The organism is Microbacterium sp. PF5, assembly GCF_004794315.1.
GTDB classification, from domain to species: domain Bacteria; phylum Actinomycetota; class Actinomycetes; order Actinomycetales; family Microbacteriaceae; genus Microbacterium; species Microbacterium sufflavum.
In genome coordinates this window covers 1-57,177 of sequence record NZ_SSDQ01000133.1, presented here as the reverse complement: position 1 = coordinate 57,177, position 57,177 = coordinate 1, and the positions used below count along the sequence as shown (strand labels likewise).

54 protein-coding genes (1 of these 54 only partly in view) are annotated in these 57,177 nt (G+C 71.6%); 23 read left to right on the top strand and 31 right to left on the bottom strand.

The genetic code is table 11. The features are described from left to right. Positions 1-643 carry the 5' portion of an aminotransferase-like domain-containing protein gene (locus DW297_RS12210; protein ID WP_136032750.1) on the bottom strand. The gene continues 764 nt to the left of window position 1, outside the view, so the window shows 643 of its 1,407 coding nt (coding positions 1-643); its start codon is at positions 641-643; the stop codon falls past the left edge of the window. Here DW297_RS12210 and DW297_RS12205 point away from each other — a divergent pair. Continuing rightward, the gene (locus DW297_RS12205) at positions 642-1,592 is read left to right on the top strand and encodes a DMT family transporter (RefSeq protein ID WP_136032748.1); all 951 of its coding nucleotides are present in this window, start codon (positions 642-644) and stop codon (positions 1,590-1,592) included. The genes DW297_RS12210 and DW297_RS12205 overlap by 2 nt on opposite strands. Continuing rightward, a complete protein-coding gene (locus DW297_RS12200) occupies positions 1,589-2,176 on the top strand; it encodes a GNAT family N-acetyltransferase (RefSeq protein ID WP_136032747.1) in 588 nt (195 codons plus the stop codon). The genes DW297_RS12205 and DW297_RS12200 overlap by 4 nt, the downstream gene beginning before the upstream one ends. 9 nt (positions 2,177-2,185) lie before the next feature. On the opposite strand, the gene DW297_RS12195 is transcribed toward DW297_RS12200, so the two are convergent. Beyond that, a complete protein-coding gene (locus DW297_RS12195) occupies positions 2,186-3,361 on the bottom strand; it encodes an SLC13 family permease (protein ID WP_240744610.1) in 1,176 nt (391 codons plus the stop codon). Between the two features lie 190 nt (positions 3,362-3,551). On the opposite strand from DW297_RS12195, the gene DW297_RS12190 reads away from it, so the two are divergent. From DW297_RS12190 to DW297_RS12165, 6 genes are read left to right on the top strand one after another with little or no spacing between them, the layout of a single operon-like run. Further along, positions 3,552-3,641 (top strand): potassium-transporting ATPase subunit F, encoded by a 90-nt coding sequence (locus DW297_RS12190; RefSeq protein ID WP_136032743.1) that lies wholly within the window; start codon positions 3,552-3,554, stop codon positions 3,639-3,641. Further along, complete coding sequence (gene kdpA / locus DW297_RS12185; RefSeq protein ID WP_136032741.1) at positions 3,641-5,317, top strand: potassium-transporting ATPase subunit KdpA; 1,677 nt, start codon at positions 3,641-3,643, stop codon at positions 5,315-5,317. Before DW297_RS12190 ends, kdpA begins: the two co-directional genes overlap by 1 nt. Before the next feature lies 1 nt (position 5,318). Further along, the gene (kdpB, locus tag DW297_RS12180; protein WP_136032739.1) at positions 5,319-7,457 is read left to right on the top strand and encodes a potassium-transporting ATPase subunit KdpB; all 2,139 of its coding nucleotides are present in this window, start codon (positions 5,319-5,321) and stop codon (positions 7,455-7,457) included. A 21-nt stretch (positions 7,458-7,478) separates the two neighbouring features. Next, positions 7,479-8,084: a potassium-transporting ATPase subunit KdpC gene (gene kdpC / locus DW297_RS12175; RefSeq protein WP_136032736.1), complete on the top strand. Its 606-nt coding sequence runs from the start codon at positions 7,479-7,481 to the stop codon at positions 8,082-8,084. Further along, positions 8,081-10,636: an ATP-binding protein gene (locus DW297_RS12170; protein WP_136032734.1), complete on the top strand. Its 2,556-nt coding sequence runs from the start codon at positions 8,081-8,083 to the stop codon at positions 10,634-10,636. Before kdpC ends, DW297_RS12170 begins: the two co-directional genes overlap by 4 nt. After that, positions 10,633-11,304 carry a response regulator gene (locus DW297_RS12165; protein WP_136032732.1) on the top strand — a complete coding sequence of 224 codons (672 nt, stop codon included), beginning with the start codon at positions 10,633-10,635 and terminating at the stop codon, positions 11,302-11,304. The genes DW297_RS12170 and DW297_RS12165 overlap by 4 nt, the downstream gene beginning before the upstream one ends. Here the strand turns inward: DW297_RS12165 and DW297_RS12160 are convergent. Beyond that, positions 11,286-12,104 carry a tryptophan-rich sensory protein gene (locus DW297_RS12160; protein WP_136032730.1) on the bottom strand — a complete coding sequence of 273 codons (819 nt, stop codon included), beginning with the start codon at positions 12,102-12,104 and terminating at the stop codon, positions 11,286-11,288. The genes DW297_RS12165 and DW297_RS12160 overlap by 19 nt on opposite strands. 163 nt (positions 12,105-12,267) lie before the next feature. On the opposite strand from DW297_RS12160, the gene DW297_RS12155 reads away from it, so the two are divergent. Then, a complete protein-coding gene (locus tag DW297_RS12155) occupies positions 12,268-13,509 on the top strand; it encodes a glycosyltransferase family 4 protein (RefSeq protein ID WP_136032727.1) in 1,242 nt (413 codons plus the stop codon). Between the two features lie 16 nt (positions 13,510-13,525). Here DW297_RS12155 and DW297_RS12150 read toward each other — a convergent pair whose 3' ends face one another. Next, on the bottom strand, positions 13,526-14,092 hold the full coding sequence (locus DW297_RS12150; RefSeq protein ID WP_136032725.1) for a TetR/AcrR family transcriptional regulator: 567 nt from the start codon (positions 14,090-14,092) through the stop codon (positions 13,526-13,528). A gap of 96 nt (positions 14,093-14,188) precedes the next feature. Here DW297_RS12150 and DW297_RS12145 point away from each other — a divergent pair, with 96 nt between their 5' ends. Next, entirely contained in the window at positions 14,189-15,031 is an 843-nt protein-coding gene (locus tag DW297_RS12145) for an alpha/beta fold hydrolase (RefSeq protein WP_136032723.1), read from the top strand. Between the two features lie 126 nt (positions 15,032-15,157). On the opposite strand, the gene DW297_RS12140 is transcribed toward DW297_RS12145, so the two are convergent. From DW297_RS12140 to DW297_RS12085, 12 genes are all read right to left on the bottom strand, one after another. After that, entirely contained in the window at positions 15,158-17,245 is a 2,088-nt protein-coding gene (locus tag DW297_RS12140) for an iron ABC transporter permease (protein WP_136032721.1), read from the bottom strand. After that, on the bottom strand, positions 17,242-18,273 hold the full coding sequence (locus tag DW297_RS12135) for an ABC transporter substrate-binding protein (RefSeq protein WP_136032720.1): 1,032 nt from the start codon (positions 18,271-18,273) through the stop codon (positions 17,242-17,244). Before DW297_RS12135 ends, DW297_RS12140 begins: the two co-directional genes overlap by 4 nt. Before the next feature lie 28 nt (positions 18,274-18,301). After that, complete coding sequence (locus DW297_RS12130; protein ID WP_136032718.1) at positions 18,302-19,141, bottom strand: ABC transporter ATP-binding protein; 840 nt, start codon at positions 19,139-19,141, stop codon at positions 18,302-18,304. A 1-nt stretch (position 19,142) separates the two neighbouring features. Continuing rightward, positions 19,143-20,102 (bottom strand): siderophore-interacting protein, encoded by a 960-nt coding sequence (locus tag DW297_RS12125; protein ID WP_136032716.1) that lies wholly within the window; start codon positions 20,100-20,102, stop codon positions 19,143-19,145. Continuing rightward, on the bottom strand, positions 20,092-20,892 hold the full coding sequence (locus DW297_RS12120; protein WP_136032714.1) for an ABC transporter ATP-binding protein: 801 nt from the start codon (positions 20,890-20,892) through the stop codon (positions 20,092-20,094). The genes DW297_RS12125 and DW297_RS12120 overlap by 11 nt, the downstream gene beginning before the upstream one ends. Beyond that, positions 20,889-21,962 carry a FecCD family ABC transporter permease gene (locus tag DW297_RS12115; protein WP_136032712.1) on the bottom strand — a complete coding sequence of 358 codons (1,074 nt, stop codon included), beginning with the start codon at positions 21,960-21,962 and terminating at the stop codon, positions 20,889-20,891. The genes DW297_RS12120 and DW297_RS12115 overlap by 4 nt, the downstream gene beginning before the upstream one ends. After that, positions 21,959-23,002, bottom strand: a complete 1,044-nt coding sequence (locus DW297_RS12110; protein WP_136032710.1) for a FecCD family ABC transporter permease — start codon at positions 23,000-23,002, stop codon at positions 21,959-21,961. The genes DW297_RS12115 and DW297_RS12110 overlap by 4 nt, the downstream gene beginning before the upstream one ends. Before the next feature lie 28 nt (positions 23,003-23,030). Further along, positions 23,031-24,056: an iron-siderophore ABC transporter substrate-binding protein gene (locus tag DW297_RS12105; RefSeq protein WP_136032707.1), complete on the bottom strand. Its 1,026-nt coding sequence runs from the start codon at positions 24,054-24,056 to the stop codon at positions 23,031-23,033. Between the two features lie 188 nt (positions 24,057-24,244). Further along, a complete protein-coding gene (locus DW297_RS12100) occupies positions 24,245-24,448 on the bottom strand; it encodes a cold-shock protein (protein ID WP_025104028.1) in 204 nt (67 codons plus the stop codon). Between the two features lie 75 nt (positions 24,449-24,523). Then, positions 24,524-27,502 carry a helix-turn-helix transcriptional regulator gene (locus DW297_RS12095; protein ID WP_136032705.1) on the bottom strand — a complete coding sequence of 993 codons (2,979 nt, stop codon included), beginning with the start codon at positions 27,500-27,502 and terminating at the stop codon, positions 24,524-24,526. After that, on the bottom strand, positions 27,469-27,699 hold the full coding sequence (locus DW297_RS12090) for a hypothetical protein (protein WP_136032702.1): 231 nt from the start codon (positions 27,697-27,699) through the stop codon (positions 27,469-27,471). The genes DW297_RS12095 and DW297_RS12090 overlap by 34 nt, the downstream gene beginning before the upstream one ends. A gap of 163 nt (positions 27,700-27,862) precedes the next feature. Beyond that, positions 27,863-28,474 (bottom strand): TetR/AcrR family transcriptional regulator, encoded by a 612-nt coding sequence (locus tag DW297_RS12085; protein ID WP_136032700.1) that lies wholly within the window; start codon positions 28,472-28,474, stop codon positions 27,863-27,865. Positions 28,475-28,569: 95 nt separating this feature from the next. On the opposite strand from DW297_RS12085, the gene DW297_RS12080 reads away from it, so the two are divergent. Then, a complete protein-coding gene (locus DW297_RS12080) occupies positions 28,570-29,211 on the top strand; it encodes a hypothetical protein (protein WP_136032698.1) in 642 nt (213 codons plus the stop codon). Positions 29,212-29,232: 21 nt separating this feature from the next. Continuing rightward, positions 29,233-30,840: an alpha/beta hydrolase gene (locus DW297_RS12075; protein WP_136032695.1), complete on the top strand. Its 1,608-nt coding sequence runs from the start codon at positions 29,233-29,235 to the stop codon at positions 30,838-30,840. 68 nt (positions 30,841-30,908) lie between these two features. Here DW297_RS12075 and DW297_RS12070 read toward each other — a convergent pair whose 3' ends face one another. After that, positions 30,909-31,853, bottom strand: a complete 945-nt coding sequence (locus DW297_RS12070; protein WP_136032693.1) for an alpha/beta hydrolase family protein — start codon at positions 31,851-31,853, stop codon at positions 30,909-30,911. Positions 31,854-31,976: 123 nt separating this feature from the next. On the opposite strand from DW297_RS12070, the gene DW297_RS12065 reads away from it, so the two are divergent. Then, a complete protein-coding gene (locus DW297_RS12065) occupies positions 31,977-32,576 on the top strand; it encodes a TetR/AcrR family transcriptional regulator (RefSeq protein ID WP_136032691.1) in 600 nt (199 codons plus the stop codon). A 20-nt stretch (positions 32,577-32,596) separates the two neighbouring features. Here the strand turns inward: DW297_RS12065 and DW297_RS12060 are convergent, their stop codons facing one another. From DW297_RS12060 to DW297_RS12050, 3 genes are all read right to left on the bottom strand, one after another. Further along, positions 32,597-33,646 (bottom strand): DUF998 domain-containing protein, encoded by a 1,050-nt coding sequence (locus DW297_RS12060; RefSeq protein WP_240744609.1) that lies wholly within the window; start codon positions 33,644-33,646, stop codon positions 32,597-32,599. Positions 33,647-33,788: 142 nt separating this feature from the next. Further along, entirely contained in the window at positions 33,789-34,244 is a 456-nt protein-coding gene (locus DW297_RS12055) for an SRPBCC family protein (RefSeq protein ID WP_136032688.1), read from the bottom strand. 102 nt (positions 34,245-34,346) lie between these two features. Then, positions 34,347-35,303: a manganese catalase family protein gene (locus DW297_RS12050; protein WP_136032687.1), complete on the bottom strand. Its 957-nt coding sequence runs from the start codon at positions 35,301-35,303 to the stop codon at positions 34,347-34,349. A gap of 135 nt (positions 35,304-35,438) precedes the next feature. Between DW297_RS12050 and DW297_RS12045 the strand changes: the two genes are divergently transcribed. The 6 genes from DW297_RS12045 to DW297_RS12020 all read left to right on the top strand — a co-directional run bounded on the left by DW297_RS12045 (position 35,439) and on the right by DW297_RS12020 (position 41,364). Further along, positions 35,439-36,476, top strand: a complete 1,038-nt coding sequence (locus tag DW297_RS12045) for an FUSC family protein (protein WP_136032684.1) — start codon at positions 35,439-35,441, stop codon at positions 36,474-36,476. Between the two features lie 19 nt (positions 36,477-36,495). After that, positions 36,496-37,164 carry a DNA alkylation repair protein gene (locus DW297_RS12040; RefSeq protein WP_136032682.1) on the top strand — a complete coding sequence of 223 codons (669 nt, stop codon included), beginning with the start codon at positions 36,496-36,498 and terminating at the stop codon, positions 37,162-37,164. 140 nt (positions 37,165-37,304) lie between these two features. Next, positions 37,305-37,676, top strand: a complete 372-nt coding sequence (locus tag DW297_RS12035) for a hypothetical protein (RefSeq protein ID WP_136032680.1) — start codon at positions 37,305-37,307, stop codon at positions 37,674-37,676. Between the two features lie 98 nt (positions 37,677-37,774). Further along, entirely contained in the window at positions 37,775-38,311 is a 537-nt protein-coding gene (locus DW297_RS12030; RefSeq protein ID WP_136032678.1) for a GTP-binding protein, read from the top strand. Next, on the top strand, positions 38,311-38,805 hold the full coding sequence (locus tag DW297_RS12025; protein ID WP_136032675.1) for a roadblock/LC7 domain-containing protein: 495 nt from the start codon (positions 38,311-38,313) through the stop codon (positions 38,803-38,805). The genes DW297_RS12030 and DW297_RS12025 overlap by 1 nt, the downstream gene beginning before the upstream one ends. 24 nt (positions 38,806-38,829) lie before the next feature. Further along, on the top strand, positions 38,830-41,364 hold the full coding sequence (locus DW297_RS12020; protein ID WP_136032673.1) for a DEAD/DEAH box helicase: 2,535 nt from the start codon (positions 38,830-38,832) through the stop codon (positions 41,362-41,364). A gap of 22 nt (positions 41,365-41,386) precedes the next feature. Here the strand turns inward: DW297_RS12020 and DW297_RS12015 are convergent, their stop codons facing one another. From DW297_RS12015 to DW297_RS11975, 9 genes are all read right to left on the bottom strand, one after another. After that, complete coding sequence (locus DW297_RS12015; RefSeq protein WP_136032671.1) at positions 41,387-41,776, bottom strand: VOC family protein; 390 nt, start codon at positions 41,774-41,776, stop codon at positions 41,387-41,389. A gap of 67 nt (positions 41,777-41,843) precedes the next feature. Continuing rightward, positions 41,844-42,869 (bottom strand): LacI family DNA-binding transcriptional regulator, encoded by a 1,026-nt coding sequence (locus DW297_RS12010; protein ID WP_205814383.1) that lies wholly within the window; start codon positions 42,867-42,869, stop codon positions 41,844-41,846. A gap of 80 nt (positions 42,870-42,949) precedes the next feature. After that, positions 42,950-44,443 carry an aldehyde dehydrogenase family protein gene (locus tag DW297_RS12005; RefSeq protein WP_136032669.1) on the bottom strand — a complete coding sequence of 498 codons (1,494 nt, stop codon included), beginning with the start codon at positions 44,441-44,443 and terminating at the stop codon, positions 42,950-42,952. Between the two features lie 23 nt (positions 44,444-44,466). Beyond that, positions 44,467-45,246: a glucose 1-dehydrogenase gene (locus DW297_RS12000; RefSeq protein WP_136032667.1), complete on the bottom strand. Its 780-nt coding sequence runs from the start codon at positions 45,244-45,246 to the stop codon at positions 44,467-44,469. A 32-nt stretch (positions 45,247-45,278) separates the two neighbouring features. Continuing rightward, positions 45,279-46,268, bottom strand: coding sequence for an ABC transporter permease (locus tag DW297_RS11995; RefSeq protein WP_136032665.1), 990 nt, complete (start codon positions 46,266-46,268; stop codon positions 45,279-45,281). After that, positions 46,265-47,251, bottom strand: a complete 987-nt coding sequence (locus tag DW297_RS11990; RefSeq protein ID WP_168442853.1) for an ABC transporter permease — start codon at positions 47,249-47,251, stop codon at positions 46,265-46,267. Before DW297_RS11990 ends, DW297_RS11995 begins: the two co-directional genes overlap by 4 nt. Beyond that, the gene (locus DW297_RS11985; protein WP_136032660.1) at positions 47,248-48,807 is read right to left on the bottom strand and encodes a sugar ABC transporter ATP-binding protein; all 1,560 of its coding nucleotides are present in this window, start codon (positions 48,805-48,807) and stop codon (positions 47,248-47,250) included. Before DW297_RS11985 ends, DW297_RS11990 begins: the two co-directional genes overlap by 4 nt. Positions 48,808-48,841: 34 nt before the next feature. Then, the gene (locus DW297_RS11980) at positions 48,842-49,903 is read right to left on the bottom strand and encodes an ABC transporter substrate-binding protein (protein WP_205828287.1); all 1,062 of its coding nucleotides are present in this window, start codon (positions 49,901-49,903) and stop codon (positions 48,842-48,844) included. A gap of 54 nt (positions 49,904-49,957) precedes the next feature. Then, positions 49,958-51,046, bottom strand: a complete 1,089-nt coding sequence (locus DW297_RS11975; RefSeq protein WP_136032658.1) for a mandelate racemase/muconate lactonizing enzyme family protein — start codon at positions 51,044-51,046, stop codon at positions 49,958-49,960. A gap of 145 nt (positions 51,047-51,191) precedes the next feature. Here DW297_RS11975 and DW297_RS11970 point away from each other — a divergent pair, with 145 nt between their 5' ends. From DW297_RS11970 to DW297_RS11955, 4 genes are read left to right on the top strand one after another with little or no spacing between them, the layout of a single operon-like run. Then, positions 51,192-52,145 (top strand): C-terminal binding protein, encoded by a 954-nt coding sequence (locus DW297_RS11970; RefSeq protein ID WP_136032656.1) that lies wholly within the window; start codon positions 51,192-51,194, stop codon positions 52,143-52,145. A gap of 11 nt (positions 52,146-52,156) precedes the next feature. After that, on the top strand, positions 52,157-53,185 hold the full coding sequence (locus DW297_RS11965) for a zinc-dependent alcohol dehydrogenase (RefSeq protein WP_136032654.1): 1,029 nt from the start codon (positions 52,157-52,159) through the stop codon (positions 53,183-53,185). Continuing rightward, on the top strand, positions 53,182-53,940 hold the full coding sequence (locus DW297_RS11960; protein ID WP_136032652.1) for an SDR family oxidoreductase: 759 nt from the start codon (positions 53,182-53,184) through the stop codon (positions 53,938-53,940). Before DW297_RS11965 ends, DW297_RS11960 begins: the two co-directional genes overlap by 4 nt. Further along, on the top strand, positions 53,937-54,914 hold the full coding sequence (locus DW297_RS11955; protein WP_240744608.1) for a sugar kinase: 978 nt from the start codon (positions 53,937-53,939) through the stop codon (positions 54,912-54,914). Before DW297_RS11960 ends, DW297_RS11955 begins: the two co-directional genes overlap by 4 nt. 6 nt (positions 54,915-54,920) lie before the next feature. On the opposite strand, the gene DW297_RS11950 is transcribed toward DW297_RS11955, so the two are convergent. Both DW297_RS11950 and alr read right to left on the bottom strand, forming a co-directional pair. After that, positions 54,921-55,871 (bottom strand): D-alanine--D-alanine ligase family protein, encoded by a 951-nt coding sequence (locus tag DW297_RS11950; RefSeq protein ID WP_136032650.1) that lies wholly within the window; start codon positions 55,869-55,871, stop codon positions 54,921-54,923. Then, entirely contained in the window at positions 55,868-56,914 is a 1,047-nt protein-coding gene (alr, locus tag DW297_RS11945) for an alanine racemase (RefSeq protein WP_240744607.1), read from the bottom strand. Before alr ends, DW297_RS11950 begins: the two co-directional genes overlap by 4 nt. Positions 56,915-57,177 lie beyond the last annotated feature (263 nt).

Genomic DNA, 57,177 nt, shown 5'->3' with positions numbered 1-57,177 from the left:
CCCCCGCCTGCTCCGCCGCGAGCAGCGCACCCCAATACGTGGGCGACTCGATGAGCAGCGGCCGCCCGGTCCCCACGACGGCCCGGAAGATCGAGCTGAGACCGCTCTGGCTGCCGGCCACGACCAGCGCGTCCCTGGGCGACGGCGCCGCGATGCCGGAGGGGACGGTCGCCGCCAGCTCCGCGGCGAACCATGCCTGGAGCTCGGGGAGACCGGCGGCCGGGGAGCGCGTCACCGCGGCGGGGGTGCGCGACGCCCGGACGAGCGCTTGCCGGACCAGGCGCTCCGGCAGCAGCTCGGGCGAGGGATAGCCCGAGTGCAGGCCGATGACGTCCGGGGCGGCGGTGCGCTGCGTCGCGGAGAGGCCAGAGGAGCGCATGGGGGCGGGGCCGAGCGCGGCGGTCTGCCAGCTGTGGTCCAGCGCTCTGGCCGGCCGCGCGGCCCGGACGAACGTGCCGACCCCCGGCCGCGTGTCGATCAGACCGCTGCGCGCGAGCTGCTGCACGGCGCGCTGCACCGTGACCGGGCTCGCCCCGTACTCGGCGACGAGCGCGCGACTGGACGGGAGCCGGGCACCGGGTGCGGCCGACGCCACCCAGGCACGCAGTCCGCGGACGATGCGCTCGGTGCTATCCTGACCCATGAAAGAACAGAGTAGCGCTACTGTCCTTCGTCCGACAGTGCTATCCGGATACGCAGGTGCCGCCTGGGGGCTCCTGGGCGTGATCGCCTTCTCCTTCACGCTGCCCTTCACCCGCGTCGCGGTCGCCGGACTCTCCCCCCTGTTCATCGGGTCGGCGCGCGCCGTGGTCGCGGCCGTCCTCGCCGCGGGCGTGCTCACTCTCGCGCGGTCCCGCACACCCACGGCCCGACAGTGGGCACGCCTCGCGGTCGTCGCAGGCGGCGTGGTCGTCGGCTTCCCGATCCTCACCTCCTTCGCCCTCACCACGACGCCCGGAAGTCACGCCGCGGTCGTGATCGGCCTGCTCCCCGCCGCCACCGCCGTCGCCGTCGTGGTGCGCACGGGACAGAGGCCGGCGCGGTCGTTCTGGGTCTTCGCGGCCGCCGGCGCCGCGTGTGCCGTCGTGTTCGCCGTGGCACAGGGCGGGGGACTCGGCACCCTCCACGTCGCCGACCTGCTGCTCTTCGGGGCCGTGCTCGCCGCGGCCGTCGGCTACGCGGAGGGCGGCCTGCTCGCGCGCGAGCTCGGGTCGTGGCAGACGATCTCCTGGGCGCTCGTGCTCGCCGCTCCCCTGATGGCCGCGCTCGCTGTCGTCGCCGCGGTCGCGCAGCCGCCCGCCGCGACACCCGTGCAGTGGCTCGCGTTCGCCTATCTCGCCGCGGTCAGCATGTTCCTCGGCTTCTTCGCCTGGTACCGCGGACTCGCGATCGGGCCGATGGCGCAGGTGAGCCAGATCCAGCTCGTGCAGCCGGTGATGGGTATCGCGTGGGCGGGGCTGCTGCTGCACGAGCAGATCGGCTGGCCCACGGTCGCGGGAGGACTGGCCGTGATCGCCTGCGCGGCCCTCGCCGTACGCACCCGGCAGTCCGGGGTCGCGCGGCGCGGAGCCCACCCTAGGCTGAGGGCATGACCGAAGGCGTTCCCTGGCCCGTCCGCACCCCCCGGCTGCAGCTGCGTCCGTGCACACCCGACGATCTCGACGCGATGTGGGGGTGGCGACGCCTGCCCGAGGTGAACCGCTGGCTGGGCCTCGCGCCCGACACGATCGAGGCGTTCCGCGAGCGCCACCTCGAGCCCGCCCGACTGGCGTCGCTGTACCTGATCGAGCGCCTGCCCGAGCACGAGGGTGACGCCCCCACCCCCATCGGCGACCTCATGATCCGCATCGAGGACGCCTGGGCGCAGCTCGAGGTCGCCGAGCGCGCGAAGGGCGTGGAGGCCGAGCTCGGCTGGGTGCTCGACCCCGCCTCCACAGGCCGCGGCTATGCGACCGAGGCGGTGCGGGCGGCGATCGAGGTGTGCTTCGGCCCGCTCGGCCTGCGCCGCGTGCACGCCGGCTGCTTCGCCGACAACGAGCCCTCCTGGCGGCTCATGGAGCGGCTCGGCATGCGCCGGGAGGAGCACAGCCGCAAGACCGCCCTGCACCGCTCGGGCGAGTGGCTCGACGGCATGAACTACGGTCTGCTCGCCGAGGAGTGGCCGGTAGGGAGCTGACCCCCGGCACTAGCCGGCGACGAGGGCCAGCACGGCGACCGCGGCGATCACCGTGGGCACCGCCGCCACCGTCCCCCACAGCATGAAGCGGCTCCAGCGGATCTCCACGCCGAGCGCGGTGATGCGGTGGTGCCACAGCAGCGTCGCGAGCGAGGCCCACGGCGTGATCAGCGGGCCGAGGTTCACGCCGATCAGCAGCGCCATGAGCGCGACGGGGTCGCTCGCCGCGGGCTCGAGCACGAGGTAGGCGGGGAGGTTGTTGATGGCGTTGGCGCTCACGGCACCGAGCGCCGCGAGCCGCAGGAGGTCACCGAACCCGTCGCCCGCGATCGGCGCGGTGAGCACGTCGAGCGCTCCCCGCGCGTGCAGCGTCTCCACCAGCACGAACAGCGCGGCGGCCAGCGCGACCGCCTGCCACGGCACCAGCCCCCACCGCAGAGCCCTGCGCCGCCGCACCGCGAACACCGCCACGAGCGCGACCGCGGCGACCGTCGCCGGGATCCACACGTCGTGGCTCAGGGCGAGCGCGGGCATGAGCACCACGAGCACGCCCGTCGCGGTCCAGAACAGCACCGGATCGGCGGGGCGCCGGGGCGGGGGCGTGCGGTAGCGCGAGAACACGGTGCGCCGGTGCACGAGGGTGAGCAGCAGCACGGGGACGAGGATGCCGACGAGGGTCGGCGCCCAGCTCAGCGCGACGAACGCGGCGGGCCCGTCGCCGATCTGACGCGCCGCGAGCAGGTTCGTGAGGTTCGACACCGGGAGGGCCAGCGAGGCCGTGTTCGCGAGCCAGACGGTCGCCAGCGCGAACGGGATCGGCGGGACACCGATGCTCTGCGCGAGCACCACCACCACGGGCGTGACGATCACCGCCGTCGTGTCGAGCGACAGGAAGACCGTGCTCACCACGGCGAGCGCGATCACCAGCAGCCACAGCAGCGCCACCCTGCCCCGACCCCACCGGGCGAGCCGCTGCGAGACCACGTCGAACACCGCCGCATCCCGCGCGAGCTCCGCGACGATCGTGATCGCAACGACGAAGCCCAGCACCGGAGCGGTCCGCAGCCCGAGCGCCTCGGCGTCGTCGCTCGGCAGGAACCCGGTGACGACGCAGACCGCCGCGACCGCGACGAGGGCGAGCACCAGCACGGCCCCTGGCCTGATCCGGTGTCCGCGCGTCCCCACCTCGCGAGCATAGGGCCGACCGTGAGAAAGCCGCATGCATCGCCGGACGTGGCGTAGGGGAACCGTGAGGATCGACGGAGGCGGCGACGCCCGGGAGTTGGATCGGGGTCGTGCTCGACATCATCTACCTCGCGCTGACCCTCGCGCTGTTCGCCCTCGTGTCCCTCGTCGCGAAGGCGGTGGACCGCGCATGATCGTGTTCGAGATCATCGCCGCGGTGCTGGCCGTCGCCGCGATCGTGTACCTCGTCGTCGCCCTGGTCGCCCCGGAGCGGTTCTGATGGACGCGACGATCCTGTTCGGGGTGCTCCAGGTCGCGGCCGTCGTGGTCGTGCTCGTGCTGCTCTACCGCCCCCTCGGCGACTACATCGCCCACGTCTACACCTCCGCGAAGGACCTGCGGGTGGAGCGCGGACTGTACCGCGTGATCGGGGTCGACCCGCGCTCGGAGCAGACCTGGCGCGCGTACGCCCGGAGCGTGCTGCTGTTCTCGCTCGTGGGCCTCGTGCTCGTCTACGCGCTGCAGCGGCTGCAGGCGTTCCTGCCGGAGTCGCTCGGGCTCCCCGCCGTGCCCGAGGGCCTCGCGTTCAACACGGCCGCGTCGTTCGTCGCGAACACGAACTGGCAGTCGTACTCGCCCGAGCAGACCATGGGCTACACCGTGCAGCTGGCCGGCCTCACGGTACAGAACTTCGTGTCGGCGGCGGTCGGCCTCACGGTCGCGATCGCGCTGGTGCGGGGTCTGTCCCGCCGCGGCTCCGCGACGATCGGCAACTTCTGGGTCGACCTGACCCGCGGGCTCGGGCGGCTGCTGCTGCCGCTCGCCCTGATCGGCGCGGTCGCCCTGCTGGTCGGCGGCGTGATCCAGAACTTCGCGGGCTTCACCGACGTGACCACGGTGTCCGGGGGCGCGCAGACGATCCCCGGCGGACCCGTCGCGTCGCAGGAGGCCATCAAGCTGCTCGGCACGAACGGCGGCGGCTTCTTCAACGCGAACTCCGCCCACCCGTTCGAGAACCCCACCGGGTGGACGAACCTGATCGAGGTGCTGCTGATCCTGGTGATCCCGTTCGCGCTGCCGCGCACCTACGGCCGCCTGGTGGGCGACCACCGCCAGGGCTACGCGATCGTCGCCGTGATGGGCACGATCTTCCTCGCCTCGACGGTCGCCCTCTCGGCACTGGAGCTCGCCGGCCGGGGCGCCGCACCCGAGCTCGCGGGAGCCGCGATGGAGGGCAAGGAGCAGCGCTTCGGGATCCTCGGTTCGACGCTGTTCGGCAGTGCCAGCACGCTCACCTCGACGGGCGCCGTCAACTCGATGCACGACTCGTACACGGCGCTCGGCGGCATGATGCCGATGCTGAACATGATGCTCGGCGAGGTCGCCCCCGGCGGGGTGGGCTCGGGGCTGTACGGCATGCTGGTGCTCGCGATCGTGGCCGTCTTCGTGGGCGGGCTGCTCGTCGGCCGCACGCCGGAGTGGCTCGGCAAGCGCATCGGCCCGCGGGAGATGACGCTCGCGAGCCTGTACATCCTCGTGGTCCCGGCGCTCGTCCTCGGCGGCACGGCCCTGAGCTTCGCGATCCCCGGCATCCGGGACGACGTGGAGTCCACGAGCATCCTCAACCCGGGCGTGCACGGCATGAGCGAGGTGCTGTACGCCTTCACCTCGGCCGCGAACAACAACGGCTCCGCCTTCGCCGGGCTCACCGCGAACACCCCGTGGTTCAACACGGCCCTGGGCGTGGCGATGCTGCTCGGCCGCTTCCTGCCGATCGTGCTGGTGCTCGCGCTCGCCGGGTCGTTCGCGGCGCAGGAGCGCATCCCCGCCACGACCGGGACCCTGCCCACCCACCGGCCGCAGTTCGTCGGCCTGCTCCTCACGGTGACCGTCGTGGTCACCGCCCTCACCTACTTCCCCGTGCTCGCACTGGGACCGCTCGCCGAAGGACTCTGACATGACCCTCCTCACCACGCCGTCCGCGCCCGAGAGCGCCACGGCCCCCGCCCCCGCTGCGACACCGCGGTCGTTCGGCTGGTCGCAGCTCGTGCAGGCGCTGCCCGGCGCCGTCCGCAAGCTCAACCCCGCCACGCTCGTGCGCAACCCCGTGATGCTGCTCGTCTGGGTGGGTGCGGCCTTCACGACCGTGCTCGCGATCGCGGAGCCCTTCCTGGGCGGACCGGCCGACTCCGGTGGCTCGCCCGTTCCCCTCGCGTTCACGTGGGGCATCGCGGTGTGGCTGTGGCTCACGGTGCTGTTCGCGAACGTGGCCGAGTCGGTCGCGGAGGGCCGGGGCAAGGCGCAGGCCGCGAGCCTGCGCAAGACCCGCACCAGCACGATGGCCCGCCGCGTGGTGCGCCACGATCCCGCGGCGGATCCTGCGGCCGAGCGCGCCGAGACCGTGGAGGTGTCGTCGGCGGAGCTGCAGCGCGACGACGTCGTGATCGTGACCGCGGGCGAGCTGATCCCGGGCGACGGCGACATCGTGGCGGGGATCGCGACCGTCGACGAGTCGGCGATCACGGGCGAGAGCGCCCCGGTCATCCGCGAGTCCGGCGGCGACCGCAGCGCCGTCACGGGCGGCACCCGGGTGCTGTCCGACCGCATCGTGGTGCGCATCACGTCGAAGCCCGGCGAGACCTTCGTCGACCGCATGATCGCGCTGGTCGAGGGCGCGAGCCGTCAGCGCACCCCGAACGAGATCGCGTTGAACATCCTGCTCGCGAGCCTGTCGATCGTATTCGTCGTGGTGGTGCTGGCGCTGAACCCGATCGCCTCCTACGCCGCCTCCCCGGTGAGCATCCCGGTGCTGATCGCTCTGCTCGTCTGCCTCATCCCGACCACGATCGGCGCGCTGCTGTCGGCCATCGGCATCGCCGGGATGGACCGCCTCGTGCAGCGCAACGTGCTGGCGATGTCGGGCCGCGCGGTCGAGGCCGCGGGAGACGTGACCACGCTGCTGCTCGACAAGACGGGCACGATCACGTACGGCAACCGGCGCGCGCACGAGGTGCTGCCGCTGACGGGCGTCGACGCGGAGGAGCTGCTGCGGGTCGCCGCCCTGTCGTCCCTGGCCGACCCCACGCCCGAGGGCGCCTCGATCGTCGAACTGGCCACCGCGCGCGGCCTCCGGGTGGAGGCGCCGGAGGACGCCGTGGTCGTGCCGTTCACCGCGCAGACCCGCATGAGCGGACTCGACCTCGCCGACGGCACCGAGATCCGCAAGGGGGCCGGCTCCGCGGTGTCGGCCTGGCTGAGCCGCGGGACCGACGCCGAGCTGACCTCCCTCACCGACGGTGTCGCGAGCAGCGGCGGCACACCCCTGGTCGTGGCGGTGCGCGCCACCGGCGAGGACGGGCGTGTGCTGGGCGTCGTGCACCTCAAGGACATCGTGAAGGACGGCCTGCGCGAGCGCTTCGACGAGCTGCGCAGCATGGGCATCCGCACGGTCATGATCACCGGAGACAACCCGCTCACCGCGCAGGCCATCGCCGCGGAGGCCGGGGTCGACGACTTCCTCGCCGAGGCCACCCCCGAGGACAAGCTCGATCTCATCCGCCGCGAGCAGCAGGGCGGGCGGCTGGTCGCGATGACCGGCGACGGCACCAACGACGCCCCCGCGCTGGCACAGGCCGACGTGGGCGTGGCGATGAACACGGGCACGTCGGCGGCGAAGGAGGCGGGGAACATGGTCGACCTGGACTCCGACCCGACCAAGCTCATCGACATCGTGCGCATCGGCAAGCAGCTCCTCATCACGCGCGGCGCGCTGACCACGTTCTCGCTCGCGAACGACATCGCCAAGTACTTCGCGATCATCCCGGCGATGTTCATGGGAGTGTTCCCGGGGCTCGCGGCGCTCAACATCATGCAGCTGCACTCGCCCGCGTCTGCGGTCACGAGCGCGATCATCTTCAACGCGATCGTGATCGTCTTCCTCATCCCGCTCGCCCTGCGCGGGGTGGCATACCGCCCCGCGAGCGCCTCGCAGATCCTGCAGCGCAACCTGCTCGTCTACGGCCTCGGCGGCGTGATCGCCCCGTTCCTCGGCATCAAGCTCATCGACCTCGTCGTGAGCCTCCTCCCCGGCTTCTGACCCCCGCGCGAAAGGCACACCATGTCCTCCACCACCCGCACCACGATGCGCACCGCCGGGGTCGCCGTCCGCGCGATGCTCGTGCTCACCCTCGTCCTCGGCCTCGGCTACACCCTGCTCGTCACCGGCATCGGCCAGCTGCTGCTCCCCGCGCAGGCGAACGGCTCGATGCTGCCCGACGACCGCGGCAGCGCCCTGATCGGACAGTCCTTCACCGACGCCGGCGGCGAGGCCCTGCCGCAGTACTTCCAGTCGCGCCCGTCCGCGGCGGGCGACGGCTACGACGGCACCGCCTCGGGCGGCAGCAACCTCGGACCGGAGAACCCCGACCTGGTCGCGACGATCGCCGAGCGCACGGCCGAGGTCGCGGAGCGCGAGGGTGTCGACCCGTCCCTGGTGCCCGCCGACGCCGTGACCGCCTCCGGCTCCGGTCTCGACCCGCACATCAGCGTCGCCTATGCCCTGCTGCAGGTGCCGCGGGTGGCCGCCGCGCGCGACCTGCCCGAGGACGAGGTGCGTGCGCTCGTGGAGTCTAGGATTCAAGGGCGGGACCTGGGGTTCCTCGGCGAGGAGCGGATCAACGTCGCCGAACTCAACCTCGCACTGGACGACCGGGAGGGTGAATGAGCGCAGCGCGCACGGATCGCCCGCCGGAGCACCAGCGCCGGGGGCGCCTGCGCGTGCTCCTGGGCGCCGCCCCCGGGGTGGGCAAGACGTTCGAGATGCTCGCGGAGGGGCGGCGCCTGTTCGACGAGGGCCGCGACGTGGTGATCGCGGTCGTGGAGACCCACGGCCGGGCGGCCACCGCGGCCCTCACCGCCGGGCTCCCCGAGGTTCCGCGACGCGTGGACGAGCACCGCGGGGTGGTGCTGACCGAGCTCGACCTGGACGCCGTGCTCGACCGCGCACCGGAGATCGCCCTGGTCGACGAGCTCGCGCACACGAACATCCCCGGCTCGCGCCACCCGAAGCGCTGGCAGGACGTGGAGGAGCTGCTGCGGGCGGGCATCGACGTGGTGACCACCGTCAACGTGCAGCACATCGAATCGCTGAACGCCGTGGTGGAGAAGATCACCGGCATCGCGCAGCAGGAGACCATCCCGGATGCCGTGGTGCGTGCAGCCGACGAGGTCGAGGTGGTCGACCTCGCCCCGCAGACCCTGCGCGACCGGCTGTCGGCGGGCCTGGTGTATCCCGCGGAGCGGATCGATGCGGCACTGTCGAACTACTTCCGTCTGGGCAACCTCACCGCGCTGCGCGAACTCGCACTGCTGTGGCTCGCCGACGAGGTCGACAGCGCGCTGCGCAGCTACCGCGCCGAGCAGGGCATCGAGGGCTCCTGGCAGGCGCGCGAGCGGGTGGTCGTCGCGCTGACGGGGGGCCCGGAGGGCGAGACGCTGCTGCGCCGCGGAGCCCGCATCGCCGCACGGTCGGCCGGGGGCGAGCTGCTCGCGGTGCACGTGACCGCCCAGGACGGCCTGCGCGGCGAGACCCCGGGCGCCCTGGCTGCACAGCGCGCGCTCGTGGAGTCCCTCGGCGGCACGTACCACCAGGTGGTCGGCGACGACATCCCCGGCACGCTCGTGGAGTTCGCGCAGGGTGCAGACGCCACGCAGCTCGTGATCGGCGTGAGCCGCCGCGGCCGCCTGACGGCCGCGCTGACCGGACCGGGCATCGGCTCCGAGGTGATCCGGCGGTCGGGCGACATCGACGTGCACATCGTGACCCACGCGGCCGCGGGCGGGCGACTCGCGCTGCCCCGCATCACCGGCGGGGCGCTGGGGTGGCGGCGCCAGGCGCTCGGTTTCGGCGTCGCGCTCGTGTTCGGCCCCCTGCTGTCGTGGCTCATGTTCACCTTCCGCAGCCCGGAGTCGATCACCGCCGAGGTGCTCGCGTATCAGCTGCTCGTGGTCGTGGTGGCGCTGATCGGCGGCATCCGGCCCGCGGTGTTCGCCGCCGTGCTGTCGGGCATCACGCTTGACTTCCTCTTCGTGGCGCCGCTGTTCACGATCACGATCGCGCATCCGCTGCACGCCCTCGCGCTCTCGCTCTACGTGGTCATCGCGATCCTGGTGAGCATCATCGTGGATCAGGCCGCCCGCCGGGCGAGGACGGCGCAGCGCGCGACGGCCGAGGCGGAGCTGCTGGCGGCGGTCGCGGGCAACGTGCTCCGCGGCGACAACGCCGTGCTGGCGCTCGTGAGCCGCACACGGGAGGCCTTCGGGCTCAGCGGCGTCCGGCTGCTCACGCCCGACGGGCAGGTGCTCGCGAGCGACGGCGAGCCGGTGCCGGACGGCCGCGCCACGACCATCCCCGTGGGTGCGGCCGGCGGCGGGCCCCGCGCCCTGCTGGAGCTGAACGGCGAGCCCCTCGCGGGGCCGGAGCGCCGGCTGCTCGACGCGATCGTGGCGCAGCTCGCCGCGGCGATCGAGCACACCGACCTGCGGGCGACCGCGCGCGAGGCGGAGGCGCTGGCCGAGACCGACCAGGTGCGCAGCGCCCTGCTCTCGGCGGTGAGCCACGACCTGCGCCGGCCCCTGGCGTCGGCGGTCGCGGCGATCGGCGGTCTCCGGGCCGCGCAGGGCCTGTCGGCGACCGACCGCGCGGAGCTCCTCGCCACCGCCGACGAGAGCCTCGCGACCCTGTCGACCCTGGTGACCGACCTGCTCGACGTGAGCCGGGTGGAGGCGGGCGTGCTCGCGGTCTCGGCCTCGCGCGTGGACGCGGCCGGTCCCGTGCTCGCGGCGGTCGACGAGCTCGGTCTCGGGCCGTCCGAGGTCGACCTCGCGCTCGACCCCGCCCTGCCCGCGCTGTTCGCCGACCCGGTGCTGCTGCAGCGCGTGCTGGTGAACGTGATCGCGAACGCCCACCGTCACGCCCCCGAGGGCAGCCGGGTGCTGGTCACCACCAGCCGTCTGGGTGAGCGCGCGGAGATCCGCATCGTCGACCGGGGCGCGGGTGTGGCGCCCGAGCGCCGCGACCGCATCTTCCAGCCGTTCCAGCGCTTCGGCGACACCGACAACACGACCGGCCTCGGCCTCGGGCTCGCGCTGTCGCGCGGGTTCACCGAGGGCATGGGCGGTACCCTGACACCCGAGGACACGCCGGGTGGCGGACTCACGATGGTCATCTCCCTGCCGCTCGCCGCAGGGCCTGCCGACACGGAGGACACGGAGTGAAGCTCCTCATCGCCGACGACGACCCCCAGATGGTGCGGGCGCTGCGCATCACGCTCGCCGCGCACGGCTACGAGGTGGTCGTCGCCGCGGACGGCGCCGCCGCGATCGCCGCCGCGGCGCAGTCGCACCCCGACCTCATTATGCTCGACCTCGGGATGCCGCGGCTCGACGGCATCGAGGTGATCCAGGCGCTGCGGGGGTGGACGACCGTGCCGATCATCGTCGTCTCCGGTCGCACGGGTTCCGCCGACAAGGTCGAGGCGCTCGACGCCGGGGCCGACGACTTCGTCACCAAGCCGTTCCAGGTGGACGAGCTGCTGGCGCGACTGCGGGCGCTCTCCCGCCGCGCGGTGGCCGCCAACGGCGAGTCGGTCGTGGCCTTCGGCGACGTGGTGGTGGATCTGGCGACCAAGACGGTCACCCGCTCCGGTACCCGCGTGCACCTGACGCCGACCGAGTGGCGCATGCTGGAGCACCTGGCACGGCACCCGGGGGCGCTGGTCACCCGGCAGGATCTGCTGAAGGAGATCTGGGGCAGCGCGCAGGTGTCCGACTCCGGCTATTTGCGCCTGTACATGTCGCAGTTGCGCAAGAAGCTCGAGAGCGAGCCCTCCTCGCCCGTGCACCTGCTGACCGAGGCGGGCATGGGCTACCGGCTGGTGCTCTGAGGCGCGAGGGTCGGCGGGGTCGCTCGACGCCGGCGCACGACGGCCACGACCCCGACGAGCACCAGGACCGCGGCCACCACGATCGCGGCGATGGCGGTCGGCGTGCTCTGCGGCTCGCCGGTCAGACGACCGACCGCGAGCCAGGCGAGCCCCCACGCGGTGGCGAGGGCGGGCGCGAGACGCCCGGTGAACCACGCGCTCGCGGCACCGATGAGCAGCACCACGGCGAGCACCGCGATGGCCCACACCTCCGCCTGCTGCTCCGCGCTCTCCGGGACGGTCTGCGTGAGCCAGGCGGCGGTGTTGGCGACGGTGGCGATCGTGACCCAGCCGAAGTGGAGCCCGTTGGCGCCGTCGGTGAGCACGCGGTCGACGGCGCTGCGGGCGGGGAATCGTCCCAGCAGCACGATCACACGCGCGAGCACGGCGAGCAGCAGCGCGATCACGAGCACCGTGAGCCACAGCGTGAGGTAGCGGGCGGTCACGAGCCACAGGCCGTTGAGCACCATCGACAGGGCGATCCAGCCGCCGACGGCCTCCTGCCGGGGGTCCTGGCGTCGGGCGGGAAGGGCCTGCCACGCCGTGTAGGCGAGCAGGCCGAGGTAGATGAGCGACCAGATCGAGAACGCCGGTCCGGCGGGCGCGAGATACGAGCCCTGAGCGGACAGCGCGCCGTTCTGCAGTTCGTCGACCGAGGTGCCGCCGAACGCGCCGGCACCGATGGCGGCGGCGATCAGCATGAACACGGCCGCCGCGATCACCAGGCTCTGGCGGAGGATGCCTTTCGTCGAAGTCTCCATGCCGCGACTCTAGGGTGACGGCACCTCCGCCGCAGTGCCCTTGACAGCCCCTCCCCCGATCGCTAACCAGGTAAGAGACTTGTGCCACCCCGCGTCATTCACCCGGCGGGTAAGATGTTACGTTTGACAGCACTCTGTTCCGCACGACCTGGGGGTGACCGCCGTGAGGATCGCACTCGTCTGCGACTACGCACTCGACCGCATCGGAGATGCGCAGGCCGTCGTCCTGCGCGAGGCGGAGCTGCTACGCTCCGCGGGCGACGAGGTGGTGGTCATCGGCGCCGCGCAGCCGGGGAGCGCGCCGCGCCCCGTGCCGCCGGGGGAGGCACCGATCCTGATGGCCGCCGCGTGGGTCATCCCCGGCGTCGAGATGCCGGCGATCCGCAACAGTCGTGCCCTGCGAGCGCGGCTGCGGCGCCTGTTCCGGGAGCGGTCGATCGACGTGGTGCACGTGCACTCGGAGTTCGGCCTCACCGCCGCGGCGATCCGGGTGGCCCAGGAGCAGGGCATCCCCGTCGTCCACACGGTGCACACCTTCTTCTGGCAGGGACCGGACCTGCGACGATTCGACCGGGTCGCGGCGGCGGCCGTCCGCGGACTGGCCCGCGTGCTGCGCGGACGCCCTCCTCGCACCGCCCTCGCCGACACCCCGCGCGCGATCGATGCCGCGGTGCGCAGCGTCACGCTCGACGCCGCGCTGGAGGCTGACGCCGTGATCTCGCCCTCGGCGCATCAGGCCGAGGCGCTGCGGATCGCCGGGCTGCCGGAGGTGGAGGTGGTGCCGAACCCGATGCCACCGCGCGCGATCCCCGGGGTGCCGCTCCAGGCGGTCGAGCTGCCGCTGCAGGTGCTGTGGGTGGGCCGGCTCACCCTCGAGTCGGGGATCCTGGAGTTCGTGCGCGCGGTGCGACGGGCCGGGGAGGACCTGCCGCCGGGGTCGCTCGTGGCGCGGATCGCGGGAGACGGGCCGCTGTACGCCGAGGCGCGCGAGGTCGCGGGGACCGCGGCGCCAGACGGCGGGAGCAGCATCCAGTTCCTCGGTCGCGTCGAGCCGGAGAGCATCCAGCCCCTTCTGCGTGACTCGCACCTGCTGGCCGTCACGTCGTTCGGGCTCGACCCGCAGCCGGTCGTGGTCGCGGAGGCGTTCCGGGCGGCGCGGAGCGTGCTGTACGTCGACCCTCGGCTGCGGGAGGGCCTGGCCGAGGCGGGGATCCTGTGCGGCTCACCCGATGCGAAGGGCATGGCGGCGATGCTGCGCGAGCTCGTGCACCACCCCGGGATCGTGGTCGAGCGCTCGCTGCGCACCGTGACGGCGTCGCACCCGTTCCAGCCGGAGCAGCACCTGCGGGGCGTGCGCGAGGCCTGGGATACGGCGGCTCGGCGGGCGGCCGACGACGACACCTGACGAGAGGTGCCGAAGCTCAGGCGGTGGCGAACGCCGCGTCGATGAGCACCTCGGCTGCCCGGCGCGCGTGCACCGCCGCCTGCGGGTCGGCCGAGATCGCCGCGGTGCTCTGCGCCCCCTCGGCGAGGATCGAGAGCTGGGCGGCCAACGCGGCCGGGGCACCGGTGTCCGCGACCAGCGCGGCCATGTACTCCTGGAACGAGGCCTTGTGCGCGCGGACGATGGAGGCGACCTCGGGGTTCGTCCCGCCGAGCTCGCCGAAAGCGTTGATGAACGCGCAGCCGCGGAAGCCGTCGCTGCAGAACCAGTCCTCCAGGTAGCCGTAGACGGCGAGCAGCCGCGCGCGGGGCCCGTCGCCCGCGGCGGCGACAGCGGCGGAGAGACCGGACTCCCATTCGGTGTGCCTGCGGGCGAGGACCGCCGAGACGATATCGGTCTTGGCGGGGAAGAGCGAGTAGAGGCGACGCAGCGACACGCCGGCAGCCGTGCGCAGCTCGTCCATGCCGACGGCCGCGTATCCCTTGCGGTAGTAGAGCTCCTCCGCGGCGGAGAGGATGCGCTCGCGAGCGTCGTCTTCGGTCATGTGCAGAAGTCTACTTGACATGAGAACGCTCGTTCTCTAGATTGGACACATCGAGCGAGAACGATCGTTCTCACCGGAACCGAAAGGACCAGGATCATGGGCTACATCACCGTCGGGAACGAGAACAGCACCCCGATCGAGCTGTACTACGAGGACCAGGGATCCGGGCAGCCCGTCGTGCTGATCCACGGCTACCCGCTCAACGGGCACAGCTGGGAGCGCCAGACGCGTGAGCTGCTCGCCCAGGGCTACCGCGTGATCACGTACGACCGCCGCGGCTTCGGCCAGTCCTCCAAGGTGGGCAGCGGCTACGACTACGACACCTTCGCCGCCGACCTCAACACCGTGCTCGAGACCCTCGACCTGCGCGACGTCGTGCTCGTCGGCTTCTCGATGGGCACCGGCGAGCTCGCCCGCTACGTCGGCCGCTACGGGCACGAGCGCGTCGCCAAGCTCGCCTTCCTCGCCTCGCTCGAGCCGTTCCTCGTGCAGCGCGACGACAACCCCGAGGGCGTGCCGCAGGACGTGTTCGACGGGATCGAGGCCGCCGCCAAGGGCGACCGCTACGCCTGGTTCACCGAGTTCTACAAGAACTTCTACAACCTCGACGAGAACCTCGGCACCCGCATCAGCCAGCAGGTCGTCGACGCCAACTGGAACCTCTCGGTCACCAGCGCCCCGGTCGCCGCCTACGCGGTCGTGCCGACGTGGATCGAGGACTTCCGCGGCGACGTCGAGGCCGTGCGCGCGGCCGGCAAGCCCACGCTCATCCTGCACGGCACGAAAGACAACATCCTGCCGATCGACGCGACCGCCCGCCGCTTCCACCAGGCCGTCCCCGAGGCGACGTACATCGAGGTCGAGGGCGCGCCGCACGGCCTGCTCTGGACCCACGCCGACGAGGTCAACGCCGCCCTGAAGGACTTCCTCGCGAAGTAACCCCCCCCTCCCCGCTCTCCCCACCCACCCCGGCTCGGGGATCGAAAACGCACCTCCGGACGCCCCCGGGGGTGCGTTTTCGATCCCGCCACGGGACGAACGGACAGGGCGGGCCGGGGAGCGGGGTCAGGCGTCGCGCGAGCGCCAGAGCAGCCAGACGAAGTACGGGGCGCCGACCAGCGCGACCACCAGGCCGGCCGGCAGCTGCGCGGGCGCGATGACCGTGCGACCGATCGTGTCGGCCACCGCGACCAGCAGCCCGCCCAGCAGCACGGCGACCGGGATCACCCGCGCATGCCGCGCCCCCACCAGCGCCCGGGCGGCGTGCGGCGCCACGAGCCCCACGAAGCCGATCACCCCGATCGCCGTGACGCTCAGCGCGGCGAGCACGGCCGCCACCGCGAGCAGCAGCAGGCGCACCGGCTCCAGCCGGATGCCCACCAGCCGCGGCGTGTCCTCGTCGAGCGACAGGACGTCGAGCTCGCGGCGGCTCGACACCACGAACGGCAGTGCGATGACCAGCACGATCACCAGCGGGAGGATCTGCTCCCACGCGCGACCGTACGTCGTGCCGGACAGCCACGTGTAGATCCGCGGGGTGTCCCACGGGTTCGACCGCAGCAGGAAGAACGTCGTGAGCGAGACCGTGAGGTACGACACCCCGATACCCACGAGCAGGAACCGGTCCGCGCTCAGACCTCCTCGCCACGACAGGAGGTAGACCAGGGCGAACGCGAGCAGCGAGCCCGTCACGGCACCCGCGATCATGCCGCCCGTCGACGACGCCGCGCTCGTGATCACCAGCACGGCCCCCAGCCCGCCGCCACCGGTGACCCCGAGGATGCTGGGGTCGGCGAGCGGGTTGCGGCTCACCCCCTGGATCAGCGTGCCGGAGAGGGCGAGCGCGCCTCCCGCCACGACCGCGGCCACGACCCGCGGGGCCCGCTCGTCCAGCGCGAACGCGATCGGCGGGGCCGCCTGCCCCTGCAGCCACAGGGCGATGTCGCCCGTCAGCAGCCACGTGTGACCGGCGAGCAGCCCGAGCAGCAGCACCCCGGCCACCCCGAGCGCCACGACCACCAGGGTCACGCGGAAGCGCACGCGGCTGCGCACACCGAAGCGCACGCGCGGCGGCTCGCGGGTGGGGCCGGCGTCGCGCAGCCGTCGGGCCATGAGCACCAGCACGATCGCGCCCAGCAGCGTCGTCGCGACCCCCGTCGGGATGAGGATCGCGGCCTCGGCGCCGATCAGCGCCCGCAGCAGGGCGTCGGCCAGGATCACCACGATCGCGCCGAGCAGCCCCGCGGCCGGGATCAGCAGCAGGTGCCGGTTCAGGCTGGGCACCACGCGGGACAGCAGCCGCGCGAGCACCGGCGCGCACAGTCCGACGAAGCCCATCGGTCCCGCGAGCGTGACCGACACGGCCGTCAGCGTGACCGCGAGGAGGATCCCGATCGCCCGCGTGGAACGGATCGGCACCCCGAGCGACGAGGCCGTGTCGTCGCCGAGCGCCAGGATGTCGAGGCGTCGGGCGAGCACCAGGGCCAGCACGGTGACGACCACCACGACCGGGGCCGCCTGGAGGAACGCGGTCAGCCCGAGCTGCGACAGGCTCCCGCTCCCCCACGCGAGCAGCCCGGTGGTCTCCTCGTCGAACAGGATCAGCAGGGTCGAGGTGCCCGCCTGGAAGGCCAGCGCCAGGGCCGTGCCGGCGAGGATGAGGCGCGTGGTGGACGATCCGGCACCGCCCGCGAGCCCGAGCACGATCCCGGCCGCCACGAGCCCGCCCGCGAACGCCACCGCCCCGGACGCCCACACGGGCACGGCGATCCCGAACGCGGCGAGCGCCGTGACCGCCAGGTACGCTCCCGCGGTCACCCCCAGCGTGTCGGGCGAGGCGAGCGCGTTGCGGGCGAGCGACTGCAGCAGGATCCCCGCCACGCCCAGGGCGACCCCGACCGCGACGCCCGCGGCCAGGCGCGGGATCCGCGAGCCCCACAGCACGTCGGCCGGGGGCAGCACGGCCCCGCTCGTGCCCTGCGTGAGATGCCAGCCGGCGACCGCGACCAGCAGCACCGCGAGCAGGACGAGCACCCCGACCCCCTTCAGGAGGGCCTTCGGCCCGCGGCCCTCCGCCTCGACGGAGACGGCGGTCGCGCGACGCTCCGGCGCCGCGGGATCCGTCGTGTCGTCGAGGCGGAGGGTCTCGGTCACTTCGAGAGCACCTCGACGAAGCCGTCGACGATCTGCGCGGTCGAGCGGGGGCCGCCGAACGTCCAGATGCCCGCGGGGAACGCGGTCAGGCGGCCGTCGGCCACGGCGGGCAGCGAGGTCCAGGCCGGGTTGTCGGCGAGGGCGTCCATGATGTTCTCCGAGTCGGGGTCTTCCGTACCGGTGTAGAACAGGTTGGCGTCGCCGACCGTGGTCATGCCCTCCACGTCGGTCTGCCCCAGGCTGTACACCGGGTCGACCGTCCCGGTCCAGGCGTTCACGAGTCCGAGCTGCTCGCCGACCTCGCCGACGAGCGAGCCCTGGCCGAACGGCCGCAGGGCGACGTTGCCGCCGTCGACCCAGCCGTCGAAGAACACGAAGTCGCGTGTCGCGAGCTCGCGGTCCGCCAGCTCGGCCTTCGCGTCGTCGAGGTGCTGCTGGAACTCCGCGGTCACGTCGTCGGCGCGCTCCTCACGACCCGTGACCTGCGCGATCAGGTCGAGCGTGTTCAGCATCTTCGCGATGGGGTCCTTCGCATCGGCGCCCACCGTCGCGAGCACCGGCACGTCGTACTCCTCGAGCTGGGCCACGATCGGGTCGTCCGTCCCGCGCACCTCGACGATCACCAGGTCGGGGTCGGTGCCGAACAGGGTCTCCAGGTTCGGCTCCTGCCGCGTGCCCACATCCACCACGTCGTCCGGCAGCTTCTCCGCCGACACCCACGTGGAGTAGCCCTCGGCGTCGGCGACGGCGACCGGGGCCACACACAGCGTCAGCGCGTCCTCGATCTGCTGCCACTCCAGCACCGCGATGCGCTCGGCCGGCCGGTCGAGCTCGACCGTGCGGCCCAGGTCGTCCGTCACCGAGACGGCACCGGTCGAGGTCGAGGTCGCGTCGTCCGCGCAGCCCTCGCTGGTCGAGACGGGCGCTGCGGCGTCCGAGGCGGACGGCGTCTGCGTGGTGCCGCACCCGGCGAGCGCGAGGGTCAGCGCACCACCGAGGGCGAGCACGGCCAGGGGGGTCTTCTTCATCGGGTGTTCCTCCAGGGGTGGGGGTGGATCAGAGTGCGGTGCCGGCGCGATGCCGGGCGTGATGGCGGCCGCGCGGTCGCACGCGCACCAGCCCGGTCTCGTCGTCGACGACGGTGTCGATGCGCAGCCCGTAGACCTCCGACAGGTTCTCGCCCGTGAGCACCTCGACGGGGGTCCCGGCGGCGTGCACGCGCCCGCGGTGCAGCAGCACCACGTCGTCGGCCACCGAGGCCGCGTGGTCGAGGTCGTGCAGCACCACGCCGAGGGCGGTGCCGTGGTCGTCGGCGAGCTCGCGCACCAGGTCGAGCGTCTCCACCTGGTAGCGCAGGTCGAGGTGGTTGGTCGGCTCGTCGAGCAGCAGCACCCCGGTGTCCTGGGCCAGCGCGGTCGCCAGCCACACGCGCTGCAGCTCTCCGCCCGACAACTGGTCGACCGGGCGGGCGGCCATGTCGGACAGCCCGGTGAGCGCGAGCGCGCGGGCCACGGCTGCCCGGTCGGCCTCGGTGATGCCGGCGAAGCGACCGCGGTGGGGGTGCCGCCCGTACGCGACCACGTCGGACACCTCGATGCCGGACGGGTGGGGACGCGACTGCGACAGCATCGCCACGGTCTTCGCGAACTCCTTCGCCGACAGGGCGGCCGCATCCCGCGGCTCGTCCCCGCCGACGCGCACCGTGCCGCCATCGATGCGGTGCAGGCGGGCGAGGGCGCGCAGCACGGTCGACTTGCCGCTGCCGTTCGGGCCGATCAGCGCCGTCACCCGCCCGGGGGCGAGGCGCAGGGACACGTCGTGCACCACGCGGGAGCGGCCGTAGCCGAGCACCAGGGAGTCGCCCTGCAGGGCGGGCCGCCCGTCGGTCGCGGTCATGTCAGCCCCGCATCGCCACGCCGCGGCGCCAGTAGCCCATGAACGCGACCTGGCGGCGGTCGATGCCGAGGTCCTTCACCAGGTGCCGGCGCAGGGTCGTGACCACGCCGCTCTCCCCCGCGATCCAGAAGTAGCGCTCCACCGGGGTCGCGGTCGCGGGGTCGATGTCCTCGCCGAGACCCGAGTACTCCGGCGTCTCCCACAGCAGGTCTTCCGTCTCGACGTCCTTCACCCGGATCTCGTCGGTCGCGTCGGCGTCGCCGAGGTAGCCGAGCACCGCGGGGATGAGCCGGAGGCCGTGCGGCTCGCCCACGTCGCGGGGCAGCCAGTGCACCTCCACCCCGGCGGGCGGGTCGATGCGCAGCACGTCGGCCGGCGACGGCACCTCGATGAACGCGACGCCGCGGAGGTCGCGCGGCGCGTCTTCCAGGATGCGGGCGATCGCGGGGGCGGCCGTCTCGTCGCCCGCCAGCACCACGGAGTCGGCGCGACCGGGGCGGTACTCGGCACCGCCGTGCGGAACGACCCCGCGCCGCGGACCGACGAGCCACAGCTCCTGCCCCACGGCGGCCGCGCTCGCCCACCGCGATGCGGGCCCGGTGAGCCCCGGCTCCAGGTGCAGCACGAAGTCCACGTCCACCTCGGTCGTGTCGTCGGCGGCCACCCGCAGCTCGCGCACCGAGTACGTGCGCATCGCGCCGCGCTCGGCCTCGGGCACTGCGAGGTAGGAGCCCCACCAGTCGTCCCAGGAGCGGTCGATCTCGGGCAGCACCCCGGACGCGGGCGGGAACACGAGCTTGATGCGACTGTCGAACACCGCGCCGGGGGTGCCCAGTTCACGCAGGTCGTCCCCGCCGAGGGTCACCCGCACGAACGAGGGCGACACGCGTTCCACGGCGCGCACCTCGGCGCGGGTGAGGAGGTAGGTCGGGCGTTCGGTCGTGGTCGTCTCAGCGGACATGATGCCTTCCGATGGGGGTGACCATCGGCTTCCCGGAGACCGGGTCGACGGTGATCTGGTTGGGCAGCCCGAAGACCTCTTCCACGAGCTCGGCGGTCACCACGTCCTGCGGCGACCCCGTGGCGTGCACGCGGCCGTCCTTCATGGCGACGAGCTCGTCGGCGTAGCGGGCGGCGAGGTTGAGGTCGTGCAGCACCATCACGATCGTGGTGCCGCGGGCGACGCTCAGGTCGGTGAGCAGGTCGAGCACCTCGACCTGGTGGGCGACGTCGAGGAACGTGGTCGGCTCGTCGAGCAGCAGGATGTCGGTCTCCTGCGCGAGGGCCATCGCGATCCACACGCGCTGACGCTGTCCGCCGGAGAGCTCGTCGACGCTGCGGTCGGCGAGGTCGCTGATGCCCGTGGCGTCGAGCGCATCGGCGACGACCTCGTAGTCGTGCGCGCTCCAGCGCGACAGCGCCCGCTGGTGCGGGTGGCGTCCGCGCCCGACGAGGTCGGCCACCGCGATGCCCTCCGGGGCCACGGGCGACTGCGGGAGCAGCCCGAGGATGCGCGCGACCTCCCTGGTGGGGCGGGTGTGCACGGACGTGCCGTCGAGCACCACCTGGCCGGCCACGGGCGACAGCAGCCGGGCGAGGGCGCGCAGCAGGGTGGACTTGCCGCAGCCGTTCGCGCCGACGATGGTCGTGATCTTGCCCGGGGCGATCTGCAGGTCGAGCCCCTCGACCACGGTGCGGTCGCCGTAGGAGAGCGTCACGCCCTCGGCGGACAGGGTGTGGGCGGCGGTCACAGGGAGCCTCCGGTGCGGTTGGTGCGGATGAGGAGGTAGATCAGGTACGGAGCGCCCACGACCCCGGTGACGACGCCGACGGGGTAGCGCGTGCCGAGCGCGAACTGGCCGATGAGGTCGCCCGCCAGCACCAGCACCGCGCCGACGAGACCGCTGGGCAGCAGGAGGGTCGCGCCCGGTCCGGTGAGCCGGGCGGCGATCGGTCCCGCCATGAAGGCGACGAACGCGATGGGGCCGGTGGCGGCGGTCGCGACGGCGAGCAGCGCGACGGCACCGAGGATGAACACCACGCGGGTGACGCCGACGCGCACGCCGAGGCCGGCCGCGGAGTCGTCGCCCAGCTGGAGCGCGCCCAGGGCCCGCCCCTGCGTCAGCAGCAGCGGCACCAGCACGACCGCGGCGATCGCCATCGGCAGCACCCGCTCCCACGAGGCGTTGTTGAGGCTGCCGGTGATCCACTGCATGGCGGTCTGGATGTCCCAGTTCGCGGCGCGGGAGAGCAGGTAGGCGATGACGCTCTGCAGCATCGCCGCGACCCCGATCCCGATCAGGATCAGTCGGGCGCCGGCGAAGCCGCCCTTGATCGCGAGCAGGTAGATCGCGAGCGCGGTGACGAGGGCGCCGGCGAGTGCGAGCAGCGACACCATCGGGCCGTTGAGCGAGAGCACGACGATCCCGAAGACCGCGGCCGCCCCGGCGCCGTGCGAGATCCCGATGATGTCGGGGGAGGCGAGCGGGTTGCGCAGCATGGTCTGGAAGGTGACGCCGGCCATGCCGAACGCGAGCCCCGCGAGGATGGCGAGGATCGCCCGCGGCAACCGCAGGTCGCCCACGGTGAACGACGCCCCCGGCACGGTCTCGCCCAGGATCACGCGGATCACCTCGTCGAGCGGATAGAACGTGTTGCCCACCATGAGCGCGACCGTGAACAGGGCGAGCACGACCACGGCCAGCGCGACCGTGACGAGCGCGTGCCGGCGGTGACGGGCCCGGCGTCCGGCGATCACCCTGGCCGTGCGGGCGGCCGCGGACTCCTCCGCGCGGACGAGCGTGTGCTCCGTGGCGCTCACAGCTCCCTCACCCTCTGTCGGCGGACGATCCAGATGAAGAACGGCGCCCCGATGATCGCGGTGATGATGCCGACCTGGATCTCGTCCGACGACGGCGAGATCACCCGGCCGACGATGTCGCTCGCGGTCAGCAGCGCCGCTCCCGCGAGGGCCGAGAATGGCAGCAGCCAGCGGTGGTCGGTGCCAACGAGCAGGCGGCACAGGTGCGGCACGATGAGCCCGACGAAGCCGATGGGCCCGGCGATCGCGGTCGCGGCTCCGGCCAGGATCACCGAGCCGAGCGCCGAGACCGCGCGCGTGCGCGCCACGTGCTCGCCGAGCCCCGTGGCCATGTCGTCGCCGAGTGCGAGGGAGTTCATGCCGCGGGCGGTCACGAAGCACAGCAGCGCGCCGACCGCGAGCACGGGGGCGGTGATCGCGATGCGCGGCCACTCGGCTCCCCCGACCCCGCCGATCTGCCACGACTGGAAGGTCTGCAGCAGATCGACCCGCGGCAGCATGACCGCGCTGATGAGCGAGGCGAACGCGGCCGAGGTCGCCGCGCCCGCCAGGGCGAGCTTGAGCGGGGTGGCGCCGCCGCGGCCGAGCGACCCGACGGCGTAGACGAACACCGCGGCGGCCGCGGCGCCGGCGATCGCGAACGCCATCTGGCCGTACGGGTTGCTCAGCCCGAAGAACGCGATGCCGAGCACGACCGCGAACGACGCCCCGTTCGAGATGCCGAGGATGCCGGGCTCGGCGATGGGGTTGCGGGTCACGGCCTGCATGGTCGCCCCGGCAAGCGCGAGCGCGGCGCCCACGAGCAGCGCGAGCACCGTGCGCGGGAGGCGCTTGATAACCGCGGCCTGCCCGATCGTGTCCGACTGTCCGCCCAGGGCGGCGAGGATGTCGTCGAGGGAGACCGCGCGTGCCCCGAACGACACCGAGAGCACCGCCAGCACCAGCAGCACCACGACCCCGGCGCACAGCCAGAGGGTGCGCGCCAGCACCGGGCGCCGCAGGGCGGCGGCGTCCGGTGCGAGCACGGGTGCGGAGATCACGGTGACTCTCGGCGGTGGTGCGACGCGGTTACGGCGCGAGCGGTGCGGCCAGGATCGCCAGGTAGTCGTCGAGGCCCCACGGGATGGACAGCGGCGACGGGTTCGCCGAGGCGGCGATGGGCGTGGCGTTGGGCAGGATCGCGACGCGGCCCTCGGCGATCGCGGGGATCTTCGACAGCAGCGGGTCGGCCTGCAGCGTGGCGAGGGTCGTGTCGTCGCCGTAGGTGACCAGCACGTCGACGTCGTCGAACTTCTGCGCCTCCTCGGCGCTCACCTCGAGGTTGAACTTGTCGCTGCCCACGCTCTCCTCCACGATCGCGGGGAACGGCAGGCCGAGGGAGTGGAGGTACCCGGGGCGCGTGTCCGCGGCCGTGTAGTAGCCGATGGTGCTGAGGTCGCTCGGGTCGAAGTACGCGAACAGCACCTTCTTGTCCTTCAGCACACTGTGGGCCTCGAGCGCGGTGTCGGCGTCGGCGTGCAGCTCATCGATCAGTGCCTCGCCCTCGTCCTTCAGCCCGAGCGCGGTGGCGTTCATCTCGATCATGTCGTCGACCGACGTGCCCCACTGGACCTCGGGGTAGGCCACGACCGGCGCGATCTTGGAGAGCGTGTCGTACTCCTCCTGCGTCAGGCCGGAGTAGGCCGCGAGGATCACGTCGGGCTCGGTGTCGGCCACGGCCTCGTAGTCGATGCCGTCGGTCTCGTCGAACAGAGCCGGGGTGTCGCCGCCGAGCTCGTCGAGCTTCTCCTCGACCCAGGGGAGGATGCCGTTGTCGTCGTCATCTCCCCAGGTGGCCTTGCTCATGCCGACCGGGACGATGCCGAGCGCGAGCGGGACCTCGTGGTTGGCCCAGGCGACCGTGGCCACGCGCTCGGGCTTCTCGGTGATCGTGGTCTCGCCGAAGGCGTGCTCGATCGTGACGGGGAACGCGTCGTCGGAGGCGGGGTTGCCGCCCGAGGAGGAGGTCGACTCGGGGGCCGAGGACGAGCAGGCGGCGAGCGACACGGCGAGCGCGGCGGCCGCGCCGATGGCGAGCAGGCGAGAGATGCGCACAGGCGTTCCCTTCGGGATGGGAGGAGGGGTGGCGGCACGAGAACGCGCCCGGCCTTTGGTAAGCCTCGCCTAATCTAACCCGAAGTTAGGTCATCCTCAATTCGATGACACCGCACGGAGGTCCGGAGGGATGCGAAAAGCCGGTCGGATCCGATGGATCCGACCGGCTTCAGGAAGTCAGCGCACGCTCAGAGAGCGCGGATGTTCGCCGCCTGCATGCCCTTGGGGCCACGCTCAGCGTCGAATTCGACCTTCTGGTTCTCGCGGAGCTCCTTGAAACCGGAGCCGGCGATAGCCGAGTAGTGGGCGAAGAGGTCTTCCGTGCCGTCATCAGGAGCGATGAAGCCGAAGCCCTTCTCCGCGTTGAACCATTTCACAGTGCCAGTGGCCATGTGTTTTCTACTTTCTGTTAAGCCGGCCGCTGACGCGGCCTGCACCGCACCGGAAGATCCGACACGCGTGCTCGGTCACGCTACCACGGCGGACCTGCCCGACGTCGGGTCGAGGGCCTGCCGTGTGAGCGCCGCCTCCGTGCGCGTGCTGACCCCGAGCTTGCGCAGCACCGCCGACACGTGCACGCTCACCGTCTTCACGCTGATGAACAGGCGCTCCCCGATCTGACGGTTGCTGAGCCCCTCCGCGATGAGGTCGAGCACCTGCTGCTCCCTGGCGGTCAGCAGTTCCGCGTCGGCGGGCGCTGCTCCGGCACGCAGGCCCGCGGCGTCGGCGAATCGTGCGATGGCGGCCCGCAGCGGGGCATGGTCCCACTCCTCCGCGAGCGCGGCGGCCTCGGCGACCACGGCGGAGGCGGCCGCGCGCTCGCCCTCTCGCACGTGCACCTGCGCGCGCTCCAGGCGGAGCACCGCGCGGAAGGTCACCGGCACGTCGTCGCCGTCAGCGCGGCGCAGCGCCTCCTCCACCTTCTCCGGTCGCGGGTCGAGCAGGGCATCGAGAATCAGCCCCCAGGCGTCGTGCTGCAGCTGGTCGGGCTGCGCCAGCCAGGCGTCGCGGATCGTGGCCGAGGCCGCCTCGACGTCGACCCCACGGGACCGCAGCTCCGCGATGATCGCCCCGCCCTCCAGCAGCAGCCGACGCTGATGCAGCAGCGCCGGCTTCTCGTCGTGCACCATCGCGAGGATCGCGTCGAGCGCACCGGTGAGGTCGCCCTCGCTCTGCGCCACCGCGACCGTCATCGTCACGAGGTCGTACCAGATCTGGCGCTCAGAGCCACCGGTCTCCTCGAACGCCGGCCGCCACTCGCGCAGCATCTCCGCCGCCTCGGTCGACCGGCCGCGCCACGCCAGCACCCGCACGCGCGTCATGCTCATGTACATGCGGAACACCCGCAGCGTGCCCTGCACGAAGTCGCGCGACAGCATCTCCTCAACGCGGTCGATCTCGCCGAGCTCGAGCAGCGGGACGATCATGTTCTGCGCCATGATCGTGCCCGACGTGCGCTCGACGCGGAGCTCCCGCGCCCGGCGCAGCCCCGCTTCGGCCACCGCGACCGCCTCCCGGTACCGGCCGAGCAGCGTCAGCAGGTCGGAGTAGTTCACGCGGTAGCGCATCTCGGCGGTCGAGCCGTCCGCCAGCACCCTCGCCCGTTCGAACTCCCGCACGCCCGCCTCGACGGCGCCGAGGTGCGCCAGTGAGCCGCCGCGCATGTTCGCCGCGATCGACTGCTGGTCGCGCGACCCGGCGGCCGCGGCCCGGCGCTCGGCCTCGTCGGCGAGCCGGATCGCATCCTCCCGGTCGCCCGCGATCATCAGGCGACCGGCGAGCTGGTTGAGCAGCTCGGCGCGGAACGCCTCGTCGGGCACGTGCTCCTCTGCGATGGCCAGCGCCTCGCGGAGCAGCGGCACGGCCCCGAGCCGCCCCAGGTTCACCAGGTACAGCGCCTTGTTGCGCAGCAGGCGGGCGTGCAGTCGCGGGTCGACCGTCGTCGCATCGACCTCGGCGAGCGCGACGTTGGCCACCGCGAGAGCGCGCTCCCCGTCGCCCGCGTTGCGCAGCACCGACCCGAGCACGTGCAGCAGTTCCAGGCGCTCGAACCCCGTCGCGGCGGCGGCGTCCGGCACGAGCGGCCACAGCTCGAGCACGAGCTCGCCGAAGCGCGCAGCACTCGCGAAGGCATACTGCGCCTTGGCCTGCCGCATGGCCTCGGCGGCGGCCGTGATCGCGCGACGGTCGTCTTGCGCGAGCTGCCAGTGATACGCGAGCGCGGCGGCATCGCCCCGGTCGGCGGCCCCCTCGCTCTGCTCCTCCAGCGCCTCGGCGTAGGCGCGGTGCAGGCGGGCGCGCTCCCCCGGGAGCAGATCGTCGTGCACGGCCTCGCGCAGCAGCGCGTGCCGGAACCGGTAGTCGTCGTCTTCCACCACGATGATGCCGCTGCGGGCGGCCTCGCGCAGGGCCTCGTCGAGACGTTCCTCGGGCAGCCCGGCCAGGCGCGTGACGAGCGGGTGGCTCAGGGGACGCTCGGCGCCGGAGATGACCCGCACCACACGCCCCGCGTCGTCGCCGAGACGGTCGAAGCGTGCCAGCAGCAGGTCGCGCAGGCTGTCCGGCAGCGGGCCCTGGGAGCACCCGGCGATCTCCTCCACGAAGAACGGCACGCCCTCGGCGCGCATCTGCAGCCGCTCGAGCGCGGACGGCGACGGAGCCCGTCCGGTGATCTGCTCGACCAGCTCGCGGACGGCCTCGTCTTCCAGACGCGACACCGTCAGCCGCTCCAGCAGCCGCGCCCTCGTGGCCTCGCCGATGAAACGGCTCACCGCGTCGCCGCGACGCACGTCGTCGGTGCGGCAGGTGATGAGCAGCAGGATGCGACCGCGGTTCCACGCCCGCAGCAGGAACGACAGGATGGCCAGGGTCGAGTCGTCGGCCCAGTGCAGGTCTTCCACCACGAGCACCTGCGGCGACTCCTCCGCCGCGGCCTCGACCAGTGACGCCACGGCGTCGCGCAGACGCTCCGGGCTCGTGCGCTCGCGGTCGGCGGGGGCGTCGACGAGCTCGGGCAGCAGCATCCCGAGCGCCTCGATGCCCACGCCGACGACCGCTCGCACGCGCTCGACGCCCATCCGCGCCACGATCGACCGGAGGATGCCGGTGAGAGGGCCGAACGGCATGCGCGACGCGCCCAGGTCGAGGCACCATCCGACATGCACGTCGGCGACGTTCGCGACCTCGGCACCGAACTCGCGCGCCAGGCGGGACTTGCCGATCCCGGCCTCGCCCTCCACCAGCACGGCCGCGGGCACGCCGTCGCGCGCTCCGTCGAACAGACGGCGCACCTCGGCGAGCTCGGCGTCTCGCCCGACCATCGCGGCACTGGGGGCTGGGGCCATGCCTCCATCGTCCCACCCACCGCCGACATCGGGGTCGCGGTGCGGGAACGGCAGCAGGACCGCGTCGGTCACCGGGCGACCGCGGGCTCGCACGGTCGGCACTCGCGCTCCGCGACAGTCGCGCGCGAGACGACCCCGCGCTGCACGAGGCGACGCAGCAGCCGCCGCACGGGCCCGTCCGCCCGCGGCACGATCTGGTCCGCGTGCTCGATCAGGCGGCGGCGCTGCTCGACGGCCGTCGCGATGCGCTCCTGCTCGTGAGCGGTCACCTGCTGGGTCAGATAGGGGTGCTCGAACATGATCTCTCCTCGGCGGTTCGGTGTATCCCTACACTCCGCTCTGAGGCCCCACCGCCACATCGGACGGATGCCCTATCTTCCGCGCGCCCCGGCGAGACACCCGCCTAGGGAGGGGCGACGACGGAGGCGGTCCGCGCGACGGGCATGCCGTCGAAGGGAGAACTCATGCGGCGGGCGGCCCGCTCATGACCGCGTGGACGGCGAGACGCAGGGTCTCCTTCTCGGCATCGACGCGCACCGTCTCGGAGGGCAGCGCGCGTTCAGTCGCGATGCCCGACGTCACGGTGGCGAGGAACCGCGCGCGCTCCTCGATCCCACCCGCAGCGATCGCACCCTCGTCGACCAGGGTCGTCAGCCACTGCTCGATGCGGTGGCGCCCCATCCGTTCGAGCGCGAGGTAGGTCGCGGCTTGGTCCTCGGAGGGAGGCGTGGCGACGTACGCCTCGTAGAGCGCTCCCCACTGCTGCCTGGCGCGTTCGCCCACGCCCACGTGGGAGAGAAGCAACTGCAGGCACGCGGTCAGGCGCTCTTCGGGCGTGAGGGAGCGATCGTCGATGGGGTCGTCGGGAATCTCCAGGTCGTACATCCCCGCGACCACCGTCTCGACGAGTTCCCGCTGGGTGGGGAAGAAGTGCCGCAGCGAGCCGGTGCTCACCTGGGCACGCGCGGCCACGCCCCGCACGCTCAGTCGCGCCGTGGGGTTCTCGCCGAGCATCGTCGCCGCCGCGATGAGGATCTTCGAGCGGGTCCCCGGCTCCTTCGATTCAGCGCCCATGCCCGCCTTCCGCAAACCATCGATCTATCACAGTGTGATAGCTTAGCCCCTCGTTCACTAGCACGCTGTACTAATCGAGACGAGGGACCGCGACGATGGGAATCGCGAACTGGCGCAACCGCCGCGTCCGCCACGGGTCAGGAGAACCACTGCGGCGGTACCGCTGGTGGCAGATGTTCAGCCGATCGCTGCGCTCGATCACCCTGGCGTCGCCGGACGGCTCGACATCGATCTACACAGTGGATGTGCGCCACGGGGGTGACATGAGCGACGGGGAGGTCCGCGCCCGCCTCTACGTCGACGGCGCACTCCGGTCGTACGCGAAGATGCCCACCCGCTTCGCGGTGCCCGGCGGCCACATCGAGGTCGCGATCACCGGCTTCGGGCTCAAGCGCTGCCACTACGTGCGCGCAGACGGCACCGAAGAACAGCTGTCACCCGATCCGCGATCGGCCGAGGGGCGCCGCGCCCGCCTGCACCACCGGCATCCCCGGGCGAGCCGTGCGATCGGCCTCATCTCCCTCACCCTCGTTGTCGTCGGACTCTGCGTCGAGGTTCCCCAGATCATCGAGGCTCTTTCGCAGATACCGCTGATCGCCGCATCGGTGGGCACCTTCACGTCCCCCATCCAGCTCCCCCTGCACATCAATCTGCTCATCGGGCTCGCGGCCGTCGCCGGCAGCACGGAGCGGGCCCTGCGGATGCGATCGAGCTGGATCGATGAACTCGCCAGTTGAGACCCCACGAAAGGAAACACCATGAGGAACCGCTCGCCGATCCGCAGCCGACGGAGGAACGATCATCGACGGCGATGGGTGGCACCGGTCGCCGCTGTCACCGCGGTCGCATCGCTGCTGCTGGCCGGCTGCACCGCCGCGACGCAGGTCGACCGGGACGCCGCGCCGGAATCGGAAGCCGTGCAGGACTCGGACCTCGAGCGGTACAGGGGGCAGGAGCTCGACTTCGGTGCCTGTGACCCCGCGCTCGTGAGGTCGCAACCCGCCGTCCCTCAGGTCATCGATGCGGCGGAGAGCGCCGAGTGCGCGATGCTCACGGTGCCCCTGGATTACGGGGACCCCGCGGGTGAGACCATCGAGTTGGCGGTGGCCCGCATCGCAGCCACCGGCGAGGACCGCATCGGCTCGGTCGTGCTGAATCCCGGCGGACCAGGCGCGGCGGCGACGACGTTCGCCCCTCTGGTGGCCGCCCTGTGGTCGGGCGGGCCCCTCACCGACCGCTTCGACATCGTGGGCTTCGACACCCGGGGGGTCGGCCTCAGCCGCCCCGCCGTCGATTGCTACACCGACGACGAGCGAGACGCCGACGCTCCCCTCGCGGCACTCGGAGAGTGGACGGACGATTCCGCCCGCGAGATCGTCGAGAAGTGCGCCGATGGCACGGGCCGAGGCGACGTGCTCGCACACCTCGGAACCCGCGATACCGCTCGCGACATGGACATCCTCCGAGCCGCGCTCGGCGACGAGAAGCTCACCTTCGCGGGTGTGAGCTACGGCACGCGCCTCGGAGCGGTCTATGCCGAGATGTTCCCGCAGAACGTCCGCGCCCTCGTCCTCGACGGCGCGGTCGACCCGCTCAAGAACACCCGGGAGCGTCGGATCCACCTCAGCGAGGGGCTGCAGGCGTCCTTCCAGCGCTTCGCCGACTTCTGTGCGGCCCAGGCCGATTGCCCTCTGGGCGCCGATCCCGCACGGGCGACGAGCGAGGCGCAGCGGCTCCTGCGGCCGCTTGTCGATGAGCCGCTGATCGCCGCCGATGGCCGCGAGGTCGGCTTCCTCGCCGCCGGCGAAGGCATCGTCGCCGGGCTGTACTCCGAGGCGAGTTGGCCCGCGATCGTGGCAGGGCTGGCGGAGCTGAAGGCAGGTCGGCCGGATGCCCTGCTCGCGCTGCGCGACGGGTCACACGGCCGCTCCGAGAGCGGCGAGTACACGAACTCGTACGAGGCGCTCTTCGCGATCAACTGCCTGGACGAAGAACGCTTCACCGCCGAGGAGATGGCGAGGCTCGGCGAAGACCTCAACGATGCCGTGCCGTTCCTCGACCCGGGGACCGCTCCCCCCACCCAGGACGGCTGCGAGTACTGGCCGTCCGAACCGACACTCGGCTACCCCTACGCGACGGACATCGACGGGCTTCCCGAGGTGCTCGTGGTGTCGGCCACGGGGGATCCGGTGACCCCTCACGACGGAGGCATCAGCCTCGCCGACACCCTCGGCGCCCGACTGCTCACCGTCGACGGCAACCAGCACGGCACCATCGTCTCCCGCAACGAGTGCATCGACGGGATCGTCGCCGACTACCTCGTCGACCTCGAACTCCCCGAGGACGGAGCGCGCTGCGCGCTGTGATCTCCTCCCTGGCGACGCCTGGTCCCTCGCCTGCTGCTCGCGCACGGCGAGGGACACGGGCACACCTCTCATTTGCTGTCGATGTGACCGATCGGATGGCCGCCCTCCGTGAACGCGGCGCGAGCAGCGGGCCAGCTGGTGTCGTCGACGTGCAGAGCGGTCCGCAGGTAGGCGGTGCTCATCCGCTGGATGACGGCGACCCGCTCGGGGTGCTCGTCGGTGGTCTCGGCGACGTCGTACCCCACGATGCCGCCGAGGGAGTGCTCGGCACCGTGGAGCGTGAGGAGATCCGTCGCACCGGGGCTGTGCGTAAAGGCATCGGTGAACCAGTCCGGTCCGCGGCTGGACATCGCGGACTGGTCGTGGTCTCCGGCGACGACGAGGGTCGGCGTGCGAAGCTCCCCGAAGGACGGACGCATGAAGGGGAAGTTCGTCCGTGCGAAAGGGTGAAGGTGGTCGCCGCCGACACCGGTCGCCGCGAACAGGATGCCTGCGGTGACGCGTCGGTCGGACATGTCGTCGCCGACCGTGCCCGAGTCGTCGAGGATCCGCGCCCCGAGCACGGACTGCGCGGTCTGTCCGCCCCAGGAATGACCGGTCGCGGCGACGCGCGTGCGATCGATGCGGCCGGAGAGACCGGGAACGGCGGCCTCGATGGTGTCGAGCTGGTCGAGGATGCGAGTGAGATCCGTGATCCGTTCGGTCCAGATCGTGGGGAACACCGGGTGATCGAACCCGAACCCGTTGCGGCGCGAGTCCAGATGCGTCGGCTGGATCACGACGAACCCGCGGGAGGCCCAGAACGCGGTGAGCGGCGCATACCCATCGAGGTTCCAGCCGTTGCCGTGGGAGAACAGCACGACGGGAAGGTTCGATCCCGTCGCGGGAGCGGACACCCGCACGTCGAGGGGAACCGCTCGGCCGGGCGCGGACACCGCCACGGGAGCGACGGAGACGACCGCGCGTCCGGCACCGATGATGCCGTCCAGCGTGTCGACGATGGATGAGGTCACGGCGAGTTCCTTTCCGAGGGGTGCAGCGCTCTGCGATAGTGGATATCGGAGCGCTGTTCCGCAACATTACGGAACAATGCTCCGTAATGCAAGCGAGCGCCGTTGAGGGAACCGGAGCAGGACATGAGCGAGGTCGAGAGCGAGCCGTCGCACGATGCGCGGCCGCAGCGAGCGGGCCGCCCGCGCCGGAGCGAGCAGGCTCTGCTCGAGGCGGCGGCAGCAGTGTTCGTGACGTCCGGGGTCGATGCTCCGGTCCGAGAGATCGCAGCGAAGGCGGGAGTCGGCGTCGGGACGATCTATCGTCACTTTCCGACGCGTTCCGAGCTGGTGGTCGCGGTGTACCGGCACCAGGTCGAAGCGTGCGCCGACGCCGGTCCCCGCCTTCTTGCGGAGAGCGCGACCCCCGAAGCCGCCTTGCGGGCGTGGGTGGCCCTGTTCGTGGAGTTCCTGGTCACCAAGCATGGCCTGCCCGGCGCACTGCAGGGCGACAGCGCCGGATCCGACGCCCTGCACACCTCCTTCGTCGACCGTCTCGTCCCGGTGTGCGCCTCGCTCCTGGAGGCAGCGCGCGGGTCCGCGGAGGGGACGCCCCCGATCGATGCGTACACCGTGCTCCGAGGCATCGGGAACCTCTGCATCGGCGCGACCGGCGACGCGCGGTACCGGGCTGCCGACCTGGTGCAACTGCTCATCTCCGGCGTGCTCGCACCCGAAGCTCGCTGACCCGCCTCGTCGAGCCGGCGTCAGCCCGCGCGGAGCGGCGAGCGCCGGGCCGAGGGACGCGACGCCTCCGGCACCAGGATCGCCAGCACGCGCACGAGCGTCGTCAGCCACAGCAGCCCCAGCCCGACCACGATCGCCTCGAGCGCCGTGACCGCGTACAGCCCGAACGGCAGCCACAGCACGACCGCCACCACCACGAGCACGCCCACCGCGATCGACGTCGCCACGAGCGCCGTCGGTCGCCCCGGTACCGCGACCGTGGTCAGTGCCGCGGCGGCCAGGAACAGCACGAGCGCCGCGAAGGCCGCGATGTCGTGCGGCAGGGGTGCCCGGTACAGGGGCAGCAGCCCCACGGCGGCGAGCGCCGCACCAGCGGCCGCCCACAGGCCCACGATCACGGCGATGCGCGGCAGGGCGTCGTCGCCCTGCAGGCGGTGCAGGTCACGGCCGATGTACGCGCCGACCGTGGCGACGAGCAGCCCGGCGACCACGAGCGTGCCGTTGAACGCCCACCCCACGCCGAGCTGCGAGAAGTTCTCCTCCCACCACCGCGGGTCGACCGCCGTCACCATCGCGAACAGCGTGCCGATCACCAGGAAGCCGAACAGGAGCCCGGCGAGGTCGGCCGTGCGCAGCCCGACCCCGGCCCCGAACGCGAACCGGCCGCCCACGGCCGCCGCGACCCCGGCGAGCAGACCGCCGCCCACCGCCCCGAGCTCGAGCCCGCGCAGCCCGACGGCCAGCACCTCCGCTGTGAGCAGCACGCCCATCACGGTCACGGCGCCGAACGCGAGCGTGAGTGCGCCTGCCGAGAGGTGCGACACGACCACCTGCCAGCGCGGCATCCCGGTGGTCTCGCCGCGACGGTGCCGCAGTGTGCTCACCGCGAAGGCCCCCACGGCGATCACCCCGGCGACCACGGCGACCGGCATCGCCAGACCCGTCTCGCCGGTCAGCGGCCTCGACGCCCCGCGCAGCACGACGAGTCCCGCGCCGACGCCGAGCACGAAGCACACGGCGGTCGCCGCGACCGCTGCAGCCTCGGCGCGCAGCCTCCGGTCCCTCTCCATGCGCTCATGCAAGCACGGGGCGCCGACGTGCGCACCCCCGACTCCGCGCACGCCGGACACGCGACGAGGCCCGGACCCCCGCGTGCTGCGGTGCTCCGGGCCTCGTCGATCTCCGGTCGCGCGCCCTCCGGTCGCCCGCGGATCAGGCGTCGACGTCGCCGCGCCAGGCGCCCGTCTCGACGCCGCGCCCCTCGATGAACTCCTTGAAGTTCTTGAGGTCCTTCTTCACGGCGTGCGAGCCGGCGCCGACGAGTGCGCCCACCTTCTCCAGCAGCCCCTCCGGCTCCCAGTCCAGCTGGACCGTGACGCGCGTGGTGGTGTCGTCGAGCTTGTGGAAGGTCACCACGCCCGCGTGCTCGGTCTCGCCGCCGACACTGTTCCAGGCGACGCGCTCATCCGGGTGCTGCTCGGTGATCTCGGCGTCGAACTCGCGCTCCGCCCCGCCCACGTTCACCTTCCAGTGCGTGCGCTTCTCGTCGAGCTGCGTGATGGACACGACCTCGTCGAGGAACTTCGGGAAGCTCTCGAACTGCGTCCACTGGTTGTATGCCGTGCGGACGGGAACGTCGACGTCGATGGTCTCGATGATCTGCACCATGGGATGCTCCTCTGCTGTTCGTCGTTCGTGTGCTTCCATTCAGCCGTCGCGAGCCGGTATCGGCCACGGGGTTGACATCGCGGCGCCGATCGACGACGGTCCTCAGCTCGACGTCATCCGGCCGAAGGTCGCGTCGATGTCGGCCATCTCCATCTCGGCGGTGGCCTGGATGAGCGCCTGCAGTTCGGCGTCCGCACCCGGCGCGAACTCCTCGGGGCGCTCCGGCGCGATGACCGACGGCACGCCCTCCGGTGCCTGCTGGTCGGCGATCAGCTCGGTGCCGTCGCCCGACGGCGACATCCCCTGGAAGATGCGCCCTGCCTCGGAGCGGTCGTCCAGGTCGAACGAGTACTGCGTGCTCTGCAGACCGAGGTCGAGCAGCCGCTTCACCTCGGGGAAGCTCTCGGCGTTCGTCTTGGGGATCGGCAGGCTCGTGCGCCAGTTCACCCCCAGGGTCTCGAGCGCCTTCGCATAGGCGTTCTCGTGCGCCTGGTCGCGCACGATGAGGTACGAGATCGTGGAGCGCGCCGTCTTGTTCGCCGTCATCTCGTACAGGCGGCACTTCTGCAGCCTGCCGGTCGACTCGAGCATGAGGTTGTAGAGCAGGTCGAGCACGAGGTTGCCGGAGTTGTACACGTAGCTGCCCATCCACGGGTTCCCCGCCGCGTCCACCGGCAGGGCGCCCTGCGCGCCGACCAGGTAGTGGTGGATGTTGCTGTGGTCGAGCGCGATCTCGAGCGGCACCGCGCCGCCGGCTCCCGGTGCATCCACGGGGGCGTCCTTCTTGCCCTGATACGCCGGAGAGCCGTCGAGCAGCCGGGAGATGGTCGTGCCGATCAGCTCGACGTGGCTGATCTCCTCGGTGCCGATGCCCTGGATGAGGTCGCGATACGGCTTGCCCGCTGGACCACGGAAGTTGATGCTCTGGAACAGGTACTGCATCATCGTGCGCATCTCGCCGAACTGGCCGCCCAGACCCTCCTGCAGCGCGTTGGCCGCCGCGGGGTCCGGTTCGTCGACCTCGATGTCGTTGATGAGCTGCTGCAGGTGGAAGTACATGTCGGCCTCCTCGCCGGGTCGCTTGTCGCTGGGGTGGCCCACTCTCCGCCTGGCCGGCGGATCGGTCACCCCGATGGACGGGTCCGCAGTCGGCGCGTATCATCCCGCGCCCGCGGGCGCACTAGCGTGGAGGCCATGCGCATCCCCGCCGCGATCCGCGCCTCCCAGCGGTCACCGCTGCTGCAGGTCGTGAAGTCGGCCGCGGCCACGATCGCGGCCTGGCTGATCGCGGGCTGGGCCTTCCCGGGGCAGCTGCCCGTGTTCGCGGCGATCGCGGCCCTGCTGGTGGTGCAGCCGAGCGTCAACCAGTCGCTGTCCAAGGCGCTGGAGCGCAGCATCGGCGTGATCGTGGGGGTGGTGATCGCCGTCGCGCTGGGGCTCCTCCTCGGCTCACCGAGCTGGATCGTGCTGCTCGCGATCGTGGTGGCGATGCTCGTCGCCTGGATCTTCCGGGCCTCGCCGGGCACCGGCAACCAGGTGGCGATCTCGGCGATGCTCGTGCTGGCCCTGGGGTCGTCGAGCCCGGAGTATGCGATCGCCCGCATCGCCGAGACGCTGATCGGCGTGGTGATCGGCATCGTGGTGAACGCCCTGATCGTGCCGCCCGTGCTGGTCGAGCCGGCACGGCGCGACGTCGGACTCCTCGGGCGCGAGCTCGCGGCGAGCCTGGACCGCCTCGCCGATGCCCTCCCCGAGCCGCAGACCCCCGCGCGACTCCAGGAGCTGATGCTCGAGGTGCGGCTGCTCCGCCCGATGAAAGACGCTGCCGAGGCCGCGATCGCCGCCGGGGAGGAGTCGCTCACCCTCAACCCGCGCCGCTCGACCCACCGGGCCGACCTGGCGGAACTGCGGCAGCTGCTCGACCGCCTGTCCCCCATCGTCACGCAGACCATCGGGATGACCCGCGCCTACTTCGACCACTACGACGACCGCCTCGGCGAGGAGCCGGCGGTGGCCGCGATCGCGGAGCAGCTGCGCCGGGCCGGGCACGACGTGCGGCTCGCAGTGCAGTCGTCCGCCCCGGCGCCCGAGCCCGAGGCGCTGACCTCGGCGATCCCGGCCCTCACGGCGCCGCTGGTGGTCCGTCCGCCGTCGTCGCAGCACTGGATCCTCGTCGGGTCGCTCATGGAGGACCTGCGGCGGATCCGCGGGGAGCTGCTCGACGAGGAGTGACCGCGCGTACCCTGTGAGCATGGCCGGTATGACCGTGGACGCCGCCGTGGCCGAGCTCGCGGCGCTCGAAGATCCGAAGCAGCGCGCGGCGAACGAGAAGCGCGGCGACGACCACGGCATCAACCTCAGCCGGATGCGCGCCCTGGCCAAGCGGATCGGGACCGACCAGGCGCTCGCGACCGCGCTGTGGGCGACCGGCGCCACCGCCGCCCGGCTCCTGGCGATCCTGATCTGCCGGCCGCGGGACTTCACCGCCGACGAGCTCGACGCCCTGCTGCGCGACACACGTCCGCCGAAGGTCAACGACTGGTTCGTGAACTACGTCGTGAAGAAGTCGCCGCTCACGGAGGAGCTCCGCACCCGCTGGTTCGACGACCCGGATCCCACCGTGGCCGCGGCCGCCTGGTCGCTCACGACCGTGCGCGTCGCGAAAGACCCCGACGGGCTCGATCTCGACGCGCTGCTCGACCGCATCGAGCGCGACCTCGCCGACGCGCCGCCGCGCTTGCAGTGGGCGATGAACGAGACGCTCGCGACGATCGGCATCTTCCACCGGGAGCACCGCGCCAGGGCCATCGACATCGGCGAGCGCCTGCGGGTGCTGGCGGACTACCCCACCGCTCCCGGCTGCACCTCGCCGTTCGCCCCGCTGTGGATCGCCGAGATCGTGCGGCGTCGCGAGGGCTGACGCTCTGGCGCGGCGTGGCGGGACCCGGTTCGCGCAGTGGCGGGTAACGTTATACACTTTTGTGATCGCGTGCACTCTGGGGGTGACCGCACTGGGCGGTCTCTGGTGTGCGCGGTGAAAACCACACACTGGGGAGAACCATGGCTACGCAGGATGAGCTGAACCAGCTGATCGACGACATCGCCCACGACATCAACGGCTTCATCGGCGCGTCGATCGTCGACCTGGAGTCGGGGCTGCCGATCACGTCGAGCTCGACCCGACCGGACTTCGATCTCGATGTCGCCAGCGCCTTCAACGCCGAGATCGTGAAGAACAAGAACGGCACCATCGAGGCGCTCGGCCTCGACGCCCACCTGGAGGACATGCTGCTCACCCTCGACACGCAGCTGCACCTCCTCAAGCTCATCGACGGCGGCATGTTCCTGTACATCGCGGCCGATCGGCAGGCGACGAACCTGGCGATGCTGCGCTCGTCGGTGAACCGCCACGTCACGGCGCTCGCCGCTTGACCGAGGAGGCCGTCGGGAGCGGCCTCGGAAGCTCGCGGCCACGCAGGGCACACTCCTCGGAGAAGCCGCTGAGGCGCTCTCGTTGGCGACGAGCAGACATGCCGACCCGATATCGCATGATCTTCGCGGGGCCCGTCGGCGCCGGCAAGACCACCGCGGTGCGCGCTCTGAGCGACGTGCCGCCGGTCGACACCGACGTGCCGATGAGTGCCACCGCGGCCCAGGGCGAGGACAAGACGACGACCACGGTCGGGCTCGACTTCGGCACGTGGCGGCCGACACCCGAGGTCTCGGTCGCGCTCATCGGCGTACCGGGGCAGCGCCGGTTCGCCGCAGCACGACCGAACGTGTCGCTGCCCGGCACCCGCATCCTGCTCTGGGTGCGGGGCGATCAGCCCACCATGACCTCCGACACCGCGGAGTGGTTGCGACTGTTCCCCGCCGAGCTGCATCGGCTGATCATCGTCGTCAGCCACAGCGACCACCGATCGATCGGCTCGATCCGTCGGGCTCTCGCCGACGTGCTGCAGCAGCACGCGGTGCCACCCTCGCGTGTGCTCGCGGCCGACGCCCGCGACCGCGACAGCGTGATGCGCGTCGCCAGCGCGGCGCTCGACCTTCCTGAGGAGACCTGATGAGAACACACGGTGACGCGGAGGCCGTTCCGCACGACCCGTCGCGCATGCACCCCGACATCGCCGGCAACTGGGCGCTCTGGTCGGGCATCGTGAACCAGTCCGCCATCACCCGGCTGGAGCAGCTGAAGAGCCGCTTCCCCGAGCTGACCTCGGCCGTCCTCGGCACCGCCGACGGCCTGCACATCGCCTCGATCGGACTCGACCCGCAGTCGGGCGAGCACCTCGCGGCCATGAACGGTTCGCTGTTCGGCGTGGCCCGCGCCGAGGCGGAGATCATCTCGGGCGGTACCGAACCCACGCTGTCCGCGATCGTGTCGCTGTCGGTGGAAGACAGCCAGATGGCGCTGCTGAGCTTCATCCTCGCGCCGTACGGGCAGCTGCTGCTGTCGGTGTCGGCCGCGGAATCGCAGCTCGGCGCGGTCATCGTGCACGCGCGGTCCACGGCCTACGAGCTGCTGACCGCACTGGGCGTGACGGGAACGGGAGTCTGATGCAGATGCGATGATCGAGGGACCATGACTTCCCCGCCGCGGCTCGAGCCCGCCACCGTTCCCGACGCGGCCGATCCGGACGCCGTGTACCTGACGTTCGTGGAGTGGGTGGAGTCGACGGGCATCCGGCTCTACCCCGCCCAGGACGAGGCGCTCATCGAGATCGTCTCGGGGAACAACCTGATCCTCTCGACGCCCACCGGAACCGGCAAGTCGCTGGTTGCGGTGGGGGCGCACTTCGCCACGCTCGTCGGCGACCGTCGGAGCTTCTACACGGCGCCGATCAAGGCGCTCGTGAGCGAGAAGTTCTTCGCCCTGGTCGACGTCTTCGGCGCCGAGAACGTCGGCATGATCACGGGCGACTCCTCGGTCAACGCGGACGCTCCCATCATCTGCTGCACCGCCGAGATCCTCGCCAACCTCGCCCTGCGGCACGGCAGCGACGCCGACGTGGGACTGGTCGTGATGGACGAGTTCCACTTCTACGCCGACCCGGAGCGCGGGTGGGCGTGGCAGGTGCCGCTGCTGGAGCTGCCGCAGGCGCAGTTCGTGCTCATGTCGGCGACCCTCGGCGACGTGACCGCGCTCGCTGCCGACCTGACCCGACGCACGGGCAGGGAGACCGCGACGGTCACGGGTGTCGAGCGCCCGGTGCCGCTGCACTTCTTCTACGAGACGACGCCCATCCACGAGACGATCGACGACCTGCTCGCCACCGGGCAGGCGCCGGTCTACATCGTGCACTTCTCGCAGTCGGCGGCCATGGAGCGCGCCCAGGCGCTGTCGAGCACGAAGGTCGCGTCGCGCGAGCAGCGCGACGAGATCGCGGCCCTGATCGCCGAGTTCCGCTTCACCACGGCGTTCGGCAAGACGCTGTCGCGGTTCCTGCGCGCCGGGATCGGCGTGCATCACGCGGGCATGCTCCCGAAGTACCGCCGCCTGGTCGAGCAGCTCGCCCAGCGCGGACTATTGCGGGTGATCTGCGGCACCGACACGCTGGGGGTCGGCATCAACGTGCCCATCCGCACGGTGCTGCTGACCGCCCTGACGAAGTTCGACGGCACGCGGATGCGGCAGCTCAACGCCCGCGAGTTCCATCAGATCGCGGGGCGTGCGGGGCGTGCGGGCTTCGACACCGCGGGCACCGTCGTGGCCCAGGCTCCGGAGCACGAGACCGAGAACCTCGCCGCGATCCGCAAGGCCGGAGACGACCCGAAGAAGAAGCGGAAGATCATCCGCAAGAAGGCACCCGACGGGTTCGTGTCGTGGGGCGAGCCGTCGTTCCGCAAGCTCATCGACGCGACACCCGAGACGCTGACCTCGCACATGCAGATCACCAGCGCCATGATGCTCAACGTGATCGCGCGCGGCGGCGACGTGTTCGCCCACATGCGCCGCCTGGTCTACGACAACCACGAGACCCGCGTCCGACAGCGGGAGCTGGCGCTCCGGGCGATCGGCATCTTCCGCACGCTGCGGGAGTCGGGAGTCGTGCAGCGCACCGCCGACGGCGACATCCGCCTCACGGTCGACCTGCCGCCGAACTTCGCCCTCAACCAGCCGCTGTCGCCGTTCGCCCTCGCCGCGTTCGACCTGCTCGACCCCGACCCGTCCGCGGGGACCGGCACGGGCTCGTACGCGCTCGACATGATCTCGATCGTGGAGTCGACGCTCGACGACCCGCGCGCCGTGCTCAGCCAGCAGGAGTTCCTCGCCCGCGGCGAGGCGGTCGCGGCGATGAAGGCGGAGGGGATCGAGTACGACGAGCGGATGGAGCTGCTGGAGCAGATCACCTACCCGCGCCCGCTCGACGAGCTGTTGGACGCCGCGTTCGAGACGTTCAGCGCCGCGCAGCCGTGGATCCGCGACTTCTCCCTCCGCCCCAAGTCGGTCGTGCGCGACATGTACGAGCGGGCCATGTCGTTCGGGGAATACGTCGCGTTCTACAAGATCGCCCGGTCGGAGGGCGTGGTGCTGCGCTACCTGTCCGACGCCTACCGCGCGGCATCGCAGACGATCCCCGAGGAGCGCAAGGACGAGGACCTCCGCGACCTCATCGCGTGGCTGGGCGAGCTCGTGCGCCAGATCGACTCCAGCCTGCTCGACGAGTGGACCGAGCTCGCGACGGGCACCGACAACGGCCGCTTCGACCCGCACGCGCCGGACGAGCCGATCGTGCCGCCCGCCCCGAAGCGCCTCACCGCCAACACCCGGGCGTTCCGCATCCTGGTGCGCAACGAGCTGTTCCGTCGCGTGCAGCTGGCCGCGCGGGAGGACGTGGCGGCGCTCGCCGAGCTCGACCCCGGCTTCGGCGCCGACGCCTGGTCGGACGCGCTCGACGGCTACTTCGCCGAGCACGACGAGATCCTGACCGGTGCCGACGCCCGCAACTCCCGGCTGCTGCTGCTCACCGAGGGCCCGACGGCCTGGACCGCGCGGCAGATCCTCGACGACCCCGCGGGCGACCACGACTGGGGCATCAGCGCCACGATCGACCTCGCCGCCTCAGACGAGGCCGGCGAGGCGGTCGTCACCGTGACCGCGGTCGACCGGCTCTGAGCCGGCGCGGGACCGACGGGCGTCAGGCCTGCATCACCGCGAGCACGTTGCCCGCCGGGTCGCGGAACCACGCGATGTCGGGCCCGCGTCCGTCGCCGCGCACGATCCCGCGGTCGTCCGAGGGGAACACGTCGTCGGGGTAGATCTTCGTCTCGACCCCCTTGGCGCGCAGCTCGTCGACCGCGGCATCCACATCCGCCACCGGGAAGTTCAGGATCGTGAAGCTCGCCGGCTCGTGGTTCGGTTTGTCGTACACGAGGATGCTGCCGCCGCTGGCGAGCCGCAGCTCGAGGAAGCCCATCGCATTCCGGGCGACCTCGAGCCCGAGGGTCTCGCCGTAGAACCGTTGCGCCGCGTCGAGGTCGTCGACACTGAAACCGCTGAACGCATCGTGCACCGTGAACGCCGTCATGTTCCCAGGATCCGCCGTCGCAGGACCCCTGTCGACCCCCTTCACGACGCAGCCCGCACCAGTCGCGTCACGAGATCGACGTGACCGAATCCCGTTCGACGATGCGGATGTGCGAGCCGAGCGTGACGTCGCGCGGCGGCCCCCCGCGCAACTGCTGCACCAGCTCGTCGACCGCAGCGGTTCCGAGCTCTTGCAGTGGGAGTTCCAGGGTCGTCAGCGCCGGCGTCAGGTACGCCGCCATCGGCAGGTCGTCGTACGACAGCAGAGACACCTCGTGCGGAACCCGACGCCCCAGGACCTGCAGAGATTTCAGGGCTCCGATCGACTGCGGCAGCGTGCCGGCGTAGATCGCGGTGATGTCGGGCCGCTCGCGCAGGATCTCCTCGACGGCGGCGTACCCGCCCGCCTCCGAGAAGTCGGCGTGGACCACGTGCGGTATCGGCGCATGCGACCGAGCGGCGGCCTCCAGGAACCCCCGTTCCCTGTCCCGTGCCGGGCTCAGCCCGCCGGGGCCCGAGATGTGCGCGACCGCGCGGTGGCCCAGGCCATGCAGGTACTCGTACGCGACCCGGCTCGCGAGTTCCAGGTCCACGGTGACATTGCGTCCGGAGTCCGGCACGGTGCGGTTGACGAACACGTGGGGGATCGCAGCGAGGCGGCCCGACTCGATGAGCGGGTGATCCTGTCGGGCACTCGCGATGAGCAGGCCATCCACGCGACCGGCGTCCACCAGGTCGGTGAAGTCGGCCCGCGCATCGGTCTCCTCATTGTCCTCGGCCAACAGCACCACGTAGCCGAGATCGTGCGCGCGCTGATAGGCGCCGCGGGCGATGCGGGCGTAGACGGGGTTCGTCAGGTCAGGGATCAGCAGCGACAGCGCACCGGTGGTCGATGCGGCGAGCGCTCGCGCCCCGGCGTGCGGAGAGTACTGCAGGCGCTCGGCAGCGTCGAGCACGCGCGCGCGGGTGCTGGGCCGCACATTCAGCGTCTCGTCACGGCTGAGGATCCGGGAGGCGACGGATTTGGTCACGCCGGCGAGTTCGGCGACGTCGATCAGACGGACTCGCCCGCGAGCTGGGGGTGAATCGGGCACGCGTCATCTTCTCATGCGGGCTGTGCCGGGCCCGGGGTCCCCGAACCCGGCACAGCGGTCTTGCGTCAGCTCGCCGGCGATCAGGCGTCGCGGCTGTAGTCGACGTACACGGTCTTGCGCTGGGTGTAGCGCTCGAAGCCGTGATGCCCGTCATCGCCGCCGAGACCCGACATCTTCCACCCCGTGTGGAAGCCCGACACCTCTTCCGGGCCCACCCGGTTGATGTACACCTCGCCGAACGCGAGTGCGTCCGTTGCGCGCAGGGCCGTGCGGATGTCGGTCGTGTAGACGTAGGCGGTGAGACCGTACGGGGTGGAGTTGGCGAAGTCGAAGACCTCGTCCTCGTCGTCGAACGGCACGATCGGCAGCACCGGCCCGAACACCTCCTGCTGCACGATGTCCATCTCGTTCGTCACACCCGTCAAGACCGTCGGGGCGTACCAGAAGCCCGGCTTCCCTTCGGACCCCGACGGCCGCCCGCCGCCGATCTCGAGCTTCGCACCGGCCGCCACCGCCGCCGCCACCATGTCGTCGACCTTCGCCCATTCCTCCGCCGACACCTTCGGACCCATCTGCGAGTCCTCATCGAGCGGATCCCCCACCCGCAGGCCGCGGACCTTCTCGACGAGCCGAGCGACGAACTCGTCGAACACCGACCGGTGCACGTACGTGCGCTCGTTGCAGGTGCACACCTGACCGCAGTTCATGAACCGCGCCTCGAATGCGTCCTGCACGGCGCGTGGAAGGTCGGCGTCGCCGAACACGATGAAGGGGGCCTTGCCTCCCAGCTCGAGCGACACCGGGATGACCTTCTTCGCCGCGCGCTCGAGGATCTCGACCCCCGCCCTCGTGGACCCGGTGACCGTGATCATCGACGTGTCCGGGTGGTCGATCAGCGCCGTCCCCACGACGCTGCCGCGCCCCGTGAGCACGCTGAGGAGCCCGTCGGGAACGCCCGCGTCCTGACAGATCCGCGCGAGGGCGAGGGACGAGAGCGGAGTGACATCGCTCGGCTTGACGATGATGGCGTTGCCGGTCATCAGCGCGGGAGCCACCTTGCGAGCGAAGATCGCTGCCGGGAAGTTCCACGGGATGATCGCCACGACCACACCCAACGGCTCCTCGCGGATGATCAGCTGACGCTCCGCACTCGACGGTGTGACGACCTCGCCCTCCGTGCGGTACTTCTGGCTCATCGCAAAGTCGAAGAACGCCCGCACGCCCTGGATCTCTCCGCGCGCCTCGGTGATGGTCTTGCCCTGCTCGGCGACGACCAGCTGCGCCAGCTCTTCCGCGTTCTCCTCGACGCGTCGGATGATCTCGGCCAGGACGGCCGCGCGCGCGGTCGCCGGACGACGCGCCCAGTCGCGCTGCGCACGCACCGCGGCCGCGACCGCGGCATCGACGTGCGAGGCGTCGGCGGCGGGGACCTCGGCGAACACAGCACCGGTGGCGGGGTTGACGACCGGACGGGTGTCTTCTGCGTCGCGCCAGTCACCGCCGACCAGCATGCGCGGCGTGGTGCCGAGTAGGGTTCCTTCGCCCAGGAGCGGACGGGGAGTGATGGTGGACATGCGAGCTCCTCGAATCGAGACGATCAGTTGAAGTAGGTTCCGCCCTCGACGTTGAACGTCTGGCCGGTGATGTAGTCGGAGCCGGATCCTGCGAGGAACACCGCCATCGGCACGATGTCCGACGGCACGGAGGTGCGCCCGAGGGGGATGGTCTCACCGATGCCCTTGAACGTCTCGCCCTCGGCCTTGCCCGTGATCGCGCCGAACTGCTTGTCGACCTCCTTCCAGTAGGGAGTGTCGACGACACCGGGGGCGATCGCGTTCACATTCACGCCGTACGGCGCAAGGGCGAGCGCGACCGACTGCGTGACCGAGATCACCGTCGCCTTCGAGGCGCAGTAGGCGGTGACCAGGGCCTCACCGCGGCGACCCGCGACCGAGGCCATGTTGATGATCTTGCCGCTGCGCTGACGACGCATCGGTTCTGCCGCCGCCTGGGTGAGGAAGAACAGCCCCTTCACATTCACGGCGAAGATCCGGTCCCACTCCTCGGGCGTGGTGTCCCACACCGCCTTGATCAGGCCGATGCCGGCGTTGTTGACGAGCACGTCGAGGCGGCCGTGCTCCTCGACGACGTCGGCCACGAGCTGTGCGGACGCGGCAGGATCGGCCACGTTCAGAACTCGAGCGGAGGCACGTCCTCCGCTGGCCTCGATCTCGCGGACGACGGTCTCCGCGCCCTCCAGGTTGAGGTCGGCGATGACGACGTGGGCGCCTTCGGCGGCGTAACCGAGCGCCATGGCACGGCCCATACCCGAGGCGGCGCCGGTGATGAGTGCGATCTTGCTGTCGAGAGTCGACATGTGGGTTCCCTTTCTCGAAGGAGTGGTGGTGGTCAGTGTTCTCGTCGCCGGCTGAGGAGCGTCTGCACGATCATCGCCAGGACGAGGAACACGCCGGTGAACAGGTCCTGGACATAGGCGTTGAGCGAACCGAGCTGGTTGATGAGGTTGTCGATCATCGCGATGAGGAGCACGCCCGAGAGCGCGCCCAGCATGGTTCCGACCCCGCCGGTGAGCAGCACTCCGCCGATCACCGCCGCGGCGATGGACTTCAGCTCGTACGTCGACCCCAAGCTGGCGACGCCGGACGAGAGCCGCGAGGCCAGCAGCGCGCCGGCGAGCCCGGCCAGTGCACCGCTGATCGTGTACACCTGCACCTTCACGCGCGTCACGTTGACGCCCATCATCCGCGCGGCTTCCTCGTTGCCACCCAGGGCGAACATCCGCGACCCGAACGGGGTGCGGTTGAGAACCACGGCAGCGACCACGAACGCCAGCAGCAGGATCCAGACGAGGTTGGGCAGGCCCAGGGTGCTGCCGTTGGCGATCGACGTGAAGACGCCGGAATCGATCACGATGCTCGAATTCGCGAGGGCCACCGCGATGCCGTTCACCGCCAACAATGCCGAGAGGGTGATGATGAAGGGCGCCATGCGGGCCTTGCCGACGAGGATGCCGTTGACGAGGCCCAGCACGGTTCCGGCGACGATGGGCGCGAGCAGAGCCGCCACCCACCCGGCCGGTGCCGCCAGCGCGGCGAGCACCGTGCCGAGGCCGATCATCGAACCCACCGAGAGGTCGATCCCGCCGGTGATGAGCACGAAGCTCTGCCCGATGGTGATCAGCCCGATGAAGCAGGCAGCGGTGACGATGTTCGCGGCGTTGTCGATGGTGCCGAACGACGGTGACACGAACGTCGCCACGATGCCGACCGCGACCAGCACGCCCACGATCCCGTAGCGCTGCATGCCGGATGCCCATCGCCCCGGGCCGTGCGACGACGCGCTCGTCCGTCGCGAGGGATCCTGCGCCAGGGCCGTCATCGTGCGTCCTTCCCAGCACGCTGCAGGAAGAGGGCGACCACGATGAGGACCGCCTTCAGTACCTGCGCGTACGCGAAATCGAGGTTGTTCATGATGAACGTGGTGTCGAGCACCTGGAGGAAGACCGCTGCAGCGACCGTGCCCCCGATGTTGATGCGACCACCGACCAGCGGCGTGCCGCCGATCACCACGGCGGCGATCGCGGTCAGCTCCAGATGGATGCCGATGAAGCTGGGATCGGACGCCCCGATGCGCGCCGACACGAAAGCGCCGGCGAGACCGGCGAGACCGGCGCTGAGGGCGTAGATCGCGATGAGCGTGCGGTTGCGCGGCGTACCCGTGAGGTGGGCGGCCGCACGGTTCGAGCCCGCGAAGAGCGCGTACCGTCCGAACGTCGTCTTCTTGACCAGCAGCCACATCGCCGCCGCCACCACGACCGCGATCAGTGCGACGGCAGGAATGCCGAACAGCACGGCATTGCCCAGCCACTCGAACAGGCCGTCGCCGGGCAGCGGGCTGCGCGCCCCACCCGAGAGGGCTTGAGCGAGGCCGCGGACGGCGACCAGCAGCCCGAGGCTGGTGATGAGCGGGTTGATGCGCAGGTAGGCGATCATGGTGCCGTTGAGCACACCCAGAGCCGCTGCGACCAGAACTCCCGTCAGCAGCGCCACCACCTCGCCGTACCCGAGGTACAGCGCGATCATCGCGGACGACAGCGACATCACCGACCCGACCGACAGGTCGATTCCCCCGGTTCCGATAGCGAGTGTCTGGCCGACCGCGATCAGCACGATCGGAGCGACGGCGAACAGCACGTTCTGCAGGGTGGCGACGGTCGCGAAGCCGGAGGTGGCCACCAGGTTGTAGACGACGAGCACCACCAGCGCGATGTAGACGGTCGTGGTGCGCGCGAAGTGCGCGAGCTTCTCCCGGGGTGTGCGCTCGGGGATCACCACCGACGTGGTCGTGGTCGTAACGCTCACGGGTTCCCTCCCGTCGTCGTCAGAGAGCCGGCAGAAGCGGCCGAGAGCAGACCGACGACATCGGCCGGATCGACGGCGAGCGGATCGAGCTCGCCCACCACCGCTCCCTCGCTCAGCACGACGAGCCGGTCGCACAGGGCGAGCAGCTCCTCCGTCTCACTGGAGGTGACCAGCACACCGATACCCCGTTCGGCCAGGGAACGCACCACTCGGTGCACCTCGGCCTTCGCGCCGACGTCGATCCCGCGGGTGGGGTCGTCGAGCAGCACGACCTTGGGCTCGGTGGCGATCCACCGCGCCAGCAGCACCTTCTGCTGGTTGCCGCCGGACAGCTCGGAGATCGGCTGCTCCACACCCGCGGCCTTGAGTCGCAGCTCGTCGGCGAATCGGGACACCAGGGCGCTCTGCTCCCGTGGTCGCACCACACCGAAAGTCGACAATCGGCCGAGGACCGCCGCGGTCAGGTTCTCGCGCACACTCAGTCCGGGGAAGATGCCCTCGTGGCGCCGATCCTCTGAGAGGTAGGCGATCCCGGCTCGCAAGGAACGGGCAGGAGAGGACCGCGTGAGCGCTGTCCCCTCGAGTCGGATCGTGCCCCGGTCCGGGCGGATCGCCCCGTACACGGCTTTGCAGATCTCCGTCCGCCCGGACCCCAGCAGACCGAGCAGTCCGACGATCTCGCCACGGCGCACGGCGAACGACACGTCGTGGAGGCGATTGCCCCACGTGAGCCCCTCGACGTCGAGCACGGTGTCCCCGTCGTCGAGCGCGGCCATGCGCTCCCGGTGCTGCGCCGGGTCGCGCTGGGTGTCGTTGAGGGCGATGCCCCCGAGCATGGCGGCCACGAGCTCGGCCGGAGGCAGCTGCGCCGGGGTGCTCTCGAGGACGAAGCGCCCGTCGCGGAGCACCGTGAAGCGGTCGCACAGCTCATACAACTCGGACATGCGGTGGCTGACGAGCATGATCGCCAGCCCCTCGTCCCGCAGCTGCCGGACGACGCCGAACAGGATGTCGATCTCGGTGCCGTTGAGCGCCGACGTGGGTTCGTCGAGGATCACCGCACTCGCCTCGAAGGCCACCGCGCGTACGATCGCGACCATCTGCTGCATCCCCAACGACAGCGACGACAGCGTCGCCCTGGCCGAGATCCCCAGACCGAACCGGTCGAGGATCGCCTGAGCCTCGGCGACGGCAGCCCGCTTGCGCAGGAACCCCGCCCGCCGCGGCTCGCGCCCGAGGAGGATGTTCTCCGCCACCGTGCGCTCCGGGATGAGGTTCACCTCCTGATAGACGGTGCTGATGCCCGCAGCCTGGGAGTCCTTGGGCCGTTGGAACCGTACGGGACGACCGTCGAGCAGAACCTCGCCGCCGTCCTGCTGGTAGAACCCGGTGATGATCTTGATGAGCGTGGACTTTCCGGCGCCGTTCTCGCCGTTCAGCCCGTGCACCTCGCCGGCCCGGAGCGTCAGCGACGCCCCTTTGAGGGCGCGGACCCCGTTGAAGCTCTTCGTGATGTCGCGGGCTTCGAGGATCACGTTCGTCTCGGGCGACCTCATGCGCCCGTCCTCTCGCGCAGTGTCATGGCGGGGCTCAGTACGCTCGTCCGGAGTCGAGCGCGTCTTGGGCATTCTTCTTCGTGTAGAGCTCGTCCTTCATGATGATCTTCTGCGACACCGGGTCTCCGGCGAACCAGTCCTTCAGCAGGTCCAGCGCGGCGGGTCCGAACCGGGGGTTCGTCTCTACGATCGCGGCGATGTCGCCCGAGGCGACGTGCTTCACCGCGTCCTTCGTGCCGTCGATCGACACCACGGTGACGTCGGCGCCCGGCGTCAGTCCGGCCTGCGAGATGGCCGTCAGAGCGCCCAGCGCCATGGTGTCGCTGTGCGTATAGACCGCGTTGATGTCGGGGTTGGACGACAACAGCTGCGCCAGGACCTCCTGCGCCTCACTGGTCGCCCAGTTGCCGGTCTGCTGGGCGACCACGTCGAGTCCGGAGGCGTCCTTGGTCGCTGCGGCGAACCCCTTGGTGCGCAACGTCGCCACGTCGCTCCCCGGTGCGCCCTGGATCTCGGCGACCACGCCCTTGCCGCCCAGGGCGTCGATCATCGCCTCACCCGCGCGCTGCCCCTGCTTCTCGAAGTCGGAGCCCATGAATGAAATGAAGTCGGTGCAGGGCTGGCCCGCGGTTTCGCGGTCGATCGTGATGACCGGAATGCCCTTGGCCTTGGCTGCCTCGAACGCGCTCTGCAGGCCCGTGGCGCTGATGGGCGCCACGATCAGTGCGTCCACGCCCTGGTTGATCATCGACTGGATGTCGCTGAGCTGCTTGGCCTGGTCGCTGTTGGCGTTCGTGTAGACGAATTCCGACCCGGCGTCTTCGACGGACTGCCGCACCGACGCGGTCTCGGTCGCTCGGAACGGGTTCTGCTCGTTCTCCGACTGCGAGAAGCCGATCTTCAGCTCCGACAGCTTCTTGTCGGATGGCTTCGGGTTGACGCAGGTGGCTTCCGAGCTGCTCTCGACGACCTGCTCGGTACCCTTGCCGTTCGCCGCCGCACCGCCGCCGTCGTCGAGCGGCTTCGCGCAGCCGCTGACCGCGATGAGCATTCCGGCAGCCAGGGCGGCCGCCGTGATGATGCGCGTGGATCTCATGACATCTCCTTTGATTTCTGATGGACAGCCGTCTGCGGTGGCGGCGGCCGAGGGTCAGGCTCGCAGCGATGCGAGCCGGTCGAAGTCGAGGTCGAGGCCGTGACCCGGCCGATCCGGCGCGGTCACGACGCCGTCGACGATCGGCATGGTCTCTGCGAGGTACGGCTCGAGGCTGAAGCCGTGCGCCTCCATGTAGGTGCGATTCGGTGCCGCGGCGAGGCAGTGCACGGTGAGGTCGTGCACCCCGTGGCTGGTCACCGGCAGGTTGTGCGCCTCGGCGAGCGCCGCGATCTTGCGGAACACGGTCATGCCTCCGCAGTTGCTCACGTCGGGTTCGGGGTACGTGACGGCCTCGGCGTCGATCGCGGCGCGGAACTCGTACAGGGTGTGCAAGTTCTCCCCGGCGGCGATGGGCAGACCTCCAGTGGCCAGCACTCGGGCCTGGCCGCGCAGGTCGTCGGGGATCACCGGCTCCTCCAGCCACACCAGGTCGAAGGCGCGCAGCTCACGGGCGGCCGCGATGGCCTGATCCGCCGACCAGCGCATGTTCGCGTCGACCATGAGCGGGAAGCCGTCGCCGAGGTGCTCGCGCATCGCGGCGACACGTGCGACGTCCTCGCGCAGGTCGGGACGACCGACCTTCATCTTGATCGCACGGAAGCCCTGGGCACGGAACCCGTCGGCCTGGGCGAGCAGCTGCTCGGTACTGAACTGCAGGTCGATGCCACCCGCATAGACGGGCACGCGCGGGTCGAAGCCGCCGAAGACCCGCCAGAGGGGCTGGCCCATCCGGCGGGCCTTCAGATCCCACAGCGCGATGTCGACCGCGGAGATCGCCGAGGTGACGTGCCCGCCGCGACCCGCGTAGTGCAGGTGCCACCACATCTTCTGCCACAGCGCCTCGATCAGATCGGCGTCCTCACCGCGGAGGATGTCGCCGAGGTAGGGGTCGATCATCCGCGCGACCGCGTCGCCTCCCGCGTTGACCGTGTAGGTGTACCCCATTCCGGTAGCGCCATCGGCATCGGTGATCCGCACGACGATGAGCTCGAAGTCGAGCATGTCGCCGTGCGTGCTGTCCGACAGAGCGGTCGCCAGCGGCACCCGGTACAGGTCGGTACGAACGTTCGTGATCTTCGCCATTGATGAGTGCTCCGAATCGAGGAGTCCTGCGGACCCCGCTAGAAAACCGATTTCCTAACCATACACAGATCGGCTACTGTTGCCAACCATCCGGTTCGCCGCACGGGAGCGGACGGTGTCATCGCCACGAAGGAGAGGACGACGCATGCGGATCGTCATCACGGATTGCGACCACGATGCGATCGCGGAGGAGACCGCCGTCGCCGCCGCGCACGGGATCGCGCTGGAGCTGTTCCAGTGCCGCACGGAAGACGAGGTGATCGCCGCAGCAGCCGGTGCAGACGCGATCCTCGTGCAGTACGCCCCCATCACGGCGCGCGTCCTCGACGCGCTCCCGCAGCTGCGAGCGATCGGTCGGTACGGGGTCGGTGTCGACACGGTCGACGTGGCAGCCGCGACAGCGCGCGGTGTCGCGGTGTGCAATGTGCCCGACTACGGGACCGAGGACGTGTCGGATCACGCGATCGCGCTCGCCCTGTCCCTCGTGCGGGGGGTGACCGAGCTGGACCGCCGGACCCGCGCCGGCACCTACGCCCTCAGCGGTGTGAAGCCCCTGCACCGCATCTCGGCCCTGACCTTCGGCGTGGTGGGAGTCGGCCGCATCGGTGCCGCCACCGCGCGCAAGGCCGCCGCTCTCGGCTTCGCCGTCGTCGGCCACGACCCCCGCACCGAGGCATCGGGCGGAGGGGTGACGCTCGTCGGGCTCGACGAGCTGCTCGCGACAGCCGATGTCGTGTCGCTGCACGTGCCGCTCGACGAACGCACCCGTCACCTCATCGACGACGACGCGCTGCAGCGAATGAAGCCGGGAGCGATGCTGGTGAACACCTGCCGCGGCGGGGTGGTCGACACGGCAGCGCTCGTGCGAGCCCTCGGCGACGGCCGCATCAAGTCGGCCGCGCTGGACGTCTTCGAGGAAGAGCCGCTCCCGCCCACCAGCGCGCTGCTGCAACTGCCGTCCGTTGTGGTCACGCCGCACACCGCCTGGTACAGCGAGGAGTCCGAGGCCGAACTGAAGAGGCGGACGATCGAGAACGTGGTGGAGTTCTGCGCCGGACGCGCACCGCGCGACCTGCTGAACCCGGAGGTGAGCAAGTGAACGGAAACTCCATGAGAGCCGCGATCTGGGAGGGCCCGGATCTCGTCCGCATCGCCGACGCCCCGCGCCCCGCTCTCCGCGCGGGCGAGTCGCTGGTGCACGTCGAGCTGACCGGCCTGTGCGGCACCGACTTCTCGATCCTGCACGGCACTCATCCGCGCGCCGCGGCCCCCCTGATCCCGGGACACGAGGTCACCGGTCGGGTCGTGAGCGGTGACGACCCCGAGCTGCACGGGCGACGGGTGGCGGTGCTTCCGCTCCTCAGCTGCGGCACGTGCACCCCCTGCCGCGACGGCCTCGCGCACGTCTGTGAACGGCTCGGCCTGTACGGGATCGACGAGCCCGGCGGGCTCGCGGAGTTCGCCGCCTTCCCGCACGACCGGCTTTTCCCGGTCGACGACGCGGTGCCGGTGCGGACCGCGGCGCTCATCGAGCCGCTCGCCGTCGCGGTGCACGCGGTCCGGCGGTCGGGGCTGACCGGAGGAGAGACGGTGGCGGTGTTCGGAGCCGGTCCGATCGGCATCCTCACCGCGCTCGTCGCGCAGCACTATGGCGCCCGACGAATCCTGGTCGTCGAGCCGGGCGATGACCGACGCGCCCTGGCCGAGACGCTCGGTTTCGAGACACTGCCCGCGACGGACGATGCAGCGGAGGCTATTCGGGCGGCCATCCCCGGCGGCGCGCGCATCGTCTTCGACTCCGCCGCCCACCCCTCGGTCGCCCAGCAGCTGCCGCGTGCGGCCGCGGTGCGGGGCACGATCGTGCTGGTCGGCGTCTACAAGAAACCGGTCGAGCTCGACCTGCAGGCGGTGACCTTCACCGAGCAGACGCTCGTCGGGGTGCGGGTGTACACGACCGCGGACTTCCGCGATGCCGTGGGCCTCGTGGAGAGCGACGCCCTCGGTCTGGAGCGTCTGCCGGTCTCGGTGTATGACCTGGCCGAGACCACGCAGGCGTTCGCGGAAGCCACCTCAGCGGGCTCCGCCCTCAAGGTGCTCGTCGCTCCAGACACCGTGGCGGCGGCGGAGGCCCAGCGATGAGCGCCGCGCCGTTCCGGCTCGACGGACGTACGGCGGTCGTCACCGGAGCATCGCGCGGGATCGGTGCCGCGGTGGCGGAAGGACTGCTGCGTGCCGGTGCCGATGTCATCACGATGCAGCGCGGCGGTCATGCCGCGCACCTCGAGGACGTCGCGCGGGAGTGCGGCGCCTCCCTGTCGGCGGTCGCGGTGGACCTTGCCTCCGTCGACTCGATCGATCGCGCCTGCGACGAGGTGCTGGCCCGGGGAACGGTCGACGTGCTCGTCAACAACGCGGGCATCCAGGCGCGGCACGCCGCCGAGGCCTTCCCGCTGGACGAGTTCGAGGCGGTGCTCGCCGTGAACACCCGCGCCGCCTTCCGGCTCGCACAGCGCTTCGGCGCGGTCATGCTGGAGCGGGGTTCCGGGCGGGTGGTGAACATGGCCTCGCTGCTGAGCTTCCAGGGCGGGCTGCGCGTGGCCGCCTACGCCGCGTCGAAGGGTGCCGTGGCGCAGCTCACCAAGGCGCTGTGCAACGAGTGGGCGGCCCGCGGCGTCAACGTCAACGCGGTCGCGCCGGGCTACATCGCGACCGACATGAACGAGGCGCTGCTCGACGACGGCGTCCGTCGGAACCAGATCCTGGAACGGATCCCGGCCGGGCGCTGGGGCAACCCGGACGACCTCGCGGGCGCGGTCGTGTTCCTCGCCTCCGATGCGGCAGCCTATGTGCACGGTGTCGTGCTGCCCGTCGACGGCGGCTGGCTCGCCCGGTGAGCGGCCCGGAGCCGGGCGCCACGGTGCCTGCGGTCGACGTCGTCACGCTGGGTGAGACCCTCGCGCTGTTCCGCTCCACAGGCGTCGGGCCGCTGGCCCACAACGCCGACTTCACGCTGAGCGTGGGCGGAGCCGAGAGCAACGTCGCCATCGCCGTGACACGGCTGGGCGGCACGGCGGCATGGTGCGGGCGCGTCGGTGACGATGCCTTCGGCGAGCTTGTCCTCCGGGAACTGCGGGCAGAGGGCGTCCGCGTACACACCGTCGTCGACGCCGCAGCCCCCACTGCCCACATGGTACGAGTCGCCCGCACCCCGGTGCTGGCTCAGGTGACCTATGCCCGCGCGGGCAGCGCGGGCTCCCGGCTCGGTCGGACGGACGTGCCCCAGGAGGTGCTGCGCGCTGCACGGATCTTGCACGTGACCGGAATCACAGCCGCGCTGTCGACGACCGCCCTCGACGCCGTGGTCGGCACGATCGCCGGCGCCCGCGCCCACGGGGTGACCGTGTCGTTCGACGTGAACCATCGCGCCGCCCTCTGGGACGCCGCCACGGCACGCGCCGTGTACCGACGGCTGCTGCCCGAGGTCGATATCGTCTTCGCGGGTGCCGACGAGGCACAACTCGTGCTCGACCAGGACGCGGAGCCGGAGCAGCTGGCGCGGCGGCTCGCGGACCTCGGGCCCCAGCAGGCGGTGGTGAAGCTCGGCGCTGAGGGATGCCTGGCCGTGATCGACGGCGAGCAGCATACGGCACGGGGCATCACCATCGAGCCGGTAGACACCGTCGGCGCAGGTGACGCGTTCGTCGGCGGCTACCTCGCCGAACTCGCGGCGGGGCGAGAGCCGGCCGAGCGCCTGGCGACTGCGAACGCCGCCGGAGCGTTCGCCTGCCTCAGCCCCGGCGACTGGGAGGGGCTCCCGCGCCGATCCGAGCTCGGACTGCTCTCGGCGACGGAACCCGTCATCCGCTGACCCCCTTCACGACGCAGCCCGCACCAGTCGCGTCACGAGATCGACGTAGGGCACGCCCGCGGCGGCGAACATGCGCGGCACCTGTGACGCCGCGGTCATGCCCGGCATGGTGTTGACCTCGTTCAGCACGGGCCCCCGCTCCGTGAGGAAGAAGTCCATGCGGGCCACGCCGTCGCAGCCGAGGGCGTCGAACACGGCCACCGCCGCCCGCTGCAGGGCGCTCGTCTGCGCGGGATCCAGCTGCGCGGGAACCGTGAAGCGGGCCGAGCCGTCGTACTTGGTCGCGGTGTCGAACAGTCCGGGCGCGTGGATCTCCAGGGGCGGGGCCGCCCACCGCACGCCGCCTCTCTCGCGGATCACGGCCACGTCCACCTCCCGGCCGCGCACGACCTCCTCGACGAGGATCCGCCGGTCGAAGCGCGCGGCCTCCCGCAGCGCCCCCAGCAGCTCGCCCTCCGCCGACACCAGGCTCACACCGTGGCTCGACCCGGCCGAGACGGGCTTCACCACCACGGGCTCGTCGAACTCCGCGTCGCCGAGGTCGGCCGCCCCCACCAGTCGCCCCCGCGCGGTGCCGATGCCGACCGCCTGGGCCACGAGCTTCGTGGTCCACTTGTCCATGCCGATCGCGCCCGCCCGCAGCCCGGAGCCGACCACGCGCACCCCGGCGAGTGCGCACAGGGCCGCGAGCGCACCGTCCTCCCCGAGCACCCCGTGCACGGCAGGGAACACGACGTCGACCGTGGCCAGGAGCCCGAGCGCCTGCTGCAGCGACTCTGCCGCGCTCCCGGCCGTGGGCAGCGCGTCGGACCGCCACACGCCGTCGCGGCCGATGGTCGCACACACCACCTCGTGGTCGCCGAGTCGCAGCGCTGCGGCGACCGCGGCCGCCGACGCCAGCGACACGTCGTGCTCGGAGTTCTGCCCCCCGCCGATCACCAGCACCCTGGTCATCATGCGATCCCCCTCTCCACGCGCGGGCCGATGCCGGTGACGATGGTGTGCGGGATGGTGCCCGCCCACCTCGCCCAGTCCTGCACCGACGGCACCGCGCCGCCCTCCGGTCCGAACACGGTCGCGACGGCCCCGCGGGGCACCGCGGTCGCTCCCGTGTCGATCACGATCTGGTCCATCGACACCCGCCCGACGACGGGGTGCCTGCCGCCGTCGAGCTCCACGCCAGCACCGGGCGCGAGCTCGCGCGGGATGCCGTCGGCGTATCCGACGCCCACGACCGCGAGGTGGGTCGCCCGATCCGTCACGTGCGCGCCGCCGTACCCGACCGCGGTGCCCGCCGGCACGAACGCGCTGTGCACCACCGCGGCGGTGAACCGCGCCGCGCCGGTCAGCACGGTGGTGAGCGATGGATCGATGCCGACGAGCCCGGCCCCCACGCGCACCAGGTCGAAGTGCGTCGCCGGATCGGTCAGCGCGCCGGAGGTCGCGGCGAGGTGCACGAGCACCGGACCGAAGCTGGCGCGGAGCACCGCGTCGCGGCCGTGCCGCATCCGCAGCACCGCCGCGGCGTTGGCGGCCGGATCGGCCTCATCCGCGCGCGGCAGATGCCCCATCACCCCGACCACCTCGACGCGGCCGCGCGCCGCCCTGGCCAGCCGCAGCAGCTCCGGCCAGTCGGCGAGCGGGCAGCCCCCTCGCGCCATCCCGGTGTCGAGGTGCAGGTGCACCCGCACCGGGGCGACCGCGTCCGCGATCAGCGCCCGCAGCTCGTCGACGGAGCCCACCGCCACGTCGATCCGGTCGAGCGCGGCCGCGACCGCGTCGATCCCGCCCGGGTTCAGCCACGACAGGATCGGGACGGCCAGGCCGGCCGCTCGCAGCGCACGGCCCTCGGCGACGTCGGTCACCCCGAGCCACGTCGCACCCGCGGCGACGGCAGCCTCGGCGACCGCGACCGCCCCGTGCCCGTAGCCGTCGGCCTTGACCACGGCCATGATCTGCGCGGACGTCGACTGCCGCACGCGCGACACGTTCTGCGCCACGGCCTCGGGGAGCGTGCACAACCGCGGGCGCGGGAGGCGGGAGGGCGGTGTGGAGCGGACACCGGAGGGGGCGGCGACAGGTGCGACGTCGCGCCCGGGAGCGACGAGCGCGGGGCGGACAGGCGCAGGGCGGACGGGCGCGGGATGGGCGGGCGCAGGAACGGCCGGCGCGGATGCGACAGACGCGGACGCGACAGACGCGGGCGCGACAGACGCGGGCGCGACAGACGCGGGCGCGACAGACGCGGACGCGACAGACGCGG

Coding starts and splice junctions, on each gene's coding strand:
- DW297_RS12205 (WP_136032748.1), top strand. CDS start 642: ATGAAAGAACAGAGTAGCGCTACTGTCCTTCGTCCGACAGTGCTATCC.
- DW297_RS12135 (WP_136032720.1), bottom strand. CDS start 18,273: ATGAAGAAGACCCCCCTGGCCGTGCTCGCCCTCGGTGGTGCGCTGACC.
- DW297_RS12190 (WP_136032743.1), top strand. CDS start 3,552: ATGATCGTGTTCGAGATCATCGCCGCGGTGCTGGCCGTCGCCGCGATC.
- DW297_RS12000 (WP_136032667.1), bottom strand. CDS start 45,246: ATGTCGACTCTCGACAGCAAGATCGCACTCATCACCGGCGCCGCCTCG.
- DW297_RS12075 (WP_136032695.1), top strand. CDS start 29,233: ATGAGGAACCGCTCGCCGATCCGCAGCCGACGGAGGAACGATCATCGA.
- DW297_RS12030 (WP_136032678.1), top strand. CDS start 37,775: ATGCCGACCCGATATCGCATGATCTTCGCGGGGCCCGTCGGCGCCGGC.
- DW297_RS12125 (WP_136032716.1), bottom strand. CDS start 20,102: ATGTCCGCTGAGACGACCACGACCGAACGCCCGACCTACCTCCTCACC.
- DW297_RS12085 (WP_136032700.1), bottom strand. CDS start 28,474: ATGGGCGCTGAATCGAAGGAGCCGGGGACCCGCTCGAAGATCCTCATC.
- DW297_RS12055 (WP_136032688.1), bottom strand. CDS start 34,244: ATGGTGCAGATCATCGAGACCATCGACGTCGACGTTCCCGTCCGCACG.
- DW297_RS12080 (WP_136032698.1), top strand. CDS start 28,570: ATGGGAATCGCGAACTGGCGCAACCGCCGCGTCCGCCACGGGTCAGGA.
- DW297_RS12045 (WP_136032684.1), top strand. CDS start 35,439: ATGCGCATCCCCGCCGCGATCCGCGCCTCCCAGCGGTCACCGCTGCTG.
- DW297_RS11970 (WP_136032656.1), top strand. CDS start 51,192: ATGCGGATCGTCATCACGGATTGCGACCACGATGCGATCGCGGAGGAG.
- DW297_RS12035 (WP_136032680.1), top strand. CDS start 37,305: ATGGCTACGCAGGATGAGCTGAACCAGCTGATCGACGACATCGCCCAC.
- DW297_RS12050 (WP_136032687.1), bottom strand. CDS start 35,303: ATGTACTTCCACCTGCAGCAGCTCATCAACGACATCGAGGTCGACGAA.
- DW297_RS12145 (WP_136032723.1), top strand. CDS start 14,189: ATGGGCTACATCACCGTCGGGAACGAGAACAGCACCCCGATCGAGCTG.
- DW297_RS12150 (WP_136032725.1), bottom strand. CDS start 14,092: ATGACCGAAGACGACGCTCGCGAGCGCATCCTCTCCGCCGCGGAGGAG.
- DW297_RS11985 (WP_136032660.1), bottom strand. CDS start 48,807: ATGAGGTCGCCCGAGACGAACGTGATCCTCGAAGCCCGCGACATCACG.
- DW297_RS11965 (WP_136032654.1), top strand. CDS start 52,157: ATGAGAGCCGCGATCTGGGAGGGCCCGGATCTCGTCCGCATCGCCGAC.
- DW297_RS12090 (WP_136032702.1), bottom strand. CDS start 27,699: ATGTTCGAGCACCCCTATCTGACCCAGCAGGTGACCGCTCACGAGCAG.
- DW297_RS12040 (WP_136032682.1), top strand. CDS start 36,496: ATGGCCGGTATGACCGTGGACGCCGCCGTGGCCGAGCTCGCGGCGCTC.
- DW297_RS12065 (WP_136032691.1), top strand. CDS start 31,977: ATGAGCGAGGTCGAGAGCGAGCCGTCGCACGATGCGCGGCCGCAGCGA.
- DW297_RS11975 (WP_136032658.1), bottom strand. CDS start 51,046: ATGGCGAAGATCACGAACGTTCGTACCGACCTGTACCGGGTGCCGCTG.
- DW297_RS12200 (WP_136032747.1), top strand. CDS start 1,589: ATGACCGAAGGCGTTCCCTGGCCCGTCCGCACCCCCCGGCTGCAGCTG.
- DW297_RS12005 (WP_136032669.1), bottom strand. CDS start 44,443: ATGTCCACCATCACTCCCCGTCCGCTCCTGGGCGAAGGAACCCTACTC.
- DW297_RS11950 (WP_136032650.1), bottom strand. CDS start 55,871: ATGATGACCAGGGTGCTGGTGATCGGCGGGGGGCAGAACTCCGAGCAC.
- DW297_RS12130 (WP_136032718.1), bottom strand. CDS start 19,141: ATGACCGCGACCGACGGGCGGCCCGCCCTGCAGGGCGACTCCCTGGTG.
- DW297_RS11980 (WP_205828287.1), bottom strand. CDS start 49,903: ATGAGATCCACGCGCATCATCACGGCGGCCGCCCTGGCTGCCGGAATG.
- DW297_RS12060 (WP_240744609.1), bottom strand. CDS start 33,646: ATGGAGAGGGACCGGAGGCTGCGCGCCGAGGCTGCAGCGGTCGCGGCG.
- DW297_RS12100 (WP_025104028.1), bottom strand. CDS start 24,448: ATGGCCACTGGCACTGTGAAATGGTTCAACGCGGAGAAGGGCTTCGGC.
- kdpA (WP_136032741.1), top strand. CDS start 3,641: ATGGACGCGACGATCCTGTTCGGGGTGCTCCAGGTCGCGGCCGTCGTG.
- kdpB (WP_136032739.1), top strand. CDS start 5,319: ATGACCCTCCTCACCACGCCGTCCGCGCCCGAGAGCGCCACGGCCCCC.
- DW297_RS12025 (WP_136032675.1), top strand. CDS start 38,311: ATGAGAACACACGGTGACGCGGAGGCCGTTCCGCACGACCCGTCGCGC.
- DW297_RS12015 (WP_136032671.1), bottom strand. CDS start 41,776: ATGACGGCGTTCACGGTGCACGATGCGTTCAGCGGTTTCAGTGTCGAC.
- kdpC (WP_136032736.1), top strand. CDS start 7,479: ATGTCCTCCACCACCCGCACCACGATGCGCACCGCCGGGGTCGCCGTC.
- DW297_RS12170 (WP_136032734.1), top strand. CDS start 8,081: ATGAGCGCAGCGCGCACGGATCGCCCGCCGGAGCACCAGCGCCGGGGG.
- DW297_RS11960 (WP_136032652.1), top strand. CDS start 53,182: ATGAGCGCCGCGCCGTTCCGGCTCGACGGACGTACGGCGGTCGTCACC.
- DW297_RS11995 (WP_136032665.1), bottom strand. CDS start 46,268: ATGACGGCCCTGGCGCAGGATCCCTCGCGACGGACGAGCGCGTCGTCG.
- DW297_RS12160 (WP_136032730.1), bottom strand. CDS start 12,104: ATGGAGACTTCGACGAAAGGCATCCTCCGCCAGAGCCTGGTGATCGCG.
- DW297_RS12020 (WP_136032673.1), top strand. CDS start 38,830: ATGACTTCCCCGCCGCGGCTCGAGCCCGCCACCGTTCCCGACGCGGCC.